This window comes from Anaerobacillus sp. ABA4_114 (genome assembly GCF_056159065.1).
Map to the genome: position 1 here is coordinate 919594 of NZ_JBSWUM010000001.1, position 57158 is coordinate 976751.

Consider the following 57158-nt stretch of genomic DNA (forward strand, 5'->3'; position numbering starts at 1 on the left):
CTGTTTTTAAACTATGGTATGGATTACGGTCTACTAGCGTTATCGTTACATCTTTCGGTACATCTTGAGCAAATAATTTTTGGAGTATACGCATGCCGCCATATCCTCCACCTAAAAGCACTAGCCTTTTCATTAGAAATTTCCCCTTTATAAGACATATTCAATAACGCTGCATCCAAATTAGTAATTTTAAGTAATAAAATGATAAGGAAATGAAGGAAGTAAGATGATACACGCGTTATAATGTTAGATAGAGTTTATTTTCGATCTGCTTCGACAGTTAAAAGTATAGCGAAACTGCCACTTTTCTACAATATGAATTCTGAAAACGATTGTAAGGGGGATATTTACGTTTGCATACGATCGAGTTTTGCAAAGGGAACTTAAGAAACAATAAGAAAGTTTGGAAAGCGCTAGAAAGTTATGGAAATGTTGAGCTTGTAGACTACGGGTGTCTTGGGTATTGTGGGAACTGCTTTGAAGAATCTTTTGCTATTGTAGACGGGGTTTTGGTAAGTTCAACGGATGCAGATCAACTTTTGGATAAAATACTTTCTGCTCTAGAATTATAAAAATAAATCCTTTTCATAAAAACGATATGTGTTATAATGACAAAGGTCAAAAGAAGTCTGATAGAGAGAGAACAGGCTTTTTCTTTTGCGGCTTTTGCGAAAAATGTCGAATTTTTCAAAAAACGTTTGTAAGCGCTGTATCCAAACTTTTGATTTATATATGCTTTCTTATAGGAATGAATTGGGTACGCTAAGCTTATGACTGGTACGAATATTAATTAAGGGGTGTAAGACATGCAAATATTATGGGGTTTAGGCGGTATGGCTGTTCTATTCGCTATCGCGTTAATCTTTTCAACGAATCGTAAAGCGATTAACCTACGCACTGTTTTCGGTGCACTTGCGATTCAAATAGCATTCGCATTTGTAGTTCTTAAGTGGGAAGCTGGTAAAGCTGGTCTAAAATGGCTATCGCTTCGTGTACAAGATATTATTAACTATGCGAATGATGGAATCACGTTCCTATTCGGTGGTTTGATTGGTAATGAGCAAGTTGGATTTATTTTTGCTTTCCAAGTACTAACGATCATTATCTTCTTCTCTTCTTTGATTTCAGTTCTTTACTATCTTGGAATCATGCAGTGGATTATTCGTCTACTAGGTGGAGCGATTTCTTGGGCACTTGGTACGAGTAAAGCAGAGTCACTATCTGCTACAGCGAATATTTTCGTTGGACAAACAGAAGCACCGTTGGTTGTAAAACCATATTTAGATAAAATGACAAAGTCAGAGCTATTCGCTGTTATGACTGGTGGTCTTGCATCAGTAGCCGGCTCTGTGCTTATCGGGTACTCACTACTAGGTGTACCATTGGAATACTTACTTGCAGCAAGCTTCATGGCAGCGCCTGCAGGTCTATTGATGGCAAAGCTAATCATGCCTGAAACGGAAAAATCAGAAACAGCTGATAAGATCAAGATGGAAAGAAACGAAGATCATGTAAACGTTATCGATGCAGCTGCACATGGTGCATCAGACGGTCTAAAGCTTGCGCTTAACGTTGGTGCGATGCTACTTTCTTTCATCGCTTTGATCGCACTTCTTAACGGACTTATCGGTGGAATCGGTGGCTGGTTCGGAGCTGGTGACATTACGATCGAACAAATTCTAGGTTACGTATTCTCTCCTCTAGCGTTCGTAATCGGTGTACCTTGGCAAGATGCTGTACAGGCTGGTAACTACATTGGACAAAAACTTATTCTTAACGAATTCGTAGCATTCTCTTCTTTCGGACCAGAAATTGGTAGCGGAAGCCTTTCGGATAAGTCAGTTGCAATCATCAGTTTCGCTCTTTGTGGATTCGCAAACTTCTCATCTCTAGCGATCTTGCTAGGCGGACTTGGTGGACTTGCTCCTAAACGTCGTCCGGAAATTGCTAAATTCGGTATGCGTGCGATCCTTGCAGGTACGCTTGCAAACCTTCTTAACGCAGCGATCGCTGGTATGCTTATCTTTTAATTTGAAGCCTCTTTTATAGAGGCTTTTTTTCTTTTAGTGCGGATGATTGTATTTTGCATTTTTTGTTGTATACTTGTTTCAATAACTGACATGGGGAGGCGAGCACGCATGACGAGCTTTAACCATACACTGCCATATGACAGGATGATGGGCGACGTTTATGTGAATGAATGCCCTTTTTGTCATAGTGAAAATGTATTGACTCCTATGACCGAAAGAGACTTTGAACAGGGATTACAAGAGATTAAAACTCGATTGGTAATGCCTTGCTGCAATGGTAAGGTTCATATTGTAAAAATAGATGATGACTATTTTTGGACAACTCAAGCTGTTCGAAAAAGCAATTAAGATATAGAAAGAGTGAAATCATTGCCTGAAATTACGTATACAAAAATGCACGGATTAGGAAACAACTACATTTATATCGATCTGTTTAAGCAACACTTAGATGAAGAGCGGCTGTCGCAGTATGCGATCGATATGTCAGACGTACATACTGGCATCGGTTCAGACGGCATGATCTTGATTTGTCCTTCTGAAAAAGCGGATGTTAAGATGAGGATCTTTAACAAAGACGGGTCAGAAGGAAAAAACTGTGGAAATGGACTGCGGTGCTTAGCAAAGTACGCATACGAGCATCAAATCGTTAAAGACACATCATTTAAAATTGAAACCCTCGGTGGCATTGTTCAAGCTGTTGTGCATGAAGAAAATGGAGAAGTAGGGTCTGTCACGATCAACATGGGGATTCCTAAATGGACGAAAGGGAGCCTTCCGATGGTAGGAAATCCAGAAGATGAAGTGATCGGGGAAACTGTTCACTATGACGGCACACCTTTTACCATGACAGGCGTTTCGATGGGCAACCCACACATGGTGATGTTTGTAGACACTATTCATGAAGCTCCTTTAACCACTGCTGGGCCATATTTCACAAATCATGAGCTATTTCCTGAAAGCATCAACGTCGAGTTCGTTGAAGTGATTTCAAAATCTGAATTTCACTTTCGCGTATGGGAAAGAGGATCTGGCATCACTCAAGCTTGTGGAACAGGAGCTTGTGCAGCCGTTGTAGCCGGTGTGTTGAATGGACATACCGAAAAAGGGACGCCTGTCACAGTTCATTTAGCCGGCGGAGACCTCGAGATCACATGGAAAGAAGATGACCATGTGATGATGACAGGACCAGCGACGACGATTGCTACGGGAACGTATTTTGCCTCTTAACAAATTTAAGTATGTTTGTTAATAAAAGGATATTCATGTAGAATGGAAGGAGGTACTTATAGAGAGGGGACGCAGGCATTGGACGGTATTGAAATCCAGCAATACAATGACGAAATTGAATCTCTACGAACGAAAATGATGCAAACCGCAGTAGCGATGGGCTTGAACCATCCAAAAGTTCTAGAGTACAGTCAAAAGCTTGATGAAAAGCATAATCTAATATTGCAGATAAAATATAAACAGCGTTCTGAAGAAATGAGTGTATCTGCCCGATAAGGTCGGATTGTTGAGCTAAAAGACTAAGCGCGGTATACTAGAAGTAGCATTATGGTGAAATGGAGGGATACGTATGATCCATTTATCTGAAGCTGCAGCAGCACAGGTAAAAGAAATGATGAAGCAAGAAGAAGGTGACACCCTTTACCTGCGCGTCGGTGTGAAAGGTGGAGGCTGTACTGGCCTAAGCTATGGAATGGGCTTCGACACAGAAATGAACGACGATGATCAAGCGCTCGAACCACAACATGGCGTCACGATTATTATGGATAACGAAAGCGCACCGATCTTAAACGGTGTGCAGATCGACTATAAACAAAACATGATGGGCGGCGGGTTCACGATCGAAAACCCGAACGCGATCGCATCATGCGGCTGCGGTTCTTCGTTTAAAACAGCGACGAACGCTGGTACGCCTGAGAATTGTTAATAACTTTACCTTCCCTTACGTAGGGAAGGTTTTTTTATTTGAGAAAGGATTTCGACAAATTATCTAGAACTCTGAACGTGAAGGGGTGGAAAACATTTCTATCCCTTACGTTTTGTTTCGTAGAGAAAGGAGCATGTCAAAATGAATAAGATCGGCGTACAGCTTTACACGCTAAGAAATGAATGTGAAAAAGATTTTTTCAAGACTCTCGAACGGGTAGCTGGAATCGGCTATGAAGGTGTTGAACTCGCTGGACTATACGGAAAACGACCGGAAGAAGTAAAGGAAAAGCTGGATGAGCTTGGTTTAGATGTGGTCGGTCACCATGTTCCGTTCGAATGCATCGAACAGGATCTTGAACAGGTTATTTATGAGCAAATGAAGCTCGGAAATACCCGAATCGTTTGTCCATGGCTCCCTTCTGAAATGAGAAATGAAGAGAGCTATCAACACGTTGTTGACGTATTAAAAGAAGCGGCAGGAAAATGTGCCGAGCATGGTATGTCGATCTCCTACCATCATCATGATTTTGAACTTGAGAAAGAAATGAAGAACTCACCACTCGCCATGATTCTAGATAGCGATAGCACGATTCAAGCAGAGTTCGATATTTACTGGCTGCAAAGAGCAGGGCACGATCCGATCGAATGGTTACAAACATACAAGGGACGAACGCCGGTCGTTCATCTGAAGGATCGTTCGGATGACGCGAATGAAGACACGGTTATTTTAGGAACGGGAAATATTGAGATTGAAAAGGTTCTTGAAGTGGGTCCAGCTAGCGGCGTACAGTGGTGGGTCGTCGAACAGGACGAGTGTCAGTTAGATCCGATCGAAAGTGTGTCTCGAAGCTACCGTTATTTAAGAAAAGTTGAAATAAAGAGCGAATAATCGTGAAAATTTTCTAAAAATAGTCTTGAAGGAGTAAAAAAGATGGGGTACAATGAATGCAATCGATTCCATGTAATCGATTACAAAAAACGGGGGGAGGCTATTGAGCTTTCTGGGGAGGTTAATTGATGGCTACAATTTCAGATGTCGCCAAACAAACCGGACTTTCGAGTGCGACAGTATCTCGCGTCATAAATAACTATCCTCACGTATCGGAAGAGAAGCGAAGGCTTGTACATGAAGCGATGCAAGAATTAGGTTATTTTCCTAATACCTCAGCAAGAAACTTAAGGAATAGGAAGACGAATCTAGTAGCTGTACTGATACCGAGACTAACGAATCCATTTTTCACAACGATCCTTGATGGGATCGAAAAGGTTGCAGAGGAAAAAGGATTTCAACTGCTCATTTGCCAAACACAGTCTAGCAAGAAGAAGGAATTGGACTTTCTTACGTTATTAAAGACAAAGCAGGTAGATGGGGTAATCTTCACTTCGATCGAAAATGATTGGAGTAAGATCGAACCATATACTGAATCTGGTCCAATCATTCTATGTAATGAGTATCACCGGGATGCAACCGTTCCGATCGTTCGTCTTGATCAAGCCTATGGAAGTTATTTAGGCACTCGTCATCTGATTGAGAGAGGTTACAAGAAAATTGCATTTTGCCACGGTTCTAAAAGCGGTCTTTCAAATGATCGCCGTAAAGGATTTGAGCGTGCCATTGCAGAAGCTGCACTTCCACTCAACCAAGAATGGGTATTCCATGATACATATACTATGGAAGATGGCAAAAAGGTGCTAAAAAAAATCATAAACCTAAAGAATCGTCCAACAGCGATCTTTACAGGTGGAGATGAAGTTGCTTCAGGAGTATTGAAAGAAGCAAAGCGCCACGGACTTAAGGTCCCAGAAGAACTTGCAATTTTAGGGTTTGATGATCAGCCTATCGCTAGTTTGATAGAACCTGAGCTCACAACGATCCATCAACCAGGAGAAGAGATTGGTTCACGAACGATGTCTGTATTTATCGACTGTTTGAATGGTGTGATCGAACGTACGCAACAATCGGTGATTGAACTACCGATCTCACTTGTCAAAAGAAAGACAACTTAAGACACACTTTTTTGAAATCGATTACAATTATTTATGAAAACGATTTCAACAATTAAAAGGAGGAATTTCTATCATGCGTTTTTTGAAGAACAGTAAGCTGTTGATCATTGTAATGGCCTTTATTCTTGTGTTATCCGCTTGTGGATCTAATTCTACTTCAAGCAACAGTAACTCTAATTCAAATGATGAAGAAGCGAAGACAGATGAAGAACAAGTAACGATCGTCTATGCAAGAGGTAAGGATGCGACGGGTGCAACCGATGTTATGGTTGAAGAATTCATGAAGCAAAATCCTAACATTAAAGTCGAGTTCCGTGAAATGCCAACAGACACAGGTGCACAGCACGATGCATATGTAACGATGCTTAACGCTGAATCATCTGAAATCGATGTGTTCGATATCGATGTTATCTGGCCTGCTGAATTTGCTCAAGCTGGATACGTACTACCTCTAGACCGTTTCATTCAAAAAGACGGAATCAACATGGAAGATTATAACCAAGGACCAGTGTCAGCTGCTACGTTTAACGGGAAGCAGTGGGCGATGCCTAAATTTATCGATGCTGGTATGCTTTTCTATCGTTCTGACCTAGCTTCTGAAGCGCCAAAAACGTGGGATGACCTTATGGCACAAGCATCTGAACTAAAAGGCCAAGATGGAACACAGTTTGGTTACTTAATGCAAGCGAAGCAATATGAAGGACTTGTTACAAACGCAGTTGAGTTTGTTGCATCTTACGGTGGAGAGTTCATCGATGAGAATGGTGAAGTGGCGATCAACTCACCTGAAGCGATTAAAGGTCTAAGCAAGATGGTTGAAATTGCAAATGCTGATTTCGTTCCAGATAACATCACAACGTTTACAGAGCCAGAATCTCATACTGCTTTTATCGAAGGACAAGCACCATTTATCCGTAACTGGCCTTACCAATATTCACTAGCTAACGATGAAGAGCAATCTAAAATCGTTGGAAACGTAGAAGTAGCACCACTTCCTGAAGGCGATGCTGGTTCAGCAGCTGCACTTGGCGGCTGGATGGCTGCGATCAATAACTACTCTGAGCACCCTCAAGAAGCTTGGGAGTTCTTAAAGTTCATGACTGGTCCAGAAGGACAGAAGATCGATGCGATCGAAGGTTCTCATGCTCCAACACTTCCAGCACTATTTGAAGACGAAGAAATTATTGAAGCTAACCCATTCTTTGGTGAAGAAGGATTCCAGAACGCACTTGAAGGTGCAGTGTCTCGTCCGGTAGCTCCAAACTATCCTGAAATCTCTGAAATCATCCAGATCAACGTATCGAAAGCGATCTCTGGTGAATTAACTCCAGAAGAAGCTGCAGCTGCGATGGAGAAAGAGATGAAAGAAAAGCTAGTCAAGTAAATCTAAATGAACATTAGCCTTCATATGTGTGAAGGCTAATGTCTTTCATAAGGGAGGAGCGGCGGCATGCCACAAACGGATATTGATCCTCATAAGCCTATTAAAGTTGATAAGAAGACGAAAAAGAAGAAAAGTGATGCAAAAGTAGGCTACTTACTTGTCGCGCCTGCATTGCTTTTAATTCTAGCAATCTCGATTTGGCCAGTTATTCAATCCTTTTATTTTAGCTTATTTGACCTTAGGTTGAACGATCCGACGAAATCTTCTGTGCACCTCGATTATCAGCTCGACATGGACCGCTATTTACAGAACTACCCGTTCTTAATCGGGGCGATCGATTCAGAAATCAATAAAGGCAATGCAGCAGGTGAGCTTGGTGAAATCAAAGCGACGCTCGAAGATTTGGATGGTCGTATCCAAGAGAAGCCAAAAGCTGCTGAAAACTATGATTTAATCAACGAAAAGCTCGATAACTTTGAAAACATTCCAGAAGATATGAAATATGTTGAAATCGAAGAAAGTGTTGCTGAAGACTTAGTAACTTCAGTGAAAGATATCAATTCGGAGTTAAAAGCGATCAATGGAGCAGGAGAGCTTGAGCAAGGCGATAAAATCGTTGGCCTCTCTTCTTCACTCAACGATATTGTCGTTGAACCGAACTTTATCGGCTTCAAACATTACCAAGATAATTTCAGTGATAGTCGAATGTGGAAAGCGCTTTGGAACACCGGTGTATTTACGTTCATTTCCGTCTTAGCTGAACTGATTCTTGGACTCGCAATCGCATTATTGATCAATAAAGCATTTATCGGTAGAGGACTTATCCGTGCGAGCATCTTGATCCCATGGGCAGTGCCAACCGCCGTAGCCGCTCTTATGTGGAAGTTCTTGTATGATGGTCAGAATGGTATCGTTGCAAAGCTATTTGCTGACGTCGGCTTAGTAGAAAAGATGACTGTCCTCTTGACGACTGATACGGGCGCGATGTTCTCCGTTATCTTTGCAGATGTTTGGAAAACAACGCCGTATATGGCCCTACTTATTCTTGCTGGGCTCCAAACGATCCCATCTTCTCTTTACGAAGCGGCGTCGATCGATGGAGCGAACAAGTGGAAACAGTTCTTAACCGTTACGCTACCACTTTTAAAAACTAGCATTCTTGTAGCCCTTTTATTCCGTACACTTGATGCGTTCCGAGTGTTCGACTTGATCTACGTATTGACTGGTGGAGGTCCAGCAAACTCAACTGAAACGATATCGATTCTAGCTTACAAGGTGATGTTCTCACAAACAAACTTTGGTGAAGGTTCAGCACTTTCCGTTATCGTCTTCCTCTGTGTTGCGATCATTTCCGCTATCTTCATTAAATTACTTGGATCTGAATTAATCAAGGACGGTTCTGGAAAATAATGAGTGAAATCGAGAAGGAGGCCAAGTAAAATGAATAAGAAAGCGGGACCATTATTTTACGTTTTTCTAGTGTTATTTGTATTTGTCGTCATGTTTCCATTCTTATGGATGCTTGCGAGTTCGATTAAACCATTGTCAGAGCTATTCGGGGAAAAAGCCTTTTCTCCATTTACATCTAATCCGACTCTGCAAAACTATGTATCCGTTTTCGTAGACTATCCATTCATGCGCTATCTATGGAACAGTTTCGTTGTAGCGGGGATCACAACCGTGTATACCGTACTTGTGGCATCGTTCGCAGCATATGCGATCGCACGCTTAAACTTTCGCGGGAAGCCGATCATCCTCGGTGTTGTGCTATCCGTATCGATGTTCCCGCAGATTGCAACCATTTCACCGATCTATATTTTCTTGAAGAATTTAGGTCTTACAAATAGCTACCTTGGATTGATTATCCCTTATACAACGATCACGCTCCCACTATCAATTTGGATTCTCGTAACCTTCTTTAGGAAGATTCCATTCGACCTAGAGGAAGCTGCTAGAATCGACGGCGCATCACTATGGCAGACCTATTGGAAGGTCATCATGCCTCTTGCAGTGCCTGGGATCTTCACGACAGCGATTCTAGTTTTTATCGCAGCATGGAACGAGTTCTTATTCGCCCTAACCATCAACACGGCGGATAAGTTTAAAACGGTACCAGTTGGAATCGCACTCTTCCAGGGACAATTTACGATTCCTTGGGGAGAAATCTCAGCTGCAACAGTTGTCGTTACTGTTCCACTCGTCATCATGGTACTTATTTTCCAGAGAAGAATCGTATCTGGTCTAACATCAGGATCTGTAAAAGAATAGAGAAAAGGAAGTGGAAGAGATGCTTAATGTAACAGTATGGAACGAAAATCGTCATGAGCAACAAAACGAGGAAGTAAGAAGCGTATATCCGAACGGGATTCACGGTGCGATCTCTGACTTTCTAAAAGGCGACAATCGCGTTCGGACTGCAACGCTCGATGAGCCGGAACATGGATTATCTGAAGAGGTTCTAAACGAAACAGACGTTTTACTCTGGTGGGGACATATCGCACATGAGGAAGTATCAGATGAAGTCGTTGAGCGAATTCACAATCGTGTGCTAGATGGGATGGGGTTAATCGTGCTCCACTCTGCACACTTCTCAAAAATATTTAAGAAGCTGATGGGCACAGGTTGTGATTTAAAGTGGCGTGAAGCAGATGAAAAAGAACGGATTTGGGTAGTCGATCCTTCTCATCCAATCGCTGAAGGGATCGGTGAGAAGATCGAGTTAGAGAAAGAAGAGATGTATGGAGAGCACTTTGATATTCCAGCACCTGACGAGCTTGTTTTTCTAAGCTGGTTCGAAGGCGGCGAAGTATTTAGAAGTGGCTGTACATATAAGCGTGGACAAGGGAAGATCTTTTACTTTAGACCTGGACATGAAACATATCCAACGTATTATAACGAGGAAATACAGCGCGTGATTCAAAATGCGGTGGCATGGGCAACTCCTACGAAACGTTCGAAACCAGTCTATGGAAATGCAAAGCCGCTCGAAACCATTTCAGCAAAATAAGAGGGAGATCGAGGAGGAGAAACCATGAAAACATTAAAAATTGGTGTTATTGGGTGTGGAAGTATTGCGAAGCATCGTCATTTACCAGAATACGCAGCGAACAAGAACGTTCAGATCGTTGCGGTGTGTGACATCGTTAAATCTAGAGCTGATGAAATCGCTTCTCTATATGGTGCGACATCATATGAGAATGTTGAAGATGTTTTACAAATTGAAGAAATCGACGCAATCAGTGTTTGTACGCCAAACTATTTACATGCCCCGATTTCCATTGCTGCGCTAAAAGCAGGGAAGCATGTTCTTTGCGAAAAACCGATGGCGACATCGAAAGAAGACGCTGAGCTCATGATCGAGACGGCACGTGAACACGGAAAGCAGCTTATGATCGCTCATAACCAGCGATTCGTCCCGTCTCATGCAAAAGCGAAGGAGTTACTAGCAAGCGGTGAACTCGGCAAGGTGTATAGTTTCAGAACAGCATTTGGACATCCAGGACCTGAGGGATGGAGCGTTGACGGTAAGGAAAGCTGGTTCTTCGAAAAAGAAAAAGCATTTATTGGAGCAATGGGAGATCTAGGTGTTCATAAAACAGATCTTATTCGCTATGTGCTAGGCGAAGAAATCGTAGAGGTAGGCTCGTTTGTCGAAACGAGTGCAAAGGATTTTGCGACGGTCGATGATAACGCAGTTTGTATCTTAAAGTCTGAAAGCGGAGTTGTCGGTACGCTTGCTGCGAGCTGGGCGTACACAGCGAGTGAAGATAATTCCACGATCATCTATGCAGAAAAGGCGATTCTTCGTTTAGAAGATGATCCAGTTAACTCACTCGTCGTTCAGTACCAAACAGGTGAAGTTGTAAAATACGAGCTCGGCGGTATCCAGACGAACGAGAGTGGTGGACAAACAAGTTCACAGGTTATCGATCGCTTTGTTGATAGCATCGTTTCAGATAAGGAAAGCCCAGTAAGCGGAGATGAAGGGATGAAATCACTTCAAGTCGTACTAGCAGCACTCGAATCAAACGAAACAAAGAAAATCATTAACCTGAGGTGATCACGTGAGTAAATTACGAATGGGGATCATAGGATCTGGCGGAATTGCTCAAGGTCGCCATATTCCAGCATACCAACAACTCTCTGAACAAGTAGAGTTGTTTGGTGTGTATGATGTTAACACTGAAAGAGCAAAAGAAGTTTCACTTTTATTCAACATACCGAATGTCTATGAAGAAGTTGCTGAAATGCTGAAAGAAGTGGATGCGGTAACGATTTGTACACCGAATAAATTTCATGCGGACCTTGCGATACAAGCGCTGCAGGCAGGCGTACACGTATTATGTGAAAAGCCGATGGCGATGACCGTCGAAGAATGTGATCGAATGATCGAAGCAGAAAAAGCGTCAGGAAAAGTGCTTTCGATCGGTTATCACTATCGCTTTATGAAAGAGCCGCGCGCCGCTCGTCAAGTGATCGTCGAAAGAGAAATCGGTGATCCGATGGTAGCGAGAGTACAAGCCCTTCGCCGCCGAAAAGTACCTGGCTGGGGAGTGTTCACAAACAAGCAGCTTCAAGGTGGAGGAAGCTTGATCGACTACGGCTGTCACTTCCTTGATCTCAGCATGTGGCTAATGGGCAACCCGAAGCCTGTCGAGGTGACAGGCACTACGTACAACCGATTAAGTAAAACTCCTGAGCAAGTGAACCTGTGGGGCTTATTCGACCATGAAACGTTCAATGTTGATGATCACGTCACGGCTTATATCAAATTCGATAACAACATTTCTCTCTTGTTCGAAACGTCCTGGTCCGCGAACATTGCGGAGGATAAAGAGACCGTCAGCATTTCAGGAAGTGAGGGAGGACTCGATGTTTTTCCTTTCGAACTGAACAAAGCGAAGTACGGCATGCTTCTGAACAGTAGCAGCCAGTGGGTGCCAGGTGAGGACGATCCAGGCTTACCTCAAGCGGCAAACTTTGTGAATAGCTGTCTTGGATTAGAAGAGCCGATCGTGAAAGCGGAAGAAGCAAGAGCCGTTTCACAAGTGATCGAAGCCATTTATGAAAGCTGTGAAACAGGGAGAAGCGTTCGTCTATAAATTATTTTAAAAATAGGAGTGAGACGATGAAACTCGGCGTATTTACTGTTCTTTTTTCTGATAAATCATTTGAAGAGATGCTTGACCACGCCAAAGCCTCTGGACTAAAAGCGGTTGAAATCGGCACGGGTGGTTATCCAGGCAATGCCCATTGTAACCTTGATGAACTGCTAGAGAGCGAAGAAAAACGTGCTGAATACTTAGAGAAGGTAGAAGAGAGAGGGCTTGAAATCAGTGCGTTCAGCTGCCATGGAAACCCGATCTCTCCTGATAAGGCGTTCGCTGAGGAGTGTCATGAAACATTCGTCAAAACAGTGAAGCTCGCTTCATTGATGAATGTCCCAGTCGTTAACACATTCTCCGGTACACCGGGTGATCATGAAGACGCGAAGTTCCCCAATTGGCCAGTTACACCTTGGCCAGCGGAATATTCAGATGTATTGACATGGCAGTGGGAAGAGAAGCTCGTTCCATATTGGAAAGAGTGGGGTCAATTTGCGAAGGATCATAACGTTAAAATCGGATTAGAGCTACACGGTGGCTTTCTCGTCCACACGCCTTACACGATGCTGAAGCTTCGTGAGCTTACGTGTGACGCAGTCGGAGCAAACCTCGACCCAAGTCATATGTGGTGGCAGGGCATCGATCCTGTTGCAGCGATTAAAATCCTTGGTAAAGAAAATGCCATTCACCATTTCCATGCAAAAGATACTTACATCGACCAAGATAATGTAAACATGCATGGCTTAACGGACATGCAGCCTTATGGTGAAGTGAAGACCCGGGCATGGACGTTCCGCTCGGTAGGCTGTGGCCACAGCAACCGCGAGTGGTCGAACATGATGAGTGCACTTCGCACCTATGGGTATGATCATGTCGTTAGTATCGAACATGAAGACCCGCTCATGTCGATCGAAGAAGGTTTCCAACGAGCTGTGAGAAACTTGCAATCTGTTTTGATCGAAGAACAGCCTACTGAGATGTGGTGGGCTTAAGTTACAGTATAATGCCCCCGATTCCATTGGCGATGGAATCGGGGGTTTACTTGTTGGTGGGGGAGGATTGTGCTGGTTTGATGGTACAGGGTGGGAAGGAGGAGGTTCGTTCGCTGATATAACTGAAGAATCGCTGATAAAAGTTGGGGTTTGGCTGATATAGTTGGATTTGCGCTGATAAAAGAGGGGTTACCGCTGATATTATTCAAATTTCGCTGATATATGGGGCGGGAGGTGTACTAGGCCGAGCTGGTTTAGCTAAAAAAATTGATTTTTGGACAATAAATCATGATTTTGGCTAATAAATCTCTATTTTAGCTAATAAAAAGGAAAAGTGGACAATAAACAGTGAACCGCACCCCAGCAGTCACAGCAGAAAATTCAGTTTCGCGGATAAAATCTAAATTTCGCGGATATCCCATTAGAAATCGCGGATATCACCCTCATTTTGGCTTCAATCCAACCTAAAATCACGCAAAACCCACTCGCTGCGCTTTCAATTCCAAGTGAAATCCCTACAAGACTCCTCCAACCACGTCCAGCGAACAAACAGCCACAATATAAGGTAAATCCTGGGCACTATGTAAACTTTTACGCATATCTCCCTATCTCTCAGGATGATAAACTTAATGTATTATGTAATGAATTTGGGGGGATCATGTTGTTCTTGTTAAAGATACGTGAGGAGAATTCAGGTCATTTAGAAACACAAAGTATCGATATTCGCTATCGTGCAAATGTGGAGTTTAAGAGACGCACGTTAGATTATTCAAACCGACCTGGTCGTTATGAAATATCGTTACATCATGAGTCAGGTGAATCGATCTTTTCTACAAAAGTAGGGCTTGGCTGGTAAAACATTATACATATTGAAACCCCGTGCCATCGCACGGGGTTTTCGTATGTTTAATGAGAAGAGTGGAAAAGGTGGTTTCGAACAGATTTCCAGTCTGGTTTAGGTGTATGTTTCAAGCTTTGGAACAAGGAGTAGCCGAGACCTGCGGCCATTACGATGATAAAGAGTAGTTTGACCATCAAAATGCCTCCTTTATTTTTTCTTATCGAACAAGCTCGTACTGTGCATCGGCTGTACTTTGGCATCCGGATCCATATACGATTTTGCGTTATTTACAGCTGTAGGTGCTTCGCCAAATCCAGAAGCGATAAGTTTTACCTTACCTTCGTATGTAGCGACGTCACCAGCGGCGTAAATTCCTGGGATGTTCGTTTCCATCTTAGAGTTTACAACGATGGAGTTCTTCTCGATATCGAGTCCCCATTCCTTAATAGGGCCAAGTGAAGAAATGAAGCCATAGTTCACGATGACAGCATCAACGTCTTTTGTGATCGCTTCGTCTTCTTTAGCATGTTTCAGAACAACTTGATTGATACGCTCGCCATCGCCGATAAATTCGCTGATGTTGTATGGCGTTTGAATGTTAACAGAAGAGTTCATCAACTGTTCAACACTATGCTCATGTGCTCTAAACTTGTCTCGACGGTGAATGAGCGTCACTTCTTCTGCAATCGGCTCGAGCATGTTCGCCCAGTCGACTGCTGAATCTCCGCCGCCTGCCACTAGCACTTTTTGTCCAGCAAATTTCGTTAAGTCGTTCACGAAGTAGTGAAGGTTTTTTCCTTCATATTGATCTGCGCCTTCAACCTTCAGGCGGCGAGGCTGGAACGCACCAACGCCTGCTGTAATGATAGCGGCACGCGTGTAGTGCTCTGCTCCAGTATTCGAGCGAAGGTAGAGTGTGCCATCTTCCATCTGCTTCACTTCTTCAACAGATTCCTCAAGCACAACATCTGGATTGAATTGGTCAGCTTGTTCGATCAAGTTATCAACGAGATCTTGAGCCAACACTTTCGGAAAGCCAGCGACATCGTATATATATTTTTCAGGATAGAGAGCCGATAGCTGCCCTCCAAGCTGAGGCATACTTTCTATTATCTTAACGTCTAGCTGACGCATTCCACCGTAAAAGGCAGTGAATAGTCCAACTGGACCGCCACCAATTATTGTAATATCATAAACCTTTTGTTGGTCAGTCATTGTCAGTCCCCCTCATAAATTAATGAACCTTTCATTATTATAATCGTAATAAAAACGGAACTAAACCCCAATCATGAAAACACCCCTAGAAGTTTTATTATAAGGGTTGAAAAACAAAATAAAAAAGAATATGATTAAAATTGAGCGTCAGAATTGAAGTATTTATGACAATATGCGTGCTAGAACAGCATTTTTTTCGATCTAGAACGTGAAATCTTTAACAATCTCTCTGATTCTTTTCTATTAAAATTTGAACATTGAGGGATAATATCCATAATCATAACGTTTATTGACGTTTCACGAATGGTCAGAACAGGAATCCAACCTGTAATGTCCAAAAAATTTCGGTAAAAAGGTGGATGTGATACAAGTGAGTAGGCCAAAAATCGCAATCCTAGGTGCAGGTTACGGTGGAATGATGACAGCGGTTCGCCTTCAAAAGGAAATGGGAACCAATGAAGTGGAAGTTACGCTTGTAAACAAGCATGACTATCACTACCAAACAACATGGCTTCATGAACCAGCAGCGGGAACAATGCATCATGACAAAACACGTATCATGATCGAAGATGTGATCGATACGAACAAAATCAAATTTGTACAAGACACTGTTGTAGAAGTTAAGCCAGATGAGAAGCGCGTTATTCTCGAAAACGGCGAGCTTGAATACGACTATCTCGTCCTTTCTCTTGGATTTGAACCAGCAACATTCGGTATCAAAGGCTTGAAAGAAAATGCGTTTAGCATCCGTAGCGTTAACTCCGTTCGTAAGATTCGTGAGCACATCGAATATCAGTTCGCTAGCTACAACAATGAACCTGAACGTCGTGACGACCTTCTAACAATCATCGTCGGCGGAGCTGGATTTACAGGAATCGAATTCGTTGGTGAACTAGCAGAGCGCGTTCCTGAACTTTGTAAAGAGTTCGATATCGACCGCGATCGTGTAAGAATCATTAACGTTGAAGCTTCTCCAACAGTACTTCCTGGCTTCGATGAAGAACTAGTAGAATACGCCATGAACCTTCTTGAGCGTAAAGGCGTTGAGTTCCGTACGAACACAATGATTAAAGAAGTGATGGAAGACGGCGTTATTCTTGGTGAAGATGAAGAAGTGAAAGCAGCAACTGTCGTATGGACAGGTGGTGTTCAAGGTAACTCCATCGTAGCGGACTCTGGTTTCGAAACAAACCGTGGCCGTGTACCTGTTCGTAAAGATCAGCGTACGCCAGACTACGATAACGTATTTGTTGTTGGTGACTGTGCACTTATTATCAACGAAGAAATCGACCGCCCATTCCCACCAACTGCTCAGATTGCGATTCAAGCTGCTGGTGCAGTATCCAAGAACATCCTTAACCTTGTAAGAGGGAAAGAAACAGAAGGATTTGTACCTGATATCAAAGGTACAGTTGCTTCTCTTGGTAAAGGCGAAGCGATCGGTAAAGTCGGTAACAAGAAGCTATACGGTTCAACGGCTTCAGCTATGAAAAAGGTAATCGATAACCGTTATCTATTCATGCTTGGCGGACCAGGGCTTGTATGGAAAAAAGGTAAGCTTAAGTTATTCTAAAAACGAATCGGCTAAGAGGGCAAAGACGCGAAGTCTTTGCCTTCTTTTTTAACAAGACATAAGGAAAAGCAAAGGCTTTGGAAGCTTTGCTTTTCTATAATAAGGATAGGGGCTATGGTAAAGCTTATGAGCGATTCATACAGATTATACCGGGGGGAATGGTCACTTGAGTAAGAGAGGAAACGTATGGTTAGGCGCAGCTGGCATTGTTGAAGAGAACGGAAAGTATCTGGTCGTAAAAAAGATGTATGGTGGCTTAAAAGGAAAATGGTCGTTTCCAGCTGGATTTGTTGATGCAGGTGAAACGGTCGATGAAGCGGCTGTTCGTGAGGTTTTCGAAGAAACAGGGGTCATCGCTGAACCGATTAGTATCGCCGGAATCCGATCAGGTGTGATCAAAAACGAAATTAGCGATAATCTAGTTGTCTTTAATATGAAGAAGTCTGGCGGTGAAGTAAAAGCGGAAGAAGGGGAAATTGAAGAAGCTTGTTTCTTGTCTAAAGAAGAACTTTTACATGATCCGAGAACGTCTTCCATGATTCCTTATTTCTTAAACAGAAAAGAAGGGTTTAAGACGGAATCGAACCCAGGGAATCAGTTTGGCTACACCACTTATAAGTTATTTCATAATCCGTAAAAACTGTTAGATTACAGACGGAATATTCTGATAATAAAGGTTGTATTCGCTTACATGGACGTATTTGGTCATATTTGAGGTTTTTCTTTTTCAATCATTCTTGTTATATTATCAGAAAATTAAGAAAAGGAGTGGTTGATTTGAGAAGACAGCAAAGAAAAGTAAAGGCAACAGATTGTCCTTACTGCCAGGGGAAGGGGTATTTTCAACTACTTCTTGGAGGATCGGAAACATGCGATAACTGTGGAGGTAGTGGAGCAAAGCAAAATCCAACAAACTAAGCGCCAATCGCGCTTAGTTTTTTTGTTCACGCTGTGTTCATTGACTAAAAGGGCGCAATCCAGTAAACTAACATTGATTAAATGGAGGTGAAAGGATGGCAATTCCACAGCTAATCATCTCGATGCTGCTCTTTATCGTATTGTTTTTTGGAATCGGATTCTTGCTCAATATGCTGTTGCGTTCAACGTGGATCATGGCAGTCGCATATCCGATTATCGTAATCATGATCGTTGATAATGTTCCGTTTTTTAATTATTTTTCTCAACCAGGCATGTCATTGCGAGCGCTTGGATCTGACTTGATATCTTTAGGGAGTGCAGATACAGTTATATTACTTTCTGGCTTAGTAGGAGCAATCTTTGCGGGTGTCGCAATTCGTATGCTCCGTGTCAGAGGATATCAAATGTTCTAGAAAAGCTTCGCCAGCCACTGGCAGAAGCTTTTTTTCGTATGGGTTTCTGAATAGCTTTGCTTTTCTCTGGACATGAATAGACCATGAGAGGAGTGAAGCAAGTGCGAGTTTTGATCGTGATGACAAAGGGCTTGTTTTTCACAAGTCTAGTTTTAGCAGCCCTTATCTCAACATATTTACTACTTTCCGGGGTACCGTTGAACGATTTGACCAACTGGTTCTTTCCGGATCAAAAAGTACTTACAACAGAAGAAAAGCCGCAAACGCTTGATAATTCACAGGATTGGTCACAGTTTCCTGTTCATACCGTAACAGCAACTGGATATACAGCAGGTGTAGAATCTACTGGAAAGAAACCAGATCATCCTGCATACGGGATTACGTATTCTGGTGTTAAAGTGACGAGAGATCTCTACTCCACGATCGCAGCAGACCCAGATACATTTCCAATCGGAACGATCTTGTTCATACCAGGCTATGGATATGGTGTTGTGGCAGATACGGGAAGTGCGATAACTGGAAACCGAATCGACCTTTATTACGATACCGTTCAGGATGTATACGATGAGTGGGGGAAGAAGACGATCGAAGTGTATGTTATCAAAAAAGGGGACGGTTCACTTACGGAAGAAGTGCTGCAGTCTTTGAATGAAGATGAATCGATGCAGGTATTCAGACAACAGTTATTGAATAAAACAAGTGATTAAAAACGACGGAGATCATGATCTCCGTCGTTTGTGCTATCTATGAAAGGAATGGGTCTTTTCCGTCGTAAGCAGGATAGTGATCAGGATGTAGAATGGAGGCAAGTTTTACTAACCCTGTAAGTAACCGTGGTGATGGCCGACAATAAAGCCACTCTTCAAGGATGTGGATCGGCGTTTCACCGAGCTCATCCCAACCTTCCCGCTTTTTGACTACGACTGGGTTGACCTTCTTCTGGTGTACGCCTACCCAGGCGAGACAGATGTGGTCTGGCTTCCGACGAAGTACATCTTCCCAATCCGTTTGTACGGATGCGAGCTCTACGTCTCTGAAACTGTTTCTTGCACCAGCTAGTTCGCTGATTTCAGTCAGCCAATTTGTTTTCCCAGGCGTGAAGATCGGTTTTGGCCACCATTCCCAGTAGATTTCTGGCTTATGTTCGATCGAGGCACTGATTTCTTTATATTCTTCGATCATGTGCTCTATCCGTTCTGTAAGTGCAACAGCTTCTTCTCGTTTATTCGTTAATTCTCCGAGCGTTACGAGATCGTTGCAAATATCGTCTAACGAGTTGGGGTTCAGGACAGTGTAATTCAAGTTTAACGCTTCGAGCGCTTCAATATTTTTCTCCATTCCCGGTACGCTTAAGGAAGCGAGAATGAGATCTGGCTCTAACGCTTGAACTTTTTCCATATCGATCGAAAGGTCAGGACCAAGCCTAGGAAGTTCTTGAATCGATTCTGGCCAATCGGAGAAATCATCAACACCAACAAGTTGAGAAGTTAAGTCAAGGTACGCACAGAGTTCTGTATTGCTTGGGCATATTGAAACGATTCGCATAGGTCCTCCTTATGAGCCGATTTTGAATAAGTAATAAAGAATGATTGTTGCCACGATACCTAGAAGTCCGCCGACCAATACTTCGATCGGTTTATGACCAAGAAGTTCTTTCAGTTCTTCTACTTTCTCGCCCTCTTGTTTCTGAGGCCAGCTTTTGGCTTCTTCAATGAATTTGTTGAAGTCGATTACGAGCTGATTGAGCACGATCGCTTGCTCTCCGGTTTGTCTTCTAACACCAGTCGAGTCGAACATTACGATGATACTAAACATCGCAGCGACGGCAAACACTGGAGAATCAAGTCCGGTTTCAAATGCTACACCTGTAGCGAGAGCTGTTGTTGCCGCCGAGTGAGAGCTTGGCATACCTCCCGTTGAATTCATCAACGACCAATCGATTTGTTTTGTTGCAATAAAATAGATCGGTACTTTTAAGAACTGAGCGAAAAAAACACCGAATAGTGCAGCCCAAAGTGGGAAATTAAATAGGATCTCCATTGGTGAAACATCTTCCTTTCTCATCTTACGTATGATTTACCCGAAGTCATTTCAACTCAATCACATGTAAGGGGGTGACCTCAAGGTGAAGTACCCGTATCCACAAGAGTTTTATGATTTTCTTGTGGCGTTCAATGAACAAGAGTTTTATGTATGTCACGATCTCTTAGAAGAAATCTGGTTAACAGATCGATCGAACACATTTGTGAAAGGCTTATTGCACCTATCAGTAGCTCATTACCACGATAGCTATGGAAATAGTAAAGGAACAAGGTTGATGATGCAATCTGCTAAGGATTACCTTACTCCCTATAAGCCTTTCCACTGGGACATCGATGTTTCTAACATCATCGCTCACATTGAAAATTGTCAGTCTATTATACCACATTCCGAGGCACGCTCAGTTGAAAAAGTTGATCAACAATCCTTGTTGCCCTACTTACTTATCGAGCAAGTAAATTGAGTTTGACACACATCCTCTTTCGTGTTAACTTATTAGTGATTTACCAAACTAAAGTAAAAGTTATGAAAGGTTGTTACATCAATGAACGCTGTTATTATAGCCGTACTCATCATGCTAGGGCTTAGCCTTTTTCGTATACATGTTGTTGTCGCTCTCGTTATCGGTGCAATCGTAGGTGGCCTGTTAGGCGGTATGTCACTCGATGACACGGTTGCTGCATTCACCTCTGGGCTCGGGGGAGGAGCAACAGTTGCCTTGAGCTATGCATTACTAGGGAGCTTTGCAGTAGGATTATCGAGAACGGGATTACCGGAACTCATGGTTGAGAAGGCTTTGAAAGTCGTCAACCGACAAGGTGGAGATCGAAGGAAGGGACTTGCAAAAGTACTTATCTTGTTCATTATCTTATTGATTTCTTGTTTCTCTCAAAACCTTGTACCCGTGCATATCGCATTTATTCCAATTTTAATTCCACCGATTTTACAGGTGCTGAATGAACTAGGCGTTGACCGAAGAGCTGTAGCCTCTGTTCTTACGTTCGGATTGACTGCGCCTTATATTTTACTACCAGCTGGATTCGGGAAGATCTTCCAAGGAATCCTTCAGTCTAATATGGCTGATAGTGGCATGGACATCGAACTCTCTTCTATTCCAACCGCTATGCTGCTACCGACTGCTGGGCTTGTAGTGGGACTATTCATCGCTGTGTTTATTACGTATCGCAAGTCTAGAACGTATAAGCAGCTATCGATCTCGCAAGAACCACAAAAGGAACGTACGTATTCAAAACGCTCCATTACGTTCGCTCTACTCTCGGTTGTTGTCACACTAGCAGTTCAACTTCCGACTGAGTCGATGATCCTCGGTGCGCTTGCTGGTATCATCGTCTTATATGTGACAGGAAGCATCCGTTTGAACGAATCAGAAGAAGTGTTAACAGACGGAATGAAGATGATGGCATTCATCGGATTCGTGATGCTAGCTGCGAATGGATTTGCTGAAGTACTAAGACAAACAGGCGAAGTGGACCAGCTCGTCACGCAGGTGTCTGGCGTTATCGGTGATAACAAAGCTCTTGCTGCACTATTGATGCTGATCGTCGGATTGTTCATCACGATGGGAATCGGCTCATCATTCTCTACGATTCCAATCATCGCTGCGATCTATGTGCCGCTCGCCATGGAATTAGGATTCAGTGCGATGGCAACCATCGCACTCGTAGGAACAGCAGCAGCGCTAGGAGACGCTGGATCGCCAGCATCAGATAGTACGCTCGGACCAACATCCGGACTAAATGCGGATGGTCAGCACAATCACATCTGGGACACGGTCGTTCCAACGTTTCTACACTACAATATTCCGCTTATCCTATTCGGATGGATTGCGGTCATGATCTTTTAACGTGCAAACACAGGGGAGGAATTCCCTGTGTTTTTGTTATGATAGAAATAGTTGAAAATGCTGAGGATAGGGAGGGTGAAAAATGTACTTTGGGAAGGAAAAAGAGCAGAACGAAGGTCGAGTACCGCCGAATCAGAAGGTAACGTCAGGGTGGCCCGTTCTTCACGTTGGAAATGTTCCTTACTACAACGATGACTTATCGAACTGGAGTTTAGAAATCAAAGGGTTAGTCGAACGACCGACTGTGCTATCGTTCGAAGAGGTGCTCAAGCTTCAGGGAGTGGAAAAACAGAATGATATCCACTGTGTAACAGGATGGTCGAAGTTTGATAATCGCTGGACAGGCGTTTCGACACGTGTACTAGCAGAACACGTGGGTCTGAAAGAAGAAGCGAAGTTCGTCATGCTCATTGCAGAAGAAGGGTGGACGACGAACCTTCCGATCGAGGACTTTTTGCATGAAACGAGTTTACTGGCACATTCGCATAACGGTGAGCGGCTGACGCCTGAGCATGGGTATCCTCTGCGTGCATTGATTCCACATCTCTACTTCTGGAAAAGCGCGAAGTGGATCAGAGGCATCCGATTTCAATCTGAGAATGAGCAAGGATTTTGGGAGCGGAATGGCTATCATATGTATGGTGATCCGTGGAAAGAACAGCGTTTTGCGTGGGACTAAAAAAACGTTCGGATCAAACCGAACGTTTAGATGATGATATCTTTGAGAACCTTATTCAGTTTCTCGATCGCCGTCTCCATGTCTGTGATAGACGATTGAACCATTTTCTTGTATAGCGTTAGGATCATTTCACCATAAGTGGTGCCTGGCACCGCCCATTTCCCATTCAATGCTTGCCACGTTGTAGCAGATCCTCGTTGTACTAATGAGAAGCGAGGGTCTACTAGTTTTTCGCCAGCTGGAATCGGATCTTTTGAGCTGTATGCATAAAGGTGTTGGATGTGTGCGAGTACGCCGTCGGAAGGTGTATCGAACGAAGCTCCTTTTGCTCCTCCACCTGTAGCGCCTATCCCTGCATAGTTGTTTTGTTCTGGCGTCACATCTCCTGTGAAGCGGAAGAAGTTCGTTTCATGTAGAGCTTGAGCGAATGCGATATCTCCTCGAATGCCATAGCGTTTACTGTGTACGAGATAATATGCGGCGAGTAATGGGGCTTCTGGGTTTACCGACCTAGCATAATTGTTCATATGTGCTGCAGCTAGATCGCTGTTACCAGCGATCGGATACCCTTTGTCAGGTTCTGGCTCGGGAGGCTCTGGCGGGGGCGGTGGTTCGACTGTACCTTCTGTATAGATGAACGATTCGATCCCGATCGTCTTCAATTTCGCAACGAGATCTTCTGCATTCGATTTCTCAGAAAAGGCACCGACTTGAACGCGGAAGTAAGTGGTTCCCATGATAACGAGTGATGTGATGAATGAATCGAAACCTTTGGTAGCTAAGAATGCTGCTCTTTCTTCAGCATTTTCTCTTTCTGTGAATGATCCGGCAATGACTTTGTAGAGCGTTCCTGAAGGTGGCGGCGTCTTTTTGGGTAGGTTCAATGCCTTAGCAGTACCTTCTGCAATCGCTGTAGACACATCTTTTATAAAAATTGAATTGTTTAATAGGTTCAGGTCTGTGTCATTGTCTACAAACAAGACTTCAAGTAACAGGGCATTCATTTTTGTTTCGCGTAACACATGGAAGTTCGCGCGTTTCTTTCCTCTGTTCGGGATTTTATATTTATTGAGAATAGTAGAAGCGATGGTATCATGAATAACATTCTGGATTCGAACGGTTTCCGCAGGGACGGTTCTGTTGTAGATGAAGCTTTCAAAACCTCGTCCTCCAGCTGCGTTGTTGTGAATACTAAGATAAAAATCAGCATTCCTTGCATTCGCAAAATCAGTTCTCTGTTTTAGCGAAACCGTTTGATCCGCTGTTCTCGTTAAGATGATATCTACTTCATATCTTGATTCGAGCGTAGCTTTGACGAGTAGAGCGATCGATAGGTTATACGTTTTCTCAAAAAACCCCTTATACGTTGCACCTGAGTCAGACCCCCCATGTCCAGGGTCTATGATGATTCGTTTCAACCTAATCCCTCCATTAACTGTGCATTAATAATAGTATATTATTTCCAATTTTATGCGATTGGACGAAGTGTACAAGTTAGAAGAGAAATAGGCACATTAAAAACGTATTCGATAGAGAGGCTGAACGTCTGGTGCTTGAGCGATATGCTTAGGGTAAATAAATCCACGTCCATCATCAGGAAAAATAAGACCAGCCTGCTTGTAGCACTCATGGATAAACTCTGAACAAATATAGCGATCATTAGGAATCGAGCGTAAGTCGCCCATCACGACACTTGCGAGTATCTTCAGTATTTCTTCATGATCGTAACGTTTCCCTGATAAGTCCGCTCCCCGTTTCAGCATCGCTTCCGTCTTTTGATTCGTTAAATGCTTTACACCACTATGTCTCGCGAGATAGAGATCTCCCTTGTATGGTGCGCCAGTATTTTTATAGTCTTGTATATAGTGAGAAAGAGGGATGATGCGTACACCGTAACTTTCCACGCTTTCCATCATCATGACGCGATCCATCCATCTGAATAATAGTCCCACATGACTAAAGCGAGAGTTCGAAACTTTTTTTATGATATTACTTACTGGATAACTTCCGCTACATAGTAGAAGATCTGCAGTTATGATCTCTACGCGCGCATCATCATATTTCTTTACTGGTGCGTGCTCAAAACGGTCTGTTGTCATGAACGAAACCCTCCTTCTTAGGTCCATTACTAAGTAGTTGGATAATTTTTCTTGTATCCCTCTTTTTCATGTGAAAATTCAATAAAACAGTTGTCTACGATCGATGCTCACACTATAGTTAAGGGAGGAGGAGAATGATATGGACGTTTTGAAAATCATCGTAATACTTGCCTTTCTGTTTATGACAATCAATATTATTAAGCCGTTCATCGGTTCAGTTACGAGGAAACGAGCTGCGTTATATGCAGGCTTTTGGGTCATTCTTTATTTGCTCGTTTGGGGAGTCCCTGGATTTATGGATTCATCTGAAGAAGTCTCAGGTAAAAAGGATGGAGACGTCGAGCAAGAAGTCCCTAAGCATGAAGAAGAAGTACCTGCTGAGGAAAAAGCAGAAGAAGCGAAGCTCGAAGAAGAGGTCGATTTTGATATCGATTCGATCGAACAAATCATTGATGTTCCAGGTTTACTCGGGCTATCTCGAGAAGAATTTACGAACAAATTAGATAAAGAACTTGAAAACAATACAGAAGACGCAATGGTCATGACGTTTGAAAATGGAGAAGTAACGTTTGAAGAGAATATCGCAAAAGAGATAACGTACTATCCAGAAGGGCTGCAATACCCAGAAGATAATCGCATGTTACTCGCAAGCCTCGGGTTCGATATTAAAGAGTTGAAAAAAGGCTCGAATCCCTTCGAAGACCCTGTGACGTTTTATTTGATCGGCGGGTTCTCAGATGTAACGATTTCCGCTGTGGAAGATGAGGGAACAGAAGGGGCGATCGAGAAGATCTATATCAAGAAAGAAATCTATCCAACACCTGTCCCTGATGAAGAGGGCGAAGAAAACTAAGTTTTTATTTGGAATCATAAAAGTTTTATAGTTTAGAAATTGGCGTTCCTAAAAAAAGGAACGTCTTTTTATTTAGGACGATCTTAAATTGGAAGTAAAAAGTTGAGTGTAAAAAAGAGGGGATTTGTAAAAGATATGGAAGATTAACGTGTACTGATAAAACGCAAGGAGGCGATTGAATGAACGACAAACCGATCCATTATGATGGTAGCTCTGTTCTTCCCTCTAATACGTCCGGCGGCGAAATCAAGCCACCATTCAAACTTACAGATGATACAAGAAAAGTGATCAGCGGTAATCCATTTCACAAGCAGAAATAAGTAAAAAAGGTAACGGGTGCCCGTCACCTTTTTTATGTCCTCGCGCTTACGCGGTAGCTAAGTAACAGCATCACCATCGAGATCAGAATTGTAATCGCGACCCATGACCATGCTAATCCCATTTTTCCAGAATCGATGGCCACGTAGATCGCTGTCGGCATCGTCTGAGTTTTACCAGGCAGGTTACCTGCGAACATCAGTGTTGCCCCAAATTCTCCTAAAGCCCTAGCGAAGCTAAGAATGACCCCTGATAGCAGTGCGTTCAATGAGAGCGGAAGAGAAATGTACCATAGCACCTTCCATTTCCCACCTCCGTCAACCCTTGCAGCATCCTCTAAATTCGAATCGATGGCTTCAAAACCAATTCGTGCCGTTTGATACATGAGTGGAAACGCCACGACACTTGAGGCTAGAACGCCAGCTTGCCAGGTAAAGACGAGCGGATGGTGAAAGATCGCCTCAATCCATCTGCCAACGGGACTGCTTGCTCCAAATCCAATTAACAGAAGAAACCCAACAACTGACGGAGGCAGGACGAGGGGAAGCATAAGTAGTGTATCGACTATACTTTTTCCACGAAACGTTCGGTTCGCCATAAAACGGCTCACGGCTACGCCAAGAATCGTGACGATGATCGTTGAGACAGTCGCGATTTTTAATGAGATAAGGATAGGATCGATAAAAGAAGAGGGCACGTGAATCACTCGTTTCGTTTAAATCCATAGTCTTCAAATATTTGCATCGCTTGCTCACTTTTTAAATAGGTGAAGAATGCTTGAGCAGCTTTCGGTGCACCTTTCACAACACCGGCAGGAAACGTGATCGGTGGAACGTGTTCTTGCGGTACTTCAGAAACAATCTTAACATCCTTTGAAACCTTGTGGTCGCTACTATAGACGATTCCTGCTTCGGCATTGCCTGTTTCGATATATGTAAGAACTTGTCTAACATCTTTTCCGTAAACTAGTTTTTCCTCTAGGTCGTTCCAAATCCCCATCGATGTGAAGGCTTCTTTTGCATATGCACCTGCAGGGACCGTTTCAGGTGTCCCAATCGCGATTCTCTTCGTTTCTGAAGAGAAAAGGTCATCCCATTTTGTAATCGGTGAAGTCTTTTTAGAAATAAGAACTAAAGAGTTGCTTAAAAGTTCTGTTCGATAGGAAGAGTCAATGTCATCTTCAACCGCATTGAAATGTTCGCTTGAGGCAGAAACAAACACATCGATTGGCGCTTCTTGTTTGATCTGATTCGCTAATACCCCTGAAGAAGCAACGTGTAGGGAGATATCAATGTCATTTGTCTTCTCATATGTTTCGATCACTTCTTCCATCGCATCACTTAAACTGGAAGCAGCAGCGATCGTAATCGTTTCTTCTGAATTCTGATTCGATTGACACCCGGCGAGAATAAGGAAAGTAATCGCTAGTAAAATACGGAACGTCATATGTCAAAATCCCCTCAATTAATCTTTCATTTATTATAGCGAAAAAATCTTTTGTTTGTGTTATATCATTTTTCAATGGAAGATGGTAGATTTATGTCTTGGAGAGATAAATCTACCATCTTTGAGGTGATGGGGGAAATGGATGAGTTTAGCAATTTTATTTCGTCATTTCCTTGGAAATATTGACGAATTATATAAGAAAATACCGAATAGCTAGTGCTTAATTGTAAGATAACTACTAAAATGGAAATAAGAACAATTCGATGGTTTAACGCATGTTATGTTTCTAATTCTACCTCTAGCTCCTACATATTTCATGATAAAATAGATGAATGTAGACAAAGAAGGCAGGATGAACGACGGTTAAATCGAATTAGTTTATATGACTCAGCTTCCGAATACGAGAGAGGGAATAGAATGAAACAAAAACGCATGTTTAGACTGGCACTAGCTGGTAGTGTTTTGAGTGTCATCGCAGCAGTGCTTTCCAGATTCGATATTATACCTCTATTTCACTTACAAGATCTTTCATCTATAATCGCGTTTCTTTTTCCTATTGTGGCGATCAGCGGTTGCTATCTCGTGAGGTCACGTCCGATCGTCGGGGGATTCTGTTTGCTAGTTTCAGCAGTAGGAGGCATTATCTTTTTATCCGTCTTTTATATTATACCTGCTGCGTTTTTAATCACTTCAGGATTTTTGAGTATCCTTCTTAAAGACGAAACACAATTAGTTACAGACAAGTAACCGCTCCAACTTATGGAGCGGTATTTATTTTGCCAAAAACGATCGGATGGCATCTGCGGTCTTCTCAGGATGCTCTTCTGATATGAGATGGCCTGTATGTGGAAAAACGAGTAGTTCAGCATCAGGTAAATCCTTTTTCATTCGTTCACCTACACGCAAAGGGACGAGGCGATCATCTTCACCCCAAATGAGCAGGATTGGAAAATTGATCTTATTAAGCGTACTCGTAGACAGGTCTTCTTCACGTTCTCGAACCAATTTGGCAAGGGCATTGTAAAATCCTTTTTCACTAAAACTCGTTGTATACCCATCGATCACCTCTTGCGTGAGGAGCTTATGGTCATAGACAAGGTGTTGAAAGTTCTTTTGGATGTTGATCGAACTCATGCCGATACTGAGGCAAAAAGGGAAAAAAGGGAGATACGAGCACAGTCTCAGTGGCAGCGATGACGATTTAATGTAGCTTGAGCTGCAGAGAAGAATAAGCTTTTTAACCCGTTCTGGGTGTTGGATGCATGTACGAAGTGCGATTTGCCCACCCATGGAATGACCGATCAAAATGGCTTTCTCGATGTTGAACCTTTCCAACAAGTCATTTGCAAGGCTCGCGTATTCATGAAGCGAGTAGTGGATCGAACTGATTTTCTCGCTTTCACCGAACCCGGGTAAATCAAAGCAGAGAAGGTTGAAATCCGTATAGAGGAGAGGAAAGAGTTTTCGAAAGCTAAATGAACATGAAAGAAAGCCGTGGATGAACACGAGCGTGTCTGCATCTGGCTTATTCGCGCGATAATACTCATACGAAATCGTCACATTTTGTATATCGATCGTTTCTTTAGACTGTACGAACATGTTCCCTCGTCCTCCCTCCTATATATACTCTGTATCATAAGTTTGGCTTAAAAGAGAGCTGATTATGAGCAAAAAAAAGACGAAGCATACGCTTCGTCATCAATAAGGGGGAATATAGATAGCTTAATAATACTGTTATAGCCATTTACTCCGTCTTTTATACATGATTTCGTAAATTAATATGAAAGTAGTGATGTAATCAGTACGATCGTGATCGCAGCTGGGACAAAATAGCGAATCAGTACGTACCAGATCGGGAAAATGGTTTTTCCGATTTTTGAGCTCATCATCACTTCATTCGCGAGGATGTCTTTTTTCATCTTCCACGATACGAAGATGGAGATGAATAATGCGCCGATCGGCATCAGCAAGTTACTCGCAAGAAAATCCATCACATCGAATATCCCTCTTCCCAAAAGAGAGACTTCCGCAAATACCCCAAACGAAAGGGCAGAAGGTATTCCAAGAAGGAAGATGAAGAACCCAGAGATCCAAGCTGCTTTTTTCCGATTTCCTTGTCGTTTTGTGATAGTCGAAACGATGATCTCGAGCAGAGAGAACGCCGAGGTTAACGTTGCGAACAAAAGCAGTGCCATGAACGTACCTAGGAAAAGGTTTCCGAACGCCATCTGATTAAAGACGGCTGGTAGTACGGTGAAGATCAGTCCAGGTCCACTCGAAGGTTCGAAGCCAAATGAAAATACGGCTGGGAAAATCGCGAGACCTGCAAGAAACGAAATAAAAATGTTCAAGCCTACAACGGAGAAGACTGATCCTGTAATATTCGCGTTCTTATCGAGATAAGAACTGTATGTTACCATAAGGGAAATTCCGACACTCAGTGCAAAGAATGACTGGCCAAGTGCATCGAGCACGCCTTCAGCAGTCAGTTTTGAGAAATCTGGTTGAAGGAAGAAAGCCACACCTTCTATCGCGTTCTCAAGTGTAAGAGATCGAACAACAAGTACAATAAAAAGGATAAAAAGTGCTGGCATCATGTACTTACTCGCTGCTTCGATTCCTCTCTTGATGCCAAATTGAACAACAGAAATCGTAATGGCTAGAAACGCCGCTTGAGACAACAGAGCGGTTGTTGGATTTCCGATAATGGATTCAAATAGAGAACCATACACGTCATTTTCGAGGCCAGTTAGTGACCCTGAGAAACTTCTTAGTAAGTATGTTAAAACCCAACCGCCGATAACGCTATAAAACGAAAGAATGATAAATGAAGCTACAACTCCAAGGTATCCGAGTGCTTTCCACTTTGGATTTCCTGAAATGTCTTCGTAAGACGCTACCGCATCTTTCTGTGAATGTCTTCCTACTACAAATTCTGCAAGGAGCATAGGCGCTCCAACTAAGAATGTGAAAAGTAAGAAAATAAGGAAGAAAGCTCCTCCGCCATTCGTACCTGCCATGTAAGGGAACTTCCATAGCGCACCGAGCCCGATTGCTGATCCTGCAGATGCTAGGATGAACCCGAAGCGGGAAGACCATTGCTCGTTCGTACTCATATTGTCACCTCTATTGTAATAAGTCGCATTTACACACTATAGCCAACAGTTCATCCAGCGTCAATATCAAAAAATTCTGTTATGATTTACCACTTCGCAGTAAAGCAGGTATGACTGGATTTATAGCGGATATTCTTGTTAAAATAGTTTTGAAAAAAGTTTGAGAAACGCCATATTCTCTCTCTTGATATTCCCTATTATGAACGGTATGATTCTAGTGAGTACAAATCGTGTCTTTTGTTTTAGAAGGAAATCTGTGTTATACTAGTTAAGTTGAAAAAATTTGTTAGGAGTGTTTTCATGGCAGAACAATATAACGTCGGTGATATCGTAGAAGGGAAGGTAACAGGTATTAAGCCTTTTGGTGCTTTCGTAGCAATCGATGACCAAAAGCAAGGTCTTGTTCACATCTCTGAAATTTCTCACGGCTACGTAAAAGAAATCGAAGAACATCTTTCAGTAGGAGACGAAGTTAAAGTTAAAGTTCTTAACATAGAAGAAGATTCTGGTAAGATCTCTCTTTCTATCCGTGCTACTCAGCCGAAACCTGAAAGACAAGAAAAGAAACCTCGTCCAGCTAGCGGCGGTAACAAGAAGCAACAGCAACAAGCTTCTTCTCCACAAGGTTTCAACACGCTTGAAGACAAGCTTAAAGACTGGTTGAAAGAGTCTAACGACCGTCAAGCGCAACTTAACAAGCGTCTTAAGAAGTAATGATTAACGAAGAAGGCAGCCAACATGGCTGCCTTCTTTTTTTAGGTTGTGGAACGATCAGGTTCTCTTGATAGTTCTTCTGTTGGCTTGAATAAGAGTGTTAAGCAATAAAGACCACTAAGTCCTACAAGACCATACACGATTCGAGCCAGTGCCGTGTTCTGCCCTCCGAAGATGGCTGCCACAAGATCGAACTGGAAGAAACCGATCAGCCCCCAGTTGATCGCTCCAATAATAACAAGTGCAAGAGTAAATCGTTGTAGAGTACTCATGAGTATACCTCCTTTAGTTCTACATAGGTGTTCTTGTATAAGATAACTCCAATTTGAAATGTTATACCTTTCACAAAAAATATTGCCAAACAGATTTCTTTATTTTAGTACAGAGTTAAGGCATAATAAGACGTGATTTAGCTTGAAAGGAGAGAAAGCATTGAATAACTTTACTTTTCAAAACCCAACAAAACTAATCTTCGGAAAAGGGCAACTAGAGGCCCTGAAGACAGAAATACCGCAATATGGTAAGCGTGTCTTAGTCGTTTACGGCGGAGGAAGCATTAAGAAGAACGGTATTTACGATAACGTGATGAATATATTGAACGAGCTTGGCGCAGAGGTTTCTGAGCTAAGCGGTGTAGAACCGAACCCGCGTCTTACAACGGTACACAAAGGTGTCGAGATCTGTAAGAACGAAGGCATCGATTTCATTCTTGCTGTTGGTGGCGGTAGTGTGATCGACTGCACAAAAGCAATCGCTGCTGGTGCAAAATACGATGGCGATGTGTGGGACTTCGTAACGAAGAAAGCTGCTCCTGAAGCTGCACTTCCGTTCGGAACGGTTCTAACACTTGCAGCAACTGGATCTGAAATGAACCCAGGTTCTGTTATCACAAATTGGGAAACGAATGAGAAGTACGGCTGGGGTCACCCACTCGTTCATCCTCAATTCTCAATCTTAGATCCAGAGCATACGTACTCTGTACCAACAGACCAAACGGTTTACGGTATGGTGGATATGATGTCTCACGTACTTGAGCAATATCTTCATTCCGAAACGGACACAGAGCTACAAGAAAACATGCAATTTTCTGTACTGAACACGATTAAAGATGCAGCACCTAAGCTACTTGAAGATCCAAAGAACTACGATCTTCGCGCAACAATTATGCTAAGTGGTACAGTTGCTCTTAATCAGTCTTTACAAATGGGTGTTCGCGGTGACTGGGCTGCTCACAATATCGAGCATGCTGTTTCAGCTGTATACGATATTCCACATGCGGGTGGTCTCGCAATCCTATTCCCTAACCTCATGAAACATGACCTTGAAGTGAACGTAGAAAAATTCAAGCGTCTTGCAGTTAACGTGCTAAACGTTAGTGAAGAAGGTAAAACAGATCGCGACATCGCTCTTGAAGGAATCGATAAGCTAAGCGAATTCTGGACAAGCCTTGGTGCACCAAACAGACTAGCTGACTACGACATCGATGACAGCAAGCTAGATTTAATCGCAGATCGCGCGATGGCAAATGGTGCTTTCGGTAACTTTAAATCACTTGAGCGTGATGATGTTATCGCGATTCTAAAAGCTTCACTATAAAAAATGTGGAAAGGCCGTTCGATCAGAACGGTCTTTTCGTTTGGAAAAGCAGCTTGTAATATTTTTCGCAAGTGGCTAATTTTAGCAAGTTATTCGTCATTTAAAAGAAAATTTCAAAGCGTAATCGCTTACATGGGTCAGTCTTCTTGATTTAAAATTCTTCTTTCGATAAAGTGAAGATGAACATCTATAACGAACAAAATTCGATATTGGAGGCTAACCATGACTTCAAAAGTAAGTTTTGATTATTCAAAAGCATTGTCGTTTGTCGGCGAACATGAAGTAACATACATGGCGGATGCAGTAAAAGCTGCGCATGAAGCACTACATAACCAAACAGGAGCTGGAAATGACTTTCTAGGCTGGCTCACACTTCCTCATGACTATGACAAAGAGGAATTCTCTCGCATCGAAAAATCTGCAGAGAAAATCAAATCAGATTCTGACGTTCTTCTCGTTGTAGGAATCGGTGGCTCATACCTCGGTGCTCGTGCTGCAATCGAGATGTTGAACCACTCTTTCTATAACACGCTAGCAAAAGAAGAGCGCAAAACACCTCAAGTTTTCTTCGTAGGAAACAACATTAGCTCGACGTATGTCAAAGATCTCTTCAGTCTTCTTGAAGGAAAAGACGTTTCTGTTAACGTGATTTCTAAGTCAGGTACTACGACTGAGCCTGCGATCGCATTCCGTATCTTCAGAAAGTTCCTTGAAGAGAAGTATGGCGTTGAAGAAGCAAGAAGACGCATCTATGCGACTACGGATAAAGCGAAAGGTGCACTAAAAACACTTGCAGACGAAGAAGGCTATGAAAGCTTCGTTATTGCTGATGACGTTGGTGGACGTTACTCTGTCCTAACAGCTGTTGGACTTCTTCCGATCGCAGTAAGCGGCATTTCGATTCAAGACATGATGAAAGGTGCACAAGACGCTGCAGATGATCTTAACACACCTGATCTTGCGTCAAACGAAGCGTATCAGTATGCGGCGGTTCGTAACGCGCTTTACAACAAAGGCATCAACATCGAGCTTCTCGTGAACTATGAGCCATCTCTTCACTACTTTGCTGAGTGGTGGAAGCAGCTCTTCGGTGAAAGTGAAGGAAAAGACAACAAAGGGCTATTCCCAGCATCCGTTGATTTCTCAACTGACCTTCACTCAATGGGTCAATACGTTCAAGACGGACGTCGCAGCCTATTCGAAACGGTTCTTAACGTGGAGAAAGCACGTCACGAGATCACGATCGAAGAAGATGACAAGAACCTTGATAAGCTGAACTACCTTGCTGGTGAAACGATGGACTACGTGAACCAGAAGGCGTTCGAAGGAACGTTGCTTGCACATACAGATGGTGGCGTACCGAACTTAATCGTCAACATCCCTGAGCTTACTCCTTATCACTTCGGTTACCTTGCATTCTTCTTCGAGAAAGCATGTGCGATATCCGGTTACCTTCTAGGCGTGAATCCATTCGATCAGCCAGGAGTAGAAGCGTACAAGAAGAACATGTTCGCTCTTCTAGGGAAGCCAGGATTCGAAAAAGAAAAAGCTGAGCTTGAAGATCGTTTAAACTCGATGGGAAATAAATAATTAGCGAAGAGAGTGCCGAGGCACTCTCTTTTGTTTTATCATCACATGAATTTCTCTTTGTTTGGATACGATAAACGTAGACCACTTATACAGGGAGGAAGAGACCATGATTGAGATGGACTCCGTACTTGAAGGAAAAACGATTGAACTCAGCATTATGGAAGATAAATTACGACAGCTCGGCTATAGCTACGGTGGTGGCTGGGAGTATGACCACGGTTATTTTGATTATAAAATCGATGATGAAGACGGGTACTTGTATCTCCGTGTTCCAATCAGAGCTGTGAAGAAAGAGCTTGGTGTGGATGGCGCGATCGTCCAGATCGGTCAGCCGTTCATGCTTCACCATATGTATCAGGCTGGTGTTGACCCGGGCGGAAACATTGGAAACATCACCGCTTCGTTCAATCAGTTTCAGGAACCTGTCGATAAGGACGCTGAAATTGACGAGAAGTGGATGAAATATGGCGAACGCTATGTGAAGCAGCTCGAGGCTGCGCTTATGCCTTATGTGTGAATCACAAACAGGCGATCTTCCTTATCGATCGTCGTAGAAGGAGTGGGGTTCATCATCAATTCAGAGCCCCTTTTTACTCCAATGAGTAAAATATCCTCTTCGTTCATCCGCTGTGCTGCATCACAAAACGATTCTCCTACATATCCCTCTGCATTAAGAAACCCAAGCTGATTCGGCTTTAAGTGATCCAGCATCTCGAGGAGCGTTGTTGAAATACCATGAGAATAGACGCTATTGATCATCACTGTACTAAGTAGGTGCGCACTCTCAATAATTTCATCAGCCCCAGCTCGCTTTGCATTGGCCATTTGTTCAGGTGATAGAATCTCAACGATCGTATACACATCAGGATTGATTCCTTTTACAGTAAGAAGCGTCAACATCGTCTGCATATCGACTTCAAGCTCACTCTTGTATTGATCGGCTGTAATGAGTACCGTCTTCGCTTCTTTTAAATTCGCTTTTTTGAACGTCGTATCTTCTCCAGGATGTCCTCTTACGAAATGTACGCCTTCTGCTTGCAGCGGATTTTCATGAAGTGAAAAATCGATCAACACAATTGACCGTTCTGGCTGATGCTTGAGCATATGATTGATCGTATGATTGCTTCTTGAATTCCAACCGACCACAATCAAATGGTTGCTCTTTTCATAACTCCGTTCCCCTCTACTCAATGCACTTTGCGAAAGAACAAAGCTTGACGCAAGCTTCGCCATATAAAACGTCATAAATCCCGCCCCAAACATAATAAAGAACATAGCAACAATTTTACCTAACCTGCTTTCAGGTGAAACGTCCCCATACCCGATCGTCGAAGCCGTCACGATTGCCCACCAGATTCCTTCAAAGATATTCGGAAAAATCTCCGGCTCGATCAAATGCATGATAAAACCCATGAAGCATAAAATGAAGACAATAAGAAATCCTAACTGTAATATAAGTGGATAGCGCGATATATAATTAATAACATCTCGAAAATTCAAGTAGAACGTCTCCCTTCTCATCCCCATTATGTCCACTTATCACTGGAAAAAAACGACACGTGTGCACGAGCTTCATACGGGGTAAAGAAAAGAGACGACTGGTCAAAAGGGTGATAACAATGGAACAAAGACGGAAACCGTCATTTTTAATAGCTCTTATTCGATTTATAGTGGGCATCGTAGAAGCAATCATAGGGCTGCGCATCTTACTGACGCTGTTCAGCGCCAACCCCTCAGCGCCTTTCGTGCAGTTGATCTATGACTTATCCGAACCACTGCTCTATCCGTTTCGAAATATCTTTCCGACACGAGAATTCGGCGACCAATTTGTGATTGAGTTCTCGGCTGTGTTTGCACTGATTATTTATAGCATTATCGGTTCTATTCTGGTGAGAGCGATCGTTGCACTTGAATCAGGAGCGGGGAAACGGTAATAGAGGAAGGACGTCGTGGAAGCGGCGTTCTTTTTTGATACGTAAGATGAGAGTGGCAGCCCGAAAATGCATATTATTGGAGAATAGTACTTGATGGATGTAAGCCGTTTCAGTATAATGAAAGCTAGCTGGAAAAACAGTTTGTTGGACTACCAACAACATATTACGGGGCATTAGCTCAGCTGGGAGAGCGCTACACTGGCAGTGTAGAGGTAAGCGGTTCGAGCCCGCTATGCTCCATTGAAGGAAACCCTTGCGGAAGCAAGGGTTTTTCTTTTTGTGCATTTTTAGAATCAAAGGGACGGATCTAGTAATCGATGTAAAAAAAAGAATGACATTATTGTAGGGATCAGATATCGCCTATTCTACTTTCATTATATTGTTTTAAAGAATATATGTTCATTTCGTGTTTACTTCTTTTTCTATTCGATAAAGAACGAGGCTCATTTTATTATTTATTTGTCGACCACTAAAACGCATTACCTTCCATCCGCTTTTTCTTAAATAAGCATTTTTCCTTCGATCATGCTCTCTTTGTTTTACTGAAGAATGAAATAATTTTCCATCGCATTCAATTGCAATCTTGTAAGCACGTAATACGAGATCAATTCGGTATGGTCCACATTGAACTTGGCTTTCCAGTTGGTAACCATTATGTCTCAATGCTCTATATAGTCGACGTTCGATAGGGCTCTCACACTTTCTGAATTCCATATCTTGTGGATGCGATGTTTCTCTTGGATTGTGCATATTAAATATGATAAAGCTGCTTAATATTAAACCGAAGAATACTAGATAATCTACCATTAATAACACCTTTGTTTTTTATTAATTATTTACAAAAGCACAAGATAATAATCAATGGTTACATCATCTAGGTTTCTTAATTATGTATGAGAGTGAATCAGTAGAACCGTCTCACTGATTCCCGACTTCTTGAAGTACTCAGCTTCACAGTCTCGTTATTGTTGGAAATAAATAGTGATGTCGATTGAAATGTGTTAAAATTCAGAAAAAGAGGAGGATTAATATGGAAAGCATAAATGAGTTTGATGAAAGAATTTTCTATGAATCTTACGAGCAAGAAATGAAGAATGTAAATGACCAATTAGATAAAGAGATTCTTTTCGCAATGATTGGGGACGTTAACTCTGGCAAATCTTCCACAATCAATCGTTTAATTGGTGAGGACGTTGCGCAGGTAGGGGCAAAACCTGGCCAGACAGTAGCAGTAAAAGAGTATGAATATACCGAGAAAATCCTCTTTGCAGACACACCTGGATTGGATGACATTAATATATTAAATTCCAAAGAAACATTAAAGTTTTATAAAGAAGCAGATGTTATCTTATATTTTTTGAACGCAGCAGGTACTGTATTTTCTGAAGGGGAAAGAAAGCTTTTTGAAGAAGTTAAAAAAGTTAATAAAAATATTATTCTTGTATTAAATAAGATAGATGCATCAGATAATGTTCAAGAGCAAGTTTCGTACATACAAGGAAATACAGGTTCCGATTATAAAGTTATTCCAATCTCCTCAAAGACTGGCGAAAATATTCCTAAGCTTAGAAATGCGATACTAGACATCCTTAAAGAGAAAAAAAAAGATATACAGTTCGCCAGAATATTAAAAGAAAAATCTTCAACCGCTGATAAATGGATCGTCAGTGCTACCACCGCGGCTACAGCTATTGGTGCTAGCCCTATTCCTGGATCGGATTTTGTTCCTTTAACTGGTGTTCAAGTAGCTTTAATGGTTAGAATGGCAACGTTGTATGATAGACCGCTCAGTAAGGAGAGAGCAAAAGAATTAACGATTGCTTCTTTAACGGGGAATGTGGGCAAAAGTCTTTTTCGTCAAGTCGTGAAACTTGTTCCGGGAGCAGGAACAATTGCTGGAGCGAGTATTGCTGGTGGGATGACATTAGCATTAGGTTATGCCATGAAGTATGCATACGAAAATAACATTGAATTGGATGCTACTACTTTAAATACCTTATATGCTACTTTTATGAAAGAAAAAGTAGTAAATAAATAGCATAAAAATGCGGTTGGATATGAGCACTATAAATAAAAGTGTAGTACTGCCAACTGTTTTTCTATACGGGTAGGGGACAGGTTTATTGTCCCTCCCAATTGGGCTAAAAGCAATTGAATTTAATGACGTGCTAACCACTTTGAATAAATATGAAAGAGGAATTACTCACGTACATTGTTTTATTAAACATTTTACAAACGGTTCACCGGTCCCTCTGGTTTCTCCACAATTATTGTTATACCACCAGTATCAACACATCTAACACTTCCTCCGAAAGTTTGCTAATCCATCATCAATAGCTGCTGCTCCTAATAATACTGAAGACGCTAAAGCAGTTTTAAAGAAAGGCAGCGCATTTCAAGCAGTAATTGATAATTTAGGGGACGGTCCAAGTGATTTATTTAATGAAACAATATAGCGTTGTAGATCAGAATCAATTATAACTGCAATCTAGCATGAGAATAAGTTAGAGCAAGAGTAATTGTTTACTTATTAAGGAGGCTACATAAATGAAACGTTGGTGGATGGTTAGAGCTGGGGACAATAACGAATTAATTTCAGTATGGGGTGAACAAGGTATTGCCTCTATTGGATGGCCACAATTAGGAGATCCAAAACAATTTCAGTCAAAGAGTGAAATAATTGATATGGCTAATGAAGTATATGAAGAAAGTAAACCAAAATCCAGAAACAGTTGGGCAAATCAAGTTTGGCGTTTTAGTAGAGACATTAGAAAAGGGGATAAGGTAATAACCTACTACAAAGAAACAAGAGAATACATGGTAGGAACAGTTACAGGCGAGCATTACTTTGATAAGTCGATTGGAGATTTGAATTATCCTAATCATATTGAAGTTGACTGGGAAGACGTTACTGTAGAACGGGATCTTTTATCACAAGCAGCTAAAAACAGTTTAGGCTCAATACTAACGGTATTTCGTGTTGATGAATGGGGAGTAGAAATTGAAAGGTTAATGGAGTCGCCTTTTTTAGAACCTGAGGATACAGATGAAGATGAGGAAGAAGCAAGTGAAATCATACAAGACCTGGTTAATAAAGCTTTTATTATGGTTCAAGATAAAGTGGATAAGCTCAATCCCTGGCAAATGCAAGAGTTAGTAGGTGGTTTATTACAAGCGATGGATTATAATGTTCAGGTAAGCCCTAAAGGGCCTGATGGCGGAGTGGATGTACTAGCATTTAAAGATGCCTTTGGATTTGAAAAGCCAATTATTAAAGTTCAGGTAAAACATCGAAAATCATCTGCATCTGCACAAGAAATTCAGCAACTACTTGGTGCAAATCCAATGGATGCGAATAGTTTGTTTGTCTCTACCGGAGGGTTTACTTCGCATGCTGAAGTGGTCGCAAAACATAACTCTGTTAGATTAGTAGACTTAGAGGAATTGGTGAATTTAGTTGTTAAATGGTACGAACAAATGCCGAATGATGTAAGGGCTTTATTACCGTTGCAGAAGATGTATGTACCGGAGTAATCTTTCTGAAGTGTTGTATAAATAAATGATCCAAACTTGAGTGGTAATTATTAGGAGGGTTTCTGCAAAGAAATCCTCTTTTCGTATTCAATTAATAGAAAAAGAATTAATCCAGTCAATTTCAAAATTTTTCTTTTGAGACTAAGAAGATCTATGATCTGAAAGGCTTCGGCGGTATCGATTATCAGAATGATTCCCTGAAATCCATCAGCTATTTCGAAAACTTTTAGCAATATCTACTCAAAAATTTATTAAATACATCCTTCAATACATATTTGACATTAACTCAATATGGTCGTATCATACTCGAGTATTAACCATTATCCAATTAATTTACATTTATTTCATAAATCATATTAAGCGGTGCATTCCGCTAGGAGGCTGATGACAGTCATGTTTGAACAATTAAAAGGCCAGTTGAATAAGCCGTGGACATTGTTCTTTGGCGTCATTCTATTATTCTGGTTAAAAACCTATGCAATCTATCAAACGGAATTTGAATTGGGTATCAAGAACGGTATTCAATCATTTTTACTTTTATTAAATCCAATAAGTTCATTATTGTTCTTCTTTGGGTTTGCATTATTCTTTAAAGGACGCAAACGATTGTGGGCAATGCTGATTATCGATTTCTTGCTCTCATTTGTCCTTTATGCAAATGTGGTATACTATCGATTCTTTAATGATTTCATTACGTTACCAACCGTGATGCACTCGAATGATGCAGGAGAGTTAAAAGATAGTGCATTTGCGTTGATGCAATTCACAGATGTCTTCTACTTTATTGATACACTGCTAATCCTTGGGTTGATTCTGTTTAAGGTTGTGAAACCACAGGCACCATTGAGAAGAAAGAAGATCGCGATGATTTTTGCATCAGCAGCAGTCTTTTTTGTGGTCAATCTTGGTCTAGCTGAGACGGATCGTCCGCAGCTTCTGACACGTTCGTTTGATCGTACGTACCTTGTGAAGTATCTCGGACAGTTTAACTATCAAGTCATCGATGCGGTTAAAACGATTAAATCAAATTCACAAAGTGCTTTAGCGAGCAGTGATGATTTAACGGAAGTAATCAACTTTGTTGAAGCAAACAGAACGGAACCGAATCCTGAGTACTTCGGTGAAGCTGAAGGAATGAATGTGGTTTATATTTCACTCGAATCCCTCCAAAGCTTTGTTATTGGAAAAGAAGTGAATGGAAAAGAAGTAACACCGTTCTTAAATAGTCTCGTTGAAGATCAGAACACGTTCTATTTTGATAACATCTTCCAACAAGTTGGACAGGGGAAAACGTCTGACGCAGAGTTTATGTTGGCGAATTCACTTTATCCGTTACCAAGTGGATCTGTAGCGATGGAGAAAGCGCGTAATACGTATCAAGCGCAGCCTGCGATTCTTGAACAAAAAGGCTATTCAACTTCATCTCTTCACGGAAACGGGAAAACGTTCTGGAACCGTGACGAAATGTATAAGTCATTTGGTATTCAGAAGTTCTTTGACTCAAGCTACTATGATATGAACGAGCAGGATGTTCATAACTATGGTCTGAAAGATAAGCCATTCTTTAAGCAGTCCATGCCTTATCTTGAAAGTCTAGAGCAACCGTTCCATGCGAAGATGCTTACACTATCGAACCACTTTCCATTTACAATGGATGAGGGAGATGTTGATTTCCCTACACCTGAAACAGATGATGCAGTGGTAAATGGCTACTTCCAGACGGCGAAATATATGGACGAATCGATCGAACAATTCTTTAATGACCTGAAGAAATCTGGTCTTTATGATAATACGATGATCGTCATGTATGGAGATCACTATGGTATTTCGGATAACCACAACAAAGCAATGAGTCAAGTAATGGATAAAGAAATCACTCCGTACGAAAATGCACAATTGAAGCGTGTACCACTTTTCATTACCGCACCTGGGCTTGAAGGAAAGCAGGTACACGAATACGGCGGGCATATCGATATTCGAGACACTGTTCTTCACTTGTTAGGTGTAGAAACAGATGAGTTCATTTCATTCGGTTCAGATCTTCTATCAGAAGATCACCGTGAAATTGTACCGTTTCGAAATGGTGACTTCGTAACACCTGAGGTCACTTCCGTAAACGAAAAATGCTACGAGAATCCTACAGGTGAAAAAGTAGATGGTGAAGCATGTGAACAGCCTGGCAAGTTTGTCGAAGAGTCTCTTGAACTCTCTGATAAAGTAGTTTACGGCGATCTCCTTCGCTTCTACAATCCAGAAGGTTTCGAGCCGGTTAATCGTGATGATTACAATTACAACGTTAATCAACTAGATCCTGAAAAGGAAGCACCACAATCGCAAGAAAAAAAGAAATAATAAGCACTAAATGAAAAAGGTTCCGGTCATCGTATGATGATCGGAACCTTTTTATATTAATGAAGACAAGAAAAGTGGCTATATCTTCAGCGTTCAGCGTTTCTTTTATGAGTTAAAAGATTACCCCCTAAGGGTAAAGTAGATACATATTAAAATTCACTATTATATACAAGGTACTTCACTTGACCAATATACCTAACGGGGGTATATTTGAAGTAAGATATTGAAAAAAGGAGATGACTACTATGAACAAAGATTTGGATCTTGAGCTTCAACCAGATAAACAGCCATCTGAGAATCGAACCGAAGAAGAAAAGCAGCAGCTGCAAAATCGCTTGAAGCGAATAGAGGGGCAAATTCGTGGGATTCAGAAAATGGTCGGTGATGATCGTTATTGTGTGGATATTCTAATTCAATTATCAGCAATTCAAGCTGCTCTAAAGAAAGTAGGATATACCTTGCTCGAAAAGCATACAAAAACTTGCGTGGCAAGTTCGATTCAAGAAGGAAATGGTGATCATCATATAGAGGAATTGATGAAAGTGATCCAACAATTCTCCAAATAAGAAGGTGATAAAATGGATGCTGTAAAGAAAACGTCACTCTATATAACAGGTATGACATGTGCTTCATGTTCGCAGCGCATTGAGAAGGTATTAAACAAAATGGACGGCGTTGAAGCGAATGTAAACCTTGCGATGGAAAGAGCGGATGTTCAGTTCGACGAACAAAAAGTTAACCCTTCAGACATCGTCAACAAAATAGAAAAGTTAGGATACGGAGTTCGTAAAGAACAAGTTGAGCTAGATATCCATGGTATGACATGTGCTGCTTGTTCAACCAGGGTCGAAAAAGGATTGAACCGAACCTCTGGAGTAGCATCAGCTTCGGTAAACCTGACAACAGAATCCGGTGTTGTCACGTATCAGCCTAGTGCCATTACGGTAGATGAGATCATCGAGAAGGTAAAGAAACTAGGGTATGATGCAGTCGTTAAAGAAGATCGAGAAGAGAAGAAATCGCACAAGGAAGAAGAAATTAAAAAGAAAAAAGTGAAGCTTGGTATTTCGGTCTTGCTTTCACTACCGTTACTATACACCATGATTGCTCATCTTCCGTTCGATGTTGCTCTTCCACTGCCTGACTTCTTCATGAACCCTTGGTTTCAATTCCTATTGGCTACTCCTGTACAGTTCTATATTGGTGCTCCGTTTTACGTAGGTGCTTACCGCGCCCTTATTAATAAGAGTGCCAACATGGATGTACTCGTAGCTCTTGGTACATCTGCTGCTTACTTTTATAGTGTGGTGGAGGGTATTCGATTACTACTTACGCCAGGGTACCACCCGGAATTGTATTTTGAAACGAGTGCTGTTTTAATCACACTAATTCTTGTTGGGAAGTTGTTTGAAGATCTTGCCAAGGGCAGGACGACGCAAGCGATCACGAAGCTTCTCAACCTGCAGGCGAAAGAAGCGAGTGTTTTACGAGACGGCGAAGAAGTGAAGGTTCCAGTCGATCAGGTAGTCGTTGGTGATACGATCATCGTTCGCCCGGGTGAAAAGATTCCAGTGGATGGCAGCGTTCAAAAAGGGAAGTCCTCAGTAGATGAATCCATGATTACCGGAGAGTCGATCCCAATTGAAAAAACGGACGGTGATGCGGTCATCGGTTCGACCATTAATGAAAATGGTACATTGACGATCACCGCTGAGAAAGTAGGAAGTGATACTGCATTAGCAGGGATCATTAAAATTGTAGAAGAAGCTCAAGGGTCAAAAGCCCCGATTCAAAGAATGGCAGATATCATCTCAGGTATTTTTGTTCCGATCGTTGTTGGTATCGCCTTCGTAACGTTCCTTGTCTGGTATTTATGGGTGAACCCATACGATTTACCTCAGGCACTAGAAGTTGCGATTGCCGTTCTAGTGATTGCTTGTCCATGTGCACTTGGTCTAGCAACACCTACTTCGATCATGGTAGGGACAGGGAAAGGTGCTGAAATAGGAGTGCTGTTCAAAGGCGGCGAATTTCTTGAGGGCACACACAAAGTCGATGCGATCTTGTTAGATAAAACAGGAACGATTACGAAAGGGAAACCGGAAGTAACGGAATTTACAGTGTTTGAAGGAGAAGAACAAGAAGTCTTATCCTATCTTGTAGCCGCAGAAAAGGCCTCGGAGCATCCACTTGCTAGGTCGATCGTTCAATATGGTGAACAAAAACAAATCAAAGTGGATGAAGCTGAGAGTTTCGAAGCGATCCCGGGGCACGGTATTACGTCTCTGATCGACGGTAAGAGGGTGCTGGTCGGAACGAGAAAATTAATGGAACGAGAAAATATTCAGTACACGCAACATGAAGAAGTGATGGCAGCTTATGAAACAGAAGGAAAGACCGCAATGTTCATCGCCATCGAGCATAACATTAGGGGAATCATTGCCGTTGCTGATACAGTGAAAGAAACATCGAAACAGGCGATACAAGAATTACGAAATCTCGGTATCGATGTTTACATGATTACTGGAGATAATAAACGCACGGCAGAAGCAATTGGAAAACAAGTGAACATCAAAGGTATTTATGCAGAAGTTCTTCCAGAAGACAAAGCAAACAAAGTAAAAGAGTTGCAAGGTCAAGGGAAACGAGTTGCCATGGTTGGTGACGGAATCAACGATGCGCCAGCTCTTGCAACGGCTGATATAGGGATGGCGATCGGAACAGGTACCGACGTTGCGATCGAAACGGCTGATGTTACCCTTGTTGGAGGCGACTTAGAGCATATTCCAAAGGCAATCAACTTAAGCCGAAAAACGATGAAAAACATTCGCCAAAACTTGTTCTGGGCATTATTCTATAACTCGATCGGTATACCGATCGCTGCAATCGGTCTATTAGCACCGTGGGTAGCTGGAGCCGCAATGGCATTCAGTTCTGTATCAGTTGTAACGAACTCACTTCGATTGAAGCGAGTTAAATTATAATATCATTCTTGAAGGGAGATTTTAAACATGGAACAAACAACGATCAAAATTGAAGGTATGACGTGCAACCACTGTAAATCGGCAGTTGAAACAGCGTTAACCGAGTTAGATGGTGTTTCAGGTGTTGAGGTTGATCTGAAGCAAGGAAAGGCAGCTGTATCGTACGATTCAGCTAAAGTCACAGTATCTGATATGAATGAAGCAGTAGAAGAACAAGGGTATGATGTGAAGTAACGATACTTGAATAGATTAGGAAGCAAGGGGAGACCTTGCTTCTTTTATGTTGGAAAAATGTGCGAAAAATGAAATTCCTTTATACGGAAATTTTGTTCAAAATATCGTTTAGAACGCTAATTTATTGGAAAAATACCATAGTGTATACAAAATATAGGGAGGAATTTGATTATGTCACACGAAAAATACGGTTCAATGATCGAAACGCTTCATGAATGCATGACGGCATGTAATCATTGTTACGATTCTTGTTTAAAAGAGGGTGATGTCAAGATGATGGCTGAATGTATTCGTCTTGATCGCGAATGTGCTGATATATGTGGATTCCTTGAACAAGCTCTAGTTAGAGGTACACCATTTGCAGCTGAACTTGCTCAAGCTTGTGCAGCTATTTGTGAAGCATGTGGGAATGAGTGTAAGAAGCACGACCATAAGCATTGCCAAGATTGCGCAGACGCTTGCTTTAAATGTGCAGAAGCATGTAAGAAGCTTGCAGCTTAATGAATATTTGTACTTATAAAAAGCTACACCCCTCTTTCAGAACGGCATGGGGGCTGTAGCTTTTTTTGTTTTTTAATAAAGTCTTATTAGAGATGTAGAAAGTGGAATGCGCAGTTTCCTTTTGTGATGAATGAATTGTAAACATTCTTTTATTTATGTTCAAGCACGGGCTTAACCTGACGAATGTGGAAACCTTGTTTAACAAACGGGATCACCCATCGGTCAAGCCCAATCTTAGCTGCATTATAACTAGCAATCAGAATCAGCACTCCAAGGATCACCATCATCGGGTTCGTGCTTGTTGTTCCACTAAATAGGAAGGCAAAATTCATAATAACTCCCATTAATGCTGCAAAGGTTGTGAAGGTACCAAGAATTAGGCCAAGCCCAACAAGCAATTCTCCCCAAGCAACTAGTACATTGAAAAGCTCGACATTTGGGATCGCAAACCCTTCTAAGAATGCAGCCCACCATCCTTGCACAGCAGGATGTTCACCGGTAGCCTTCGCAACTGCTCCTTGAAGATAGCCATTTGCATCAAAACCACCTGTGATCTTTCCCCAGCCAGCAGTTAGCCATTGATAACCTAGGTATAAACGTATGAACAATAGAATACCAGAAGCTACTTTGTTTTCTCTTAGAAATTGAATAAACATTTTTCTCACGCTCCTACTTTAATAGTCTGATCACATGTTTATTATCGCCAATCCTTAAACCGTCTTCTGTGATAAGTATCACAATCTTGATGATTAATTTAATTAGAGGATATAAACTCGTCTTATTTTTAAATAACAAAAAATTCATACAATAATAGTGTTAAAATGTAAAATATTGCTATAATAGTCGGTATAGGATAGTAAAATAGCCTGCGTATAGTAAAAAGGGGGGCGGGTAATGTCAGAAGTAAATGGTAACCCGTTAGTGAAGGATGAAAAAAAGCCAAAGGTGAAGGTGGAAAGAAAAGAAGGGGAACCGACTGCAGCTTTTAAAGGGGCAAGCTGGGCAGCTTTGGTCATCGGTGTTTCCGCTTATTTAATCGGTCTTTTTAATACTGGGATGGAACTGAATGAGAAGGGGTATTACTTTGCTGTATTGGTATTTGGGCTGTATGCAGCTGTTTCTCTGCAAAAAGCGGTTAGAGACAAGGAAGAAGATATCCCTGTCTCGGGCATTTATTACGGACTAAGTTGGTTTGCAGTAATTATCGCGATCTCTTTGATGGCAATCGGACTTTATAACGCTGGAAGTATCATCTTAAGTGAAAAAGGATTTTACGGGATGTCATTTGTTCTTAGTTTATTTGCAGCCATAACGATTCAGAAAAATATTCGTGATACGCAGGTGGCAAAAGAGAGAGGGTAAGGGACTCCCCATTTTAACGTGGTGGTTTGTAATTTGAGTATGAATCAATCATAAAAAGCACCTCACATAATGCTAGTAGGCGCATTATGTGAGGTGCTTTATTTTATGCTTTTAAACCATTCCATTTTGCTTCATTGATTAGTACAACCTAAATCAGGCGATCTTCTCAATCTTTTCATTTCCATTTTTTCTCTCTGCCGGCATCAACAATGGCTTAGGTGGACAAACTTTTTGAGTCAATTTAGACACAACGATAATTGTCACTAAGCCAGAAACCATTGCGAGTGTTCGGAATGGAAAGAGTACTGTGCCTGCTTCGATCATTGGATATGGCAAGAATACAGGAAGTCCGATGATCGGCTCTCCCCCGCCTAGACGTAAAACGAAGGAAACGATTAAACCTGCAACTGCCCCATATTTATTTGCTCCTTTAAAGAACAGTGCGGTTGTGAGCTGTGGAAATAGAATAACGTATACAAGATCAGCAGCAAGATACCATAAGGCATAAACACTTTTCACATTCAATGCGATGATCGTCGCTGCAATTCCAACAAGGATGATGGAACGTTTGATCATTTTCTTAAGCTGATCACTTGAAGCTTTTGGTTTGAACAGTGGTCGATACACATTCCAAGCAGCCATGGAAGACGCTGATAAGATGGACGAATCCATCGATGACATAACGGCAGCTGCGAGTGCTCCTAATCCAATTGCTCCAATAATATCAGGCGTTAAATATTGCAGCACATAAGGGAGGATCATCGCTGGATTATCAGGTGCATTTACGCCAAGACTTGCCCAGTCGGTATCTAACCCGATCGCTCCGATGATCACTGCAGGGACTGCTGCTAGAATACAGATAAATCCTGCTGTGATGGAAAGCCACATAGCTGTTTTCTCAGTCTTAGCTGAAAGCACACGCTGAAAGTATACTTGCCATGGGATCCCTCCGAAAATAAGGAGTAGGGCAAAGTCCCACCAGTTCCAGTAATAGTTCCCCCATTCAGGATCCTTCCAGCCGTCTAGAGGGGAAAGAGACTTGCATAACTTCCCATGTCTGTTTGGTAATTACTCCAAACGGAACTTAATCCGCCTACTTCTGATAGTGCAAATGGTAGTACTAAGAACAAGCCGATCATGACGGCGAGCATTTGAAAAACGTCCGTAAAAGCAACGGACCACATGCCTCCCACCACTGTGTAGGCAATCGCGATAATGGCTGATAGGATAATCGATGTTTGGAAGTCAAGTCCTAGAATCGTTCCAAATGTAGTCCCTAAAGCAGTTAGAATCGCACCACTCCAAAAGACTTCGCCTAAAAGTGCTGGGATGTATAATACACCAGCAACTTTCTTACCAAAGCGCTGTTCGAGTGGATCGATCATGGTCATGAATTCATAGCGACGCATTTTTCTAGCGTAGAAAATACCGCCAATAATTAAGCTCAGTGCGTACCCCCACGGGGCCTGGGCCCATGCTAATCCAAAGGAATACGTTGATTCTGCTGTTCCTGATATGTATCCACCGCCGACCCAAGTTGCAGCCATCGTAAACATAGAGATCCATAGTGGTAACGATCGTTTAGCTACCATCATATCGGATGCTGACTCGGATTTGTTACTGGCCATAAAGGCCCCAATATAATAGATGACCCCGTAAAAGGCGAGCATCGAAATAAATGAACCCCAGTTGATATCTGAATTTGTTGCTCCTAAGTAAATAAACATAATGACAATGGCTGTTACAAAAACTCCTGCTTTTAGCAGGTTTCCTTTTCGTTTAGTCAAAATATCATCACCCCTCGAAATAGTTTTAATTTAAAACCTTTTTCAGGCGTATCTCTGCAATAAGACACTTTCTTCCTTCATGATGCAATTTTTATAAAACAACGGTTTCATTTCATACTTTGTTAACTCGTTACTACGGAATCCTTATCAAATCAAGAGGACAACGAGTTTCATACTTTTTAAGTAACGCTCCACTCCTTTTTGTACAAAAAATTAAGTATGTTAAATATTTTCTTAACGCAATTAATTGTAAATGCTACATGAAGAGATTTTTTTTGTCAAACCGGTGTCTGAGTAATCTGCAATGTGCCTTCGTTATTCCAGTCGCACCCGTTTTTACGATAGAGAGGAAATGTAGTATGGTATGAATGATGCTTGGACATAAAGCAAGGAGTGGTTAACATGTCATCTACCCCAATGGTTGAAAAAATAGAAAAAGCAGCTTTGCCGCTGTTTGCTAGAAATGGATTTGAAGGAACGTCTTTAACGAAAATCGCACAATGTGTTGGAATAAAGAAGCCATCTTTATACGCCCATTTTGATAGCAAAGAAGATCTTTTTCTTGGAATGCTTCAAAAAGTAAATAGGGACTATCGCCTTTTTCTAAAAGAAAGAGTTGAGAAGTTCAGGAACATGACAACAGAGCAACAACTGTATTATTTGTTAAAAGATAACTCTGCTTATCTTAAGAATGAAGATCTTGGTCTATTATTTAAGAGATTCATGCTCTTCCCTTCGCTAAAAGTAAGTGATACCTACAATGAACAGTTTATCGAATCAGAAAAAGCCTTAACGGAAGTATTAATGGAGATCGTTAAAGAGGGGAAGCGGAAAGGAGATATTCGAGCGAAGGAAGATCAAGTGATCGATGCTTATTTATGTTTACTTGATGGTAGCTTAGAGCAGCTATTCTATTATTCAGAAGTTGAGTATGAGGCGCGTTTGAAAAATGCATGGCGCATATTTTGGAATGGAATCAAGCATGGATGATAGGAGTGAATTTCTATTCCAATAAAAAGGTAGCCTATAGCTCATTGCTATAGGCTACCTTTTCTTGATCGTTAATCTTGTGGATCTTTCGGTAAGAATTCGAATATTTGCCCGCTTCGAATGCTTTCAACTAAATCCTCCAACCAACGATAGTAGGTCTTCGATTCTTCTAGTTGATCATAGTATGATTTTGCTTCTGCAACGATTTCTGGAATGCTGCTCGAATCTTTGATGACTTCGATGAATTCTTCTTGTGCTTCTTCGATGGCTTCCATATTCATTTTCGCTTCGCGTTCCCACATCTGACAATAAAATGCCATAAAAGAGCGGAAGAAATTCTTCTCTGCTACGTATGTATGTTTCCTCGAACCGCGTGTGAATGTTTTTTTTACCATCTTAATTTCTTGTAGTCTTCGAACGCTCGTACTCATGCTTGGTTTGCTCATGCCGAGTTCTGTTCGCATTTCATCAAGAGTCATCTGATCTTTAAAATACATCGTTGCGTATAAATTGGCCGCAGCTGGTGTTACCCCGTACAAATCCATTGTCTCCGCTATCGTGCCAATAACTTTATCTTTGGCTTCTTCTAGTCTTTCAATAGATTCACTCATAAAATAGGTCGCTCCTTTATAGAAAAGTAAATCGAGTTAAAAAGTTATTGAATTTTATTTATGAACTAATTGTTGACGTGTTCACATTAAATGTCAAACACAAGATGTTAAAAAATGAATAGAGATAGTGAGGATACAACTCATTATACCCATCATAGAGAGGCTTAAATCTTTGGTTATCTACTTAAGATTTTATTTTGACACCAAAAATAAGACGTGTTAACGTTAATTATGTTAAATAAATTTTTAATATAATTAATTTACTTCGAAATTGGAGTTGATAGATATGGATCTTAAACTACAACAATACATAAATGGAAAATGGGTCGGTGCGAACTCTGGAAAATTACGTTCGATCATTAACCCATTTAACCAGGAAGAGATCGCTGTTGTTCCAGAAGGAAATGAATCCGATGCAAAAGCTGCGATCGCTGCTGCAAGAGAAGCTTTTGATAACGGCGAATGGTCTACGACACCAGCGACTGAACGAGGGGCAATCGTTAGAAGAATTGCCGAGTTCATTGAAAGAGACAAAGAAGAGTTAGCTCACTTAGAATCGTTGGATACAGGTAAAACAGTCGAAGAAAGCCGCGGAGACATGGATGATATCGCAGGGGTGTTCCGTTATTTTGCGGAACTTGCGGATAAAGACGGTGGAGAGCTCATCGATTCTCCTGTACCGAATTCCATCAGTAAAGTTGTGCGTGAACCAGTAGGAGTTTGCGGGCAAATTACACCGTGGAATTATCCTCTTCTTCAAGCATCTTGGAAACTAGCTCCAGCACTTGCGACAGGGAATACGTTGATCATTAAGCCAAGTGAGATTACACCACTCACTCATATCAAAGTATTTGAACTAATTGAAGAAGCTGGAGTGCCTGCTGGTGTTGCTAACCTTGTTCTTGGTTCAGGTCACACAGTTGGTGCAGAGCTTTCTATCAATGAAGATGTTGATCTTATCTCCTTCACCGGTGGTATTGCGACAGGGAAAAAGATTATGCAATCTGCGAGCACAAATGTGAAGAAGCTCGCACTCGAGCTTGGCGGGAAGAACCCAAACGTAATCTTTGCAGATGCTGATTTTGATCTAGCAGTCGATCAAGCTCTTAACGGAGTATTCTTCCATGCAGGACAAATTTGTTCAGCTGGTACAAGACTGATTGTAGAAGAAAGTATTCACGATGAATTTGTTAATGCGCTTGTAGAGCGAGTGAAGAAGTTCAAGCTTGGAAGCGGATTTGACGAAGATACGCAAATGGGTCCTCTTATTTCTGCAGAGCATCTTGCGAAAGTAGAAAAGTATGTAGAAGCAGGAATTCAAGAAGGTGCAAAAGTAGAAGTAGGCGGCAAACGTCCTGAAGACCCTGAATTGCAAAACGGTTTCTTCTATTTGCCTACCATCTTAACTGAATGCACAACAGATATGAAAGTGGTGCAGGAAGAAGGATTTGGCCCTGTCATCACAGTTGAGAAATTCCGTGCAGAAAAAGAAGCGATCAAGCTATCGAACGATTCCATTTACGGACTTGCTGGAGGCGTCTTTACAAACGATATTGCGAAAGCTGAACGCTGTGCTGCGAAAATGCGTATGGGTACAGTTTGGATCAATGAATTCAACCTCTATTTCCCTCACGCACCGTGGGGTGGATTCAAGCAATCTGGTATCGGACGTGAACTTGGAAAGCTTGGTTTAGAGGAATATACAGAAACAAAGCATATCTTCCAAAACCTGAAGCCAGAAACGATCAACTGGTTCTAAGATACCGATTATTAATTAACAAAAGCCGACGATTCGGCTAACCATACAACATACCAAACTAGTAAATACATGTAATAGGTGAGGAAGTAGACGTTGGTTCTACTACCTCTCCTATTTTCAACATCAAGGAGGAACAGAATATGATGGAATCATATGATTACGTAGTCGTAGGCGGCGGTAGTGCAGGTTCTGTACTCGGTAACCGTCTAAGTGAAGATGGAAAGAAAAGCGTGCTTGTATTAGAAGCTGGGCGAAGTGACTATTCTTGGGATCTTTTAATTCAAATGCCAGCAGCTCTTCCTTTCCCATCTGGAAAAGACCTATATGATTGGCAATACGAAACAGACCCAGAACCTTACATGAAGGGGCGCAACATCCCACATGCACGAGGAAAAGTACTTGGAGGATCTAGTTCCATCAACGGAATGATCTACCAACGAGGAAACCCAATGGACTATGAACGTTGGGGTGCTGACGAAGGTATGGATAGCTGGAACTTCGCACACTGCCTTCCATATTTCAAACGTTTGGAAAATGCGCTAGCATCTCCAGACGATGAGCTTCGTGGTCACGATGGACCGATTAAACTAGAGCGTGGACCTGCAAAAAATCCACTATTCCAAGCATTTTTTAATGCAGGTGTAGAAGCTGGTTATTCACGTACGCCAGATGTGAACGGTTTCCGTCAGGAAGGATTTGGACCGTTTGATAAGCATGTCTACAAAGGTCAACGTCTATCTGCTTCGCGTGCGTATCTACACCCATTCATGGACCGTGAAAACTTGACGGTTCGTACACGTGCTTTTGTAACGGGCATTGATATTGATGGGAAACGTGCGACAGGGTTAACGTACCGTCGCAACGGACAAACGCATCAAGTCAAAGCTGGTGAAGTTATTCTTTCAGGTGGTGCGATCGCGACGCCGCAAATGCTTCAACTAAATGGAATCGGTGACGCTAAACACCTTCGTTCTCTTGGAATCGATCCGATTGTAGATCTTCCAGGTGTTGGTGAAAATCTTCAGGATCACCTAGAAGTTTATGTGCAGCACACATGTCCAGAACCGGTTTCTGAACAGCCTAACTTAAGCAAAGCGCGTATGCCATGGATCGGTTTGCAGTGGATGCTTAACCGTACAGGCCCAGCCGCAACGAACCACTTCGAAGGTGGAGGATTCGTCCGTTCAAATGAGGATGTTGAGTACCCGAACTTGATGTTCCACTTCCTGCCTGTAGCGGTACGTTACGATGGTCAAAAAGCAGAAACGAAACACGGCTTCCAAGTTCACATCGGACCGATGTACTCTGACGCTCGTGGTTCACTAAAAATTCGCTCGAAAGATCCGAAAGAGCATCCAAGCATGGTATACAACTACCTTTCAACTGAACAGGACAAGCGTGAGTGGGTAGAGGCAATTCGCGTTACTCGTAACATCATGTCTCAACCTGCTATGCAAAAATACAATGGCGGCGAAATTTCCCAGGACCTTCTGTGCAAACAGATGAGGAGATCCTTGATTGGGTAAGAGAAGATGCTGAGACGGCACTTCACCCATCATGTACGTGTAAGATGGGACCTAAAACAGACCCAATGGCTGTTGTGGATCCAGAAACAATGAAGGTACACGGTGTAGAAGGCCTTCGCGTAGTCGATGCCTCTGCAATGCCATATGTAACAAACGGAAATATCCACGCACCTGTACTCATGCTGGCAGAAAAGGCTGCTGATCTTATTCTTGGACGTAAGCCACTGGAACCAATTGATGCTGACTTCTATCGTCATGGTGTACATCCAGCTGATGCAGGTACTGTAAGTAAGTAAGTAAGTAAGTAAGTAAGTAAGTAAGTAACATTTTCTAAAGAGTATCTAATTGTAGTGATATAAAAAATCCCCCCTTACATTTTACATGTAAGGGGGGATTCTATTTAGTTCAAGTTTTCCACTGATGACAACAACTTCGGTAGTCAAGACACCGTGTGTTGCGTTAAAGATCGTCTTCTTTTCCATCTGAAAAACTCCCTCCTCATGCCATTACCTGGCAGCAGAGGTTTAAACATTTACAATAGGAAAAAAAGCTGGCAAACAGCCAGCTCATCGTTCATCAATCTACCCATCAGCCGTAACACCTTTCTCCCTTATTAATGCAGGAACCTTCTTCTCATTCTTAAACAGTAAGTAGTGAGCAGTTGCAACTTTTTCTTCTACGTAATCGATTGAAAATGAGCCAGTGGGGTCCGTTAGGTTTCCGATTGCACGCGACAGAAGATCGATCACTTGATTCGAATGGGAGCAATCTTGTGAACTTCCTTCTTTATTCATTTCCTCCATAATGTCGTAAGCTAAATGTTGAATGCGATTCAATCGTGCGAGGTCCATTCCACACTCCTCCTCTTCAGTTTTCTAACCGATAATGATTATATGTAGAAAAAGAGGGTATATGAAAAGTAGTTACACCTTATCGTTATGTATGAATTTCCATTGGAAAGTTAATTCTAATAACAAAAAAGAGGTGATTTTTGATGGCACAAGATGTTCTTTGCGAAGTAAGTAACTGTGTGTATAACAGAGGCGGAGAGACTTGTACGGCGGATAAGATTTTTGTTGTTAGTCACAAAGGGAATAAGGCTCGTGATAGTGAAGAAACGGATTGTAAAACATTTGAACCGAACATGTAAGTTTGGAGAGGCAGCCAGTGGCTGTCTCTTTTTTATTAGAGGCTAGGTTTTTACGATACTCAATTGACGTTGATAATCATTATCAACTATAATGGTGGTAGGTTAACATAGAAATGGAGTTGAGTTAAATGATTCAAGCAGATAGTTGGAGACAAGAGCTTCAAATGTTTGTGGATCAAGTCGTAAAGCGTGTTTATGCATTACCGAAACATCAGAGAAGTCTATTGACTACTCTTGAATTCATTGAAGCAGAGCAATCTTCACTAAATCGAGATCTCTTCCCTTCTCAGGGATGTTATTACATAAAGTTAGCGCAAATCATGGATCACCTTATTCAAGGATTAACCGAAGCAAAAGATAAAGAAGCATGGTTTTGTGAGTTTTGGCGTGGGTTTGATGAGATTCAAGGCACGGAATTCAGCCTGAATTCCGTCATCGTTCATCAGACGGATAAAGAATTAACCGTTCAGAAATATGTCGTTGATCTACTTGAAGACCAGGTGAACCAGTTCCAGCAAAACGTTATTGAATGTTCGAAGCACATGTTTAAACGAATCCCAGATATCATTGAAATAATCGTACTTACAACTGGAAAGAAAAAAATCCTTTTGCCTGAACCGACATCTATTTAAGTCCCTAATCTCCCTCACTCATGTAAGGGGGATTTTTTTATGTAATTTAAGTTTTTTATAAAAAAATGCTTCTGAGGACATATGTCCTAACTTGCTCGTTGTGTTTTGCTTTTTAATAAAGAAGTAGAAAACATGTAAGAGGGTGAGAAAATGAAAGGAAGTATCTTTGCGCTTTTAGGCGGAGCATTTATTACGTTACAAGGTGTTGCGAACACGCGTATTAGTCAAGATGTTGGCGTCTGGCAGGCGACAACGGTCACTCAGTTTGTTGGATTTTTGTTAGCGTTGGTGATTTTGATCAGTCTTCGTAACAAAACGTGGCGAAATGTAACACAAGTGAAGCCTCTGTATTTGATGGGAGGCACATTTGGCGCGATCGTGGTGTTCAGTAATATCACGGCGATTCAAAAGATTGGTGTCACGGTAACGATTTCTGCATTATTGATCGCGCAGCTTCTTTTAACCTTCGTGATCGATAGCAAAGGCTGGTTCGGTGTTGTCAAACAGAAGATGAAGCTTCCACAGTTTATCGGTATCGGGATGATGATTGCCGGAGTGGTTATGCTAACCTTTTAATAGAAGTAAGAGAAGGGATGGAGTTTCATGAAAAGGACAGTTGATCAACTAATTGAGGAATACATTGAAACGTATAAGCTACAGACGATCTTTAATAAAGAACTCCGTTCAAAATTCTCACTCTATACGTACGAACATGGAGAACGCATCGGTGATCAGGGAGGACCTGCAGAGCATTTATATGTTCTTGTAAAAGGGAAAGTCAAGATTTATACGACGTCAGAAGAAGGAAAGACGCTTATCCTTTCTTTTAAAACACCGATCGAATTGATCGGTGACATCGAATACGTACGCGGAGGCAGCTTGATCAATACAGTCGAAGCGGTTTCGACGGTACATCTCTTAGGGATCCCTTACACTGCATTAAGAAAATACGGTGGAGATGACCCTGCATTTCTTCAGTTCTTGCTCAAAATTATTACAGATAAATTTTATGTCAAATCGAATTCCCTTAGCTTTAACCTTATGCAATCTGTTGATGTGAGGCTGGCAAGTTAC

The 57158-nt window shown here is 41.8% G+C and carries 63 protein-coding genes, 1 tRNA gene and 2 pseudogenes (2 of these 66 only partly in view); 48 read left to right on the forward strand and 18 right to left on the reverse strand.

Annotated features, from left to right (window positions below; genetic code table 11):
• Positions 1 to 133 carry the beginning of an NAD(P)/FAD-dependent oxidoreductase gene (locus ACXAEY_RS04490; protein ID WP_474810673.1) on the reverse strand. The gene continues 932 nt to the left of window position 1, outside the view, so only the first 133 of its 1065 coding nucleotides appear in the window; it begins with the start codon at positions 131 to 133; the stop codon falls past the left edge of the window.
• Between the two features lie 220 nt (positions 134 to 353).
• On the opposite strand from ACXAEY_RS04490, the gene ACXAEY_RS04495 reads away from it, so the two are divergent.
• The 16 genes from ACXAEY_RS04495 to ACXAEY_RS04570 all read left to right on the forward strand — a co-directional run bounded on the left by ACXAEY_RS04495 (position 354) and on the right by ACXAEY_RS04570 (position 14309).
• A complete protein-coding gene (locus ACXAEY_RS04495; RefSeq protein WP_270179879.1) occupies positions 354 to 572 on the forward strand; it encodes a YuzB family protein in 219 nt (72 codons plus the stop codon).
• A gap of 234 nt (positions 573 to 806) precedes the next feature.
• Entirely contained in the window at positions 807 to 2030 is a 1224-nt protein-coding gene (locus ACXAEY_RS04500; protein WP_474810674.1) for a NupC/NupG family nucleoside CNT transporter, read from the forward strand.
• 108 nt (positions 2031 to 2138) lie between these two features.
• Positions 2139 to 2378: a hypothetical protein gene (locus ACXAEY_RS04505; RefSeq protein ID WP_270179877.1), complete on the forward strand. Its 240-nt coding sequence runs from the start codon at positions 2139 to 2141 to the stop codon at positions 2376 to 2378.
• A gap of 21 nt (positions 2379 to 2399) precedes the next feature.
• Positions 2400 to 3257 carry a diaminopimelate epimerase gene (gene dapF / locus ACXAEY_RS04510; protein ID WP_474810675.1) on the forward strand — a complete coding sequence of 286 codons (858 nt, stop codon included), beginning with the start codon at positions 2400 to 2402 and terminating at the stop codon, positions 3255 to 3257.
• 78 nt (positions 3258 to 3335) lie between these two features.
• Complete coding sequence (locus ACXAEY_RS04515) at positions 3336 to 3533, forward strand: aspartyl-phosphate phosphatase Spo0E family protein (RefSeq protein WP_270179875.1); 198 nt, start codon at positions 3336 to 3338, stop codon at positions 3531 to 3533.
• A 73-nt stretch (positions 3534 to 3606) separates the two neighbouring features.
• Positions 3607 to 3963, forward strand: coding sequence for a HesB/IscA family protein (locus ACXAEY_RS04520; RefSeq protein ID WP_270179874.1), 357 nt, complete (start codon positions 3607 to 3609; stop codon positions 3961 to 3963).
• Between the two features lie 141 nt (positions 3964 to 4104).
• A complete protein-coding gene (locus ACXAEY_RS04525) occupies positions 4105 to 4854 on the forward strand; it encodes a sugar phosphate isomerase/epimerase family protein (RefSeq protein ID WP_474810676.1) in 750 nt (249 codons plus the stop codon).
• A gap of 128 nt (positions 4855 to 4982) precedes the next feature.
• A complete protein-coding gene (locus tag ACXAEY_RS04530) occupies positions 4983 to 5972 on the forward strand; it encodes a LacI family DNA-binding transcriptional regulator (RefSeq protein ID WP_270179870.1) in 990 nt (329 codons plus the stop codon).
• A gap of 73 nt (positions 5973 to 6045) precedes the next feature.
• A complete protein-coding gene (locus ACXAEY_RS04535) occupies positions 6046 to 7356 on the forward strand; it encodes an ABC transporter substrate-binding protein (RefSeq protein WP_270179869.1) in 1311 nt (436 codons plus the stop codon).
• A 66-nt stretch (positions 7357 to 7422) separates the two neighbouring features.
• Positions 7423 to 8766, forward strand: a complete 1344-nt coding sequence (locus ACXAEY_RS04540) for a carbohydrate ABC transporter permease (RefSeq protein ID WP_474810677.1) — start codon at positions 7423 to 7425, stop codon at positions 8764 to 8766.
• A 30-nt stretch (positions 8767 to 8796) separates the two neighbouring features.
• On the forward strand, positions 8797 to 9624 hold the full coding sequence (locus ACXAEY_RS04545) for a carbohydrate ABC transporter permease (protein ID WP_270179867.1): 828 nt from the start codon (positions 8797 to 8799) through the stop codon (positions 9622 to 9624).
• Between the two features lie 19 nt (positions 9625 to 9643).
• Positions 9644 to 10363: a ThuA domain-containing protein gene (locus ACXAEY_RS04550; RefSeq protein WP_474810678.1), complete on the forward strand. Its 720-nt coding sequence runs from the start codon at positions 9644 to 9646 to the stop codon at positions 10361 to 10363.
• 24 nt (positions 10364 to 10387) lie between these two features.
• Entirely contained in the window at positions 10388 to 11416 is a 1029-nt protein-coding gene (locus ACXAEY_RS04555) for a Gfo/Idh/MocA family protein (RefSeq protein ID WP_474810679.1), read from the forward strand.
• Positions 11417 to 11420: 4 nt separating this feature from the next.
• Positions 11421 to 12458 (forward strand): Gfo/Idh/MocA family protein, encoded by a 1038-nt coding sequence (locus ACXAEY_RS04560; protein ID WP_474810680.1) that lies wholly within the window; start codon positions 11421 to 11423, stop codon positions 12456 to 12458.
• A gap of 26 nt (positions 12459 to 12484) precedes the next feature.
• A complete protein-coding gene (locus ACXAEY_RS04565) occupies positions 12485 to 13453 on the forward strand; it encodes a sugar phosphate isomerase/epimerase family protein (protein WP_474810681.1) in 969 nt (322 codons plus the stop codon).
• A gap of 448 nt (positions 13454 to 13901) precedes the next feature.
• Entirely contained in the window at positions 13902 to 14309 is a 408-nt protein-coding gene (locus tag ACXAEY_RS04570) for a hypothetical protein (protein WP_474810682.1), read from the forward strand.
• Positions 14310 to 14359: 50 nt separating this feature from the next.
• Here ACXAEY_RS04570 and ACXAEY_RS04575 read toward each other — a convergent pair whose 3' ends face one another.
• Complete coding sequence (locus ACXAEY_RS04575; RefSeq protein ID WP_474810683.1) at positions 14360 to 14488, reverse strand: hypothetical protein; 129 nt, start codon at positions 14486 to 14488, stop codon at positions 14360 to 14362.
• A 13-nt stretch (positions 14489 to 14501) separates the two neighbouring features.
• Positions 14502 to 15509: an NAD(P)/FAD-dependent oxidoreductase gene (locus tag ACXAEY_RS04580; protein ID WP_270179859.1), complete on the reverse strand. Its 1008-nt coding sequence runs from the start codon at positions 15507 to 15509 to the stop codon at positions 14502 to 14504.
• A 370-nt stretch (positions 15510 to 15879) separates the two neighbouring features.
• Between ACXAEY_RS04580 and ACXAEY_RS04585 the strand changes: the two genes are divergently transcribed.
• The 5 genes from ACXAEY_RS04585 to ACXAEY_RS04605 all read left to right on the forward strand — a co-directional run bounded on the left by ACXAEY_RS04585 (position 15880) and on the right by ACXAEY_RS04605 (position 19120).
• Entirely contained in the window at positions 15880 to 17082 is a 1203-nt protein-coding gene (locus ACXAEY_RS04585; protein ID WP_270179858.1) for an NAD(P)/FAD-dependent oxidoreductase, read from the forward strand.
• Between the two features lie 166 nt (positions 17083 to 17248).
• A complete protein-coding gene (locus ACXAEY_RS04590) occupies positions 17249 to 17719 on the forward strand; it encodes an NUDIX hydrolase (protein ID WP_474810684.1) in 471 nt (156 codons plus the stop codon).
• A 140-nt stretch (positions 17720 to 17859) separates the two neighbouring features.
• Entirely contained in the window at positions 17860 to 18000 is a 141-nt protein-coding gene (locus tag ACXAEY_RS04595; protein WP_270179856.1) for a YuiA family protein, read from the forward strand.
• 95 nt (positions 18001 to 18095) lie between these two features.
• On the forward strand, positions 18096 to 18413 hold the full coding sequence (locus ACXAEY_RS04600) for a YuiB family protein (RefSeq protein ID WP_474810685.1): 318 nt from the start codon (positions 18096 to 18098) through the stop codon (positions 18411 to 18413).
• A 101-nt stretch (positions 18414 to 18514) separates the two neighbouring features.
• The gene (locus ACXAEY_RS04605) at positions 18515 to 19120 is read left to right on the forward strand and encodes a 3D domain-containing protein (protein WP_442865094.1); all 606 of its coding nucleotides are present in this window, start codon (positions 18515 to 18517) and stop codon (positions 19118 to 19120) included.
• Positions 19121 to 19157: 37 nt separating this feature from the next.
• Here the strand turns inward: ACXAEY_RS04605 and ACXAEY_RS04610 are convergent, their stop codons facing one another.
• Complete coding sequence (locus ACXAEY_RS04610) at positions 19158 to 19958, reverse strand: cobalamin-binding protein (protein ID WP_474810686.1); 801 nt, start codon at positions 19956 to 19958, stop codon at positions 19158 to 19160.
• 9 nt (positions 19959 to 19967) lie between these two features.
• Positions 19968 to 20453 (reverse strand): divergent PAP2 family protein, encoded by a 486-nt coding sequence (locus ACXAEY_RS04615; protein ID WP_474810687.1) that lies wholly within the window; start codon positions 20451 to 20453, stop codon positions 19968 to 19970.
• An 85-nt stretch (positions 20454 to 20538) separates the two neighbouring features.
• Here ACXAEY_RS04615 and ACXAEY_RS04620 point away from each other — a divergent pair, with 85 nt between their 5' ends.
• The 3 genes from ACXAEY_RS04620 (at position 20539) to ACXAEY_RS04630 (ending at position 22996) form a co-directional block, all read left to right on the forward strand.
• Positions 20539 to 20916: a DUF309 domain-containing protein gene (locus ACXAEY_RS04620; protein WP_474810688.1), complete on the forward strand. Its 378-nt coding sequence runs from the start codon at positions 20539 to 20541 to the stop codon at positions 20914 to 20916.
• A gap of 81 nt (positions 20917 to 20997) precedes the next feature.
• Positions 20998 to 22317: a Na+/H+ antiporter family protein gene (locus ACXAEY_RS04625; protein WP_474810689.1), complete on the forward strand. Its 1320-nt coding sequence runs from the start codon at positions 20998 to 21000 to the stop codon at positions 22315 to 22317.
• A gap of 82 nt (positions 22318 to 22399) precedes the next feature.
• A complete protein-coding gene (locus tag ACXAEY_RS04630; protein ID WP_474810690.1) occupies positions 22400 to 22996 on the forward strand; it encodes a sulfite oxidase-like oxidoreductase in 597 nt (198 codons plus the stop codon).
• Between the two features lie 26 nt (positions 22997 to 23022).
• On the opposite strand, the gene ACXAEY_RS04635 is transcribed toward ACXAEY_RS04630, so the two are convergent.
• The gene (locus ACXAEY_RS04635; RefSeq protein ID WP_474810691.1) at positions 23023 to 24414 is read right to left on the reverse strand and encodes an N-acetylmuramoyl-L-alanine amidase; all 1392 of its coding nucleotides are present in this window, start codon (positions 24412 to 24414) and stop codon (positions 23023 to 23025) included.
• A 96-nt stretch (positions 24415 to 24510) separates the two neighbouring features.
• The gene (locus tag ACXAEY_RS04640) at positions 24511 to 25095 is read right to left on the reverse strand and encodes a YiiX/YebB-like N1pC/P60 family cysteine hydrolase (RefSeq protein WP_474810692.1); all 585 of its coding nucleotides are present in this window, start codon (positions 25093 to 25095) and stop codon (positions 24511 to 24513) included.
• Between the two features lie 139 nt (positions 25096 to 25234).
• Here ACXAEY_RS04640 and ACXAEY_RS04645 point away from each other — a divergent pair, with 139 nt between their 5' ends.
• Both ACXAEY_RS04645 and ACXAEY_RS04650 read left to right on the forward strand, forming a co-directional pair.
• Positions 25235 to 25948 (forward strand): hypothetical protein, encoded by a 714-nt coding sequence (locus ACXAEY_RS04645; protein ID WP_474810693.1) that lies wholly within the window; start codon positions 25235 to 25237, stop codon positions 25946 to 25948.
• Positions 25949 to 26127: 179 nt separating this feature from the next.
• Entirely contained in the window at positions 26128 to 26268 is a 141-nt protein-coding gene (locus tag ACXAEY_RS04650; RefSeq protein ID WP_474810694.1) for a hypothetical protein, read from the forward strand.
• Between the two features lie 32 nt (positions 26269 to 26300).
• Here the strand turns inward: ACXAEY_RS04650 and modB are convergent, their stop codons facing one another.
• Entirely contained in the window at positions 26301 to 26963 is a 663-nt protein-coding gene (gene modB / locus ACXAEY_RS04655; RefSeq protein ID WP_270179837.1) for a molybdate ABC transporter permease subunit, read from the reverse strand.
• Between the two features lie 5 nt (positions 26964 to 26968).
• Positions 26969 to 27712, reverse strand: a complete 744-nt coding sequence (modA, locus tag ACXAEY_RS04660; RefSeq protein ID WP_474810696.1) for a molybdate ABC transporter substrate-binding protein — start codon at positions 27710 to 27712, stop codon at positions 26969 to 26971.
• 417 nt (positions 27713 to 28129) lie between these two features.
• On the opposite strand from modA, the gene ACXAEY_RS04665 reads away from it, so the two are divergent.
• Positions 28130 to 28459, forward strand: coding sequence for a hypothetical protein (locus ACXAEY_RS04665; RefSeq protein WP_270179835.1), 330 nt, complete (start codon positions 28130 to 28132; stop codon positions 28457 to 28459).
• A 24-nt stretch (positions 28460 to 28483) separates the two neighbouring features.
• Here the strand turns inward: ACXAEY_RS04665 and ACXAEY_RS04670 are convergent, their stop codons facing one another.
• Both ACXAEY_RS04670 and ACXAEY_RS04675 read right to left on the reverse strand, forming a co-directional pair.
• Positions 28484 to 29311: an alpha/beta fold hydrolase gene (locus tag ACXAEY_RS04670; RefSeq protein ID WP_474810697.1), complete on the reverse strand. Its 828-nt coding sequence runs from the start codon at positions 29309 to 29311 to the stop codon at positions 28484 to 28486.
• A 176-nt stretch (positions 29312 to 29487) separates the two neighbouring features.
• Positions 29488 to 30828, reverse strand: a complete 1341-nt coding sequence (locus tag ACXAEY_RS04675; RefSeq protein ID WP_474810698.1) for a sodium-dependent transporter — start codon at positions 30826 to 30828, stop codon at positions 29488 to 29490.
• A 300-nt stretch (positions 30829 to 31128) separates the two neighbouring features.
• Between ACXAEY_RS04675 and yugI the strand changes: the two genes are divergently transcribed.
• Positions 31129 to 31542, forward strand: a complete 414-nt coding sequence (gene yugI, locus ACXAEY_RS04680) for a S1 domain-containing post-transcriptional regulator GSP13 (protein WP_270179832.1) — start codon at positions 31129 to 31131, stop codon at positions 31540 to 31542.
• A gap of 41 nt (positions 31543 to 31583) precedes the next feature.
• Here the strand turns inward: yugI and ACXAEY_RS04685 are convergent, their stop codons facing one another.
• The gene (locus ACXAEY_RS04685) at positions 31584 to 31814 is read right to left on the reverse strand and encodes a DUF378 domain-containing protein (protein WP_270179831.1); all 231 of its coding nucleotides are present in this window, start codon (positions 31812 to 31814) and stop codon (positions 31584 to 31586) included.
• Positions 31815 to 31974: 160 nt separating this feature from the next.
• Here ACXAEY_RS04685 and ACXAEY_RS04690 point away from each other — a divergent pair, with 160 nt between their 5' ends.
• The 3 genes from ACXAEY_RS04690 (at position 31975) to ACXAEY_RS04700 (ending at position 35245) form a co-directional block, all read left to right on the forward strand.
• Positions 31975 to 33138, forward strand: a complete 1164-nt coding sequence (locus tag ACXAEY_RS04690; protein ID WP_474810699.1) for an iron-containing alcohol dehydrogenase — start codon at positions 31975 to 31977, stop codon at positions 33136 to 33138.
• Positions 33139 to 33360: 222 nt separating this feature from the next.
• Positions 33361 to 34728 (forward strand): glucose-6-phosphate isomerase, encoded by a 1368-nt coding sequence (locus ACXAEY_RS04695; RefSeq protein ID WP_474810700.1) that lies wholly within the window; start codon positions 33361 to 33363, stop codon positions 34726 to 34728.
• A 106-nt stretch (positions 34729 to 34834) separates the two neighbouring features.
• Positions 34835 to 35245, forward strand: coding sequence for a YugN-like family protein (locus ACXAEY_RS04700; RefSeq protein WP_270179828.1), 411 nt, complete (start codon positions 34835 to 34837; stop codon positions 35243 to 35245).
• On the opposite strand, the gene ACXAEY_RS04705 is transcribed toward ACXAEY_RS04700, so the two are convergent.
• The gene (locus ACXAEY_RS04705; RefSeq protein ID WP_474810701.1) at positions 35236 to 36228 is read right to left on the reverse strand and encodes a potassium channel family protein; all 993 of its coding nucleotides are present in this window, start codon (positions 36226 to 36228) and stop codon (positions 35236 to 35238) included. The two genes, ACXAEY_RS04700 and ACXAEY_RS04705, sit on opposite strands and share 10 nt — an antisense overlap.
• 119 nt (positions 36229 to 36347) lie before the next feature.
• Between ACXAEY_RS04705 and ACXAEY_RS04710 the strand changes: the two genes are divergently transcribed.
• The gene (locus tag ACXAEY_RS04710; RefSeq protein ID WP_270179827.1) at positions 36348 to 36662 is read left to right on the forward strand and encodes a YggT family protein; all 315 of its coding nucleotides are present in this window, start codon (positions 36348 to 36350) and stop codon (positions 36660 to 36662) included.
• A gap of 167 nt (positions 36663 to 36829) precedes the next feature.
• A tRNA-Ala gene (locus ACXAEY_RS04715) sits at positions 36830 to 36902 on the forward strand.
• A 159-nt stretch (positions 36903 to 37061) separates the two neighbouring features.
• On the opposite strand, the gene ACXAEY_RS04720 is transcribed toward ACXAEY_RS04715, so the two are convergent.
• Complete coding sequence (locus tag ACXAEY_RS04720; protein ID WP_474810702.1) at positions 37062 to 37469, reverse strand: endonuclease domain-containing protein; 408 nt, start codon at positions 37467 to 37469, stop codon at positions 37062 to 37064.
• 223 nt (positions 37470 to 37692) lie between these two features.
• On the opposite strand from ACXAEY_RS04720, the gene ACXAEY_RS04725 reads away from it, so the two are divergent.
• The 7 genes from ACXAEY_RS04725 to ACXAEY_RS04755 all read left to right on the forward strand — a co-directional run bounded on the left by ACXAEY_RS04725 (position 37693) and on the right by ACXAEY_RS04755 (position 46267).
• Positions 37693 to 38700, forward strand: coding sequence for a YcjF family protein (locus ACXAEY_RS04725; RefSeq protein WP_474810703.1), 1008 nt, complete (start codon positions 37693 to 37695; stop codon positions 38698 to 38700).
• 509 nt (positions 38701 to 39209) lie between these two features.
• Positions 39210 to 40196 carry a restriction endonuclease gene (locus ACXAEY_RS04730; RefSeq protein ID WP_474810704.1) on the forward strand — a complete coding sequence of 329 codons (987 nt, stop codon included), beginning with the start codon at positions 39210 to 39212 and terminating at the stop codon, positions 40194 to 40196.
• Positions 40197 to 40580: 384 nt separating this feature from the next.
• Positions 40581 to 42548, forward strand: a complete 1968-nt coding sequence (ltaS, locus tag ACXAEY_RS04735; RefSeq protein WP_474810705.1) for a lipoteichoic acid synthase — start codon at positions 40581 to 40583, stop codon at positions 42546 to 42548.
• Between the two features lie 245 nt (positions 42549 to 42793).
• On the forward strand, positions 42794 to 43114 hold the full coding sequence (locus tag ACXAEY_RS04740) for a metal-sensing transcriptional repressor (RefSeq protein ID WP_474810706.1): 321 nt from the start codon (positions 42794 to 42796) through the stop codon (positions 43112 to 43114).
• A gap of 12 nt (positions 43115 to 43126) precedes the next feature.
• Positions 43127 to 45532: a heavy metal translocating P-type ATPase gene (locus ACXAEY_RS04745; RefSeq protein ID WP_474810707.1), complete on the forward strand. Its 2406-nt coding sequence runs from the start codon at positions 43127 to 43129 to the stop codon at positions 45530 to 45532.
• Between the two features lie 27 nt (positions 45533 to 45559).
• Positions 45560 to 45766, forward strand: a complete 207-nt coding sequence (gene copZ / locus ACXAEY_RS04750; RefSeq protein WP_474810708.1) for a copper chaperone CopZ — start codon at positions 45560 to 45562, stop codon at positions 45764 to 45766.
• A 171-nt stretch (positions 45767 to 45937) separates the two neighbouring features.
• The gene (locus tag ACXAEY_RS04755; RefSeq protein ID WP_474810709.1) at positions 45938 to 46267 is read left to right on the forward strand and encodes a four-helix bundle copper-binding protein; all 330 of its coding nucleotides are present in this window, start codon (positions 45938 to 45940) and stop codon (positions 46265 to 46267) included.
• 149 nt (positions 46268 to 46416) lie between these two features.
• On the opposite strand, the gene ACXAEY_RS04760 is transcribed toward ACXAEY_RS04755, so the two are convergent.
• Complete coding sequence (locus ACXAEY_RS04760) at positions 46417 to 46923, reverse strand: DoxX family membrane protein (RefSeq protein WP_474810710.1); 507 nt, start codon at positions 46921 to 46923, stop codon at positions 46417 to 46419.
• A 238-nt stretch (positions 46924 to 47161) separates the two neighbouring features.
• Here ACXAEY_RS04760 and yiaA point away from each other — a divergent pair, with 238 nt between their 5' ends.
• Positions 47162 to 47629, forward strand: a complete 468-nt coding sequence (gene yiaA, locus ACXAEY_RS04765; protein ID WP_474810711.1) for an inner membrane protein YiaA — start codon at positions 47162 to 47164, stop codon at positions 47627 to 47629.
• 153 nt (positions 47630 to 47782) lie between these two features.
• Here yiaA and ACXAEY_RS04770 read toward each other — a convergent pair.
• Positions 47783 to 49356: pseudogene (locus tag ACXAEY_RS04770) on the reverse strand (high affinity choline transporter 1).
• A 462-nt stretch (positions 49357 to 49818) separates the two neighbouring features.
• On the opposite strand from ACXAEY_RS04770, the gene ACXAEY_RS04775 reads away from it, so the two are divergent.
• The gene (locus ACXAEY_RS04775; RefSeq protein ID WP_474810712.1) at positions 49819 to 50406 is read left to right on the forward strand and encodes a TetR/AcrR family transcriptional regulator; all 588 of its coding nucleotides are present in this window, start codon (positions 49819 to 49821) and stop codon (positions 50404 to 50406) included.
• A gap of 71 nt (positions 50407 to 50477) precedes the next feature.
• Here ACXAEY_RS04775 and cudC read toward each other — a convergent pair whose 3' ends face one another.
• Complete coding sequence (gene cudC, locus ACXAEY_RS04780; protein WP_474810713.1) at positions 50478 to 51017, reverse strand: choline uptake/conversion transcriptional regulator CudC; 540 nt, start codon at positions 51015 to 51017, stop codon at positions 50478 to 50480.
• 286 nt (positions 51018 to 51303) lie between these two features.
• Between cudC and betB the strand changes: the two genes are divergently transcribed.
• The gene (betB, locus tag ACXAEY_RS04785) at positions 51304 to 52776 is read left to right on the forward strand and encodes a betaine-aldehyde dehydrogenase (RefSeq protein ID WP_474810714.1); all 1473 of its coding nucleotides are present in this window, start codon (positions 51304 to 51306) and stop codon (positions 52774 to 52776) included.
• Positions 52777 to 52916: 140 nt separating this feature from the next.
• Positions 52917 to 54598 (forward strand): annotated as a pseudogene (gene betA, locus ACXAEY_RS04790) (choline dehydrogenase).
• A 285-nt stretch (positions 54599 to 54883) separates the two neighbouring features.
• On the opposite strand, the gene ACXAEY_RS04795 reads toward betA, so the two are convergent.
• Positions 54884 to 55153, reverse strand: a complete 270-nt coding sequence (locus tag ACXAEY_RS04795; RefSeq protein WP_474810715.1) for a hypothetical protein — start codon at positions 55151 to 55153, stop codon at positions 54884 to 54886.
• 143 nt (positions 55154 to 55296) lie between these two features.
• Here ACXAEY_RS04795 and ACXAEY_RS04800 point away from each other — a divergent pair, with 143 nt between their 5' ends.
• From ACXAEY_RS04800 to ACXAEY_RS04815, 4 genes are all read left to right on the forward strand, one after another.
• A complete protein-coding gene (locus ACXAEY_RS04800; RefSeq protein WP_270179776.1) occupies positions 55297 to 55452 on the forward strand; it encodes a DUF1540 domain-containing protein in 156 nt (51 codons plus the stop codon).
• Between the two features lie 128 nt (positions 55453 to 55580).
• Entirely contained in the window at positions 55581 to 56084 is a 504-nt protein-coding gene (locus ACXAEY_RS04805) for a hypothetical protein (protein WP_270179775.1), read from the forward strand.
• 150 nt (positions 56085 to 56234) lie between these two features.
• Positions 56235 to 56660, forward strand: a complete 426-nt coding sequence (locus ACXAEY_RS04810) for a DMT family transporter (RefSeq protein ID WP_474810716.1) — start codon at positions 56235 to 56237, stop codon at positions 56658 to 56660.
• A 27-nt stretch (positions 56661 to 56687) separates the two neighbouring features.
• Positions 56688 to 57158, forward strand: partial view of a Crp/Fnr family transcriptional regulator gene (locus ACXAEY_RS04815; protein WP_474810718.1) — the 5' portion only. 216 nt of this gene lie beyond the right edge of the window; only the first 471 of its 687 coding nucleotides appear in the window; it begins with the start codon at positions 56688 to 56690; its stop codon lies beyond the right edge, outside the window.

Bases quoted from the DNA above. Each gene is read 5' to 3' on its own strand.
- ACXAEY_RS04665 (WP_270179835.1), top strand. From the start codon at position 28,130: ATGAAACAAAAACGCATGTTTAGACTGGCACTAGCTGGTAGTGTTTTG.
- ACXAEY_RS04615 (WP_474810687.1), bottom strand. From the start codon at position 20,453: ATGGAGATCCTATTTAATTTCCCACTTTGGGCTGCACTATTCGGTGTT.
- ACXAEY_RS04545 (WP_270179867.1), top strand. From the start codon at position 8,797: ATGAATAAGAAAGCGGGACCATTATTTTACGTTTTTCTAGTGTTATTT.
- ACXAEY_RS04675 (WP_474810698.1), bottom strand. From the start codon at position 30,828: ATGAGTACGAACGAGCAATGGTCTTCCCGCTTCGGGTTCATCCTAGCA.
- ACXAEY_RS04600 (WP_474810685.1), top strand. From the start codon at position 18,096: ATGGCAATTCCACAGCTAATCATCTCGATGCTGCTCTTTATCGTATTG.
- ACXAEY_RS04575 (WP_474810683.1), bottom strand. From the start codon at position 14,488: ATGGTCAAACTACTCTTTATCATCGTAATGGCCGCAGGTCTCGGCTAC.
- yiaA (WP_474810711.1), top strand. From the start codon at position 47,162: ATGTCAGAAGTAAATGGTAACCCGTTAGTGAAGGATGAAAAAAAGCCA.
- ltaS (WP_474810705.1), top strand. From the start codon at position 40,581: ATGACAGTCATGTTTGAACAATTAAAAGGCCAGTTGAATAAGCCGTGG.
- ACXAEY_RS04755 (WP_474810709.1), top strand. From the start codon at position 45,938: ATGTCACACGAAAAATACGGTTCAATGATCGAAACGCTTCATGAATGC.
- ACXAEY_RS04740 (WP_474810706.1), top strand. From the start codon at position 42,794: ATGAACAAAGATTTGGATCTTGAGCTTCAACCAGATAAACAGCCATCT.
- ACXAEY_RS04645 (WP_474810693.1), top strand. From the start codon at position 25,235: ATGGACGTTTTGAAAATCATCGTAATACTTGCCTTTCTGTTTATGACA.
- ACXAEY_RS04630 (WP_474810690.1), top strand. From the start codon at position 22,400: ATGTACTTTGGGAAGGAAAAAGAGCAGAACGAAGGTCGAGTACCGCCG.
- ACXAEY_RS04550 (WP_474810678.1), top strand. From the start codon at position 9,644: ATGCTTAATGTAACAGTATGGAACGAAAATCGTCATGAGCAACAAAAC.
- ACXAEY_RS04800 (WP_270179776.1), top strand. From the start codon at position 55,297: ATGGCACAAGATGTTCTTTGCGAAGTAAGTAACTGTGTGTATAACAGA.
- ACXAEY_RS04565 (WP_474810681.1), top strand. From the start codon at position 12,485: ATGAAACTCGGCGTATTTACTGTTCTTTTTTCTGATAAATCATTTGAA.
- ACXAEY_RS04695 (WP_474810700.1), top strand. From the start codon at position 33,361: ATGACTTCAAAAGTAAGTTTTGATTATTCAAAAGCATTGTCGTTTGTC.
- ACXAEY_RS04580 (WP_270179859.1), bottom strand. From the start codon at position 15,509: ATGACTGACCAACAAAAGGTTTATGATATTACAATAATTGGTGGCGGT.
- ACXAEY_RS04610 (WP_474810686.1), bottom strand. From the start codon at position 19,958: ATGCGAATCGTTTCAATATGCCCAAGCAATACAGAACTCTGTGCGTAC.
- modA (WP_474810696.1), bottom strand. From the start codon at position 27,712: ATGACGTTCCGTATTTTACTAGCGATTACTTTCCTTATTCTCGCCGGG.
- ACXAEY_RS04745 (WP_474810707.1), top strand. From the start codon at position 43,127: ATGGATGCTGTAAAGAAAACGTCACTCTATATAACAGGTATGACATGT.
- ACXAEY_RS04795 (WP_474810715.1), bottom strand. From the start codon at position 55,153: ATGGACCTCGCACGATTGAATCGCATTCAACATTTAGCTTACGACATT.
- ACXAEY_RS04505 (WP_270179877.1), top strand. From the start codon at position 2,139: ATGACGAGCTTTAACCATACACTGCCATATGACAGGATGATGGGCGAC.
- ACXAEY_RS04640 (WP_474810692.1), bottom strand. From the start codon at position 25,095: ATGACAACAGACCGTTTTGAGCACGCACCAGTAAAGAAATATGATGAT.
- ACXAEY_RS04775 (WP_474810712.1), top strand. From the start codon at position 49,819: ATGTCATCTACCCCAATGGTTGAAAAAATAGAAAAAGCAGCTTTGCCG.
- betB (WP_474810714.1), top strand. From the start codon at position 51,304: ATGGATCTTAAACTACAACAATACATAAATGGAAAATGGGTCGGTGCG.
- cudC (WP_474810713.1), bottom strand. From the start codon at position 51,017: ATGAGTGAATCTATTGAAAGACTAGAAGAAGCCAAAGATAAAGTTATT.
- ACXAEY_RS04685 (WP_270179831.1), bottom strand. From the start codon at position 31,814: ATGAGTACTCTACAACGATTTACTCTTGCACTTGTTATTATTGGAGCG.
- ACXAEY_RS04810 (WP_474810716.1), top strand. From the start codon at position 56,235: ATGAAAGGAAGTATCTTTGCGCTTTTAGGCGGAGCATTTATTACGTTA.
- ACXAEY_RS04700 (WP_270179828.1), top strand. From the start codon at position 34,835: ATGATTGAGATGGACTCCGTACTTGAAGGAAAAACGATTGAACTCAGC.
- ACXAEY_RS04710 (WP_270179827.1), top strand. From the start codon at position 36,348: ATGGAACAAAGACGGAAACCGTCATTTTTAATAGCTCTTATTCGATTT.
- ACXAEY_RS04525 (WP_474810676.1), top strand. From the start codon at position 4,105: ATGAATAAGATCGGCGTACAGCTTTACACGCTAAGAAATGAATGTGAA.
- copZ (WP_474810708.1), top strand. From the start codon at position 45,560: ATGGAACAAACAACGATCAAAATTGAAGGTATGACGTGCAACCACTGT.
- ACXAEY_RS04725 (WP_474810703.1), top strand. From the start codon at position 37,693: ATGGAAAGCATAAATGAGTTTGATGAAAGAATTTTCTATGAATCTTAC.
- ACXAEY_RS04555 (WP_474810679.1), top strand. From the start codon at position 10,388: ATGAAAACATTAAAAATTGGTGTTATTGGGTGTGGAAGTATTGCGAAG.
- ACXAEY_RS04540 (WP_474810677.1), top strand. From the start codon at position 7,423: ATGCCACAAACGGATATTGATCCTCATAAGCCTATTAAAGTTGATAAG.
- ACXAEY_RS04520 (WP_270179874.1), top strand. From the start codon at position 3,607: ATGATCCATTTATCTGAAGCTGCAGCAGCACAGGTAAAAGAAATGATG.
- yugI (WP_270179832.1), top strand. From the start codon at position 31,129: ATGGCAGAACAATATAACGTCGGTGATATCGTAGAAGGGAAGGTAACA.
- ACXAEY_RS04730 (WP_474810704.1), top strand. From the start codon at position 39,210: ATGAAACGTTGGTGGATGGTTAGAGCTGGGGACAATAACGAATTAATT.
- ACXAEY_RS04530 (WP_270179870.1), top strand. From the start codon at position 4,983: ATGGCTACAATTTCAGATGTCGCCAAACAAACCGGACTTTCGAGTGCG.
- ACXAEY_RS04500 (WP_474810674.1), top strand. From the start codon at position 807: ATGCAAATATTATGGGGTTTAGGCGGTATGGCTGTTCTATTCGCTATC.
- ACXAEY_RS04670 (WP_474810697.1), bottom strand. From the start codon at position 29,311: ATGTTCGTACAGTCTAAAGAAACGATCGATATACAAAATGTGACGATT.
- ACXAEY_RS04720 (WP_474810702.1), bottom strand. From the start codon at position 37,469: ATGGTAGATTATCTAGTATTCTTCGGTTTAATATTAAGCAGCTTTATC.
- ACXAEY_RS04760 (WP_474810710.1), bottom strand. From the start codon at position 46,923: ATGTTTATTCAATTTCTAAGAGAAAACAAAGTAGCTTCTGGTATTCTA.
- ACXAEY_RS04535 (WP_270179869.1), top strand. From the start codon at position 6,046: ATGCGTTTTTTGAAGAACAGTAAGCTGTTGATCATTGTAATGGCCTTT.
- ACXAEY_RS04625 (WP_474810689.1), top strand. From the start codon at position 20,998: ATGAACGCTGTTATTATAGCCGTACTCATCATGCTAGGGCTTAGCCTT.
- ACXAEY_RS04805 (WP_270179775.1), top strand. From the start codon at position 55,581: ATGATTCAAGCAGATAGTTGGAGACAAGAGCTTCAAATGTTTGTGGAT.
- ACXAEY_RS04650 (WP_474810694.1), top strand. From the start codon at position 26,128: ATGAACGACAAACCGATCCATTATGATGGTAGCTCTGTTCTTCCCTCT.